The following is a 56,725-nucleotide window of genomic DNA, read 5'->3' as shown; positions in this document are numbered from 1 at the left end:
GTACAGCTTTGAAGCGCTGGGACAAAAAATTGTGTGGGCAATGGCCGAGCCACTGCGCCAACCGCAAGATTATCCACGCACACTGTTACAACGGCTGTTTGGCTAAAGAAATATCGCGGCAAGGTGCCGCTCCTACATTTTTATTTTGCTTTTGGTTTGTTTTTTTCGGCTTTCTTTTCGTAATAGTTTTTCCACGCTTTCTCGCGCCACGCATCTTGGCAGGCGCGATCAAACGGATTGCGGTAGGGAAAGCGCGCGTAAAACAATTCCAGCAATAACTGGCGCGCAGGCTGCGGCACCACCAGCGTCAACAATTTCATCAGGCTGCGTATCAATACCGGCGGCTTGGGCATAGCTGGTGTCACGCGCAGAAAATCGCGCCGCGCTGCCTCTGTATCCCACTGCGCGCCATGCTTGGCAATAAAGGCGGAGGCTTTGGCGCGAAACAATTGCTTGCGGCTCCAGTAGTGCTTAATCACACCATCGTCTGCCTGCAACGCGGTCTGGGTTGCAGCCGCCATGCCCAACACCAACTGCTCGGTGGTTAAACTTTTATTGGATGCAGGGTACACCGCGTCATTCAAACGCAAAGCCAAATCCAAAACTGCGGCATTGCTGCACGCGATGCCAAACAAACCAGAATTGATCACGGGAATATTTTTCGGCTCAATTTTGTATTGTTGTAATAACGCAGCAACCGCAAGATCTTGCGCCACTGCGGGCGACAACTGGCTGTGATACAACTCATCCACTACGCAGGCTTTGTCATCTACCGCGACAAATAACAGCGCAGGATCGCGCAAAAAAAAGGTATCCGTATCAATAAATACCGTTTTACTCGCCAGCGGTACAGCTTGCTGCAACACACACAATTTACTGCGATGGTGGTAGCGCAACTCACCTGCCCACTGCTGCAAAGTCTCTGGCGCAAGCGGATAAACCGTCACCGGCAAATGCTGATAATGCGCAGGCGCATCGGTGTACACCACGATAGAAAAACTCTCGCTATCTGCAGCGCGATACAGCGCCGACAAAATACTGAACTGCGCTTCGCGGTGATACGCCACATCCGGTCCGTACACCAAATACAGTAATCGCGGCTTTATATTTGCCACTTCTGTCACGGGCGTTTGCTCGGCTTCAACAGATGCAACAATCCGCGCCACACTTTTTTATTGAATGCACGCAGCGGAATCTCGTGCAATATTTCACGCGCCAAGGTTTTATCGCCCTGCTTCGCCGCTGTTAAAAAACAACTGCGCTGCAACTTCAACAGCACCTCGGTATACAGCGGGTGCGCTTGATAATCGGCAATGGTCTTTTTCATGGATTCGTACATATAGCGCACATTTTTGTACGAATTGCTGGCGTGCTTGCGGTAGTGCATCAACACTTCACCCAAACCCACCATGCGATAGCCGCGCGAAGTGAGTTTGAACCACAAATACATATCTTCCAGTGGAATCGCTGGATTCCAACCGCCCTCTTTATCCAGCACCTCTTTGCGTATCATGCAGGTGGAGGCCACAATGCCGTGACCAGTGTTGGCAAATAGATTTTCAAACGAGATTTCACGCTGCGGCGGATTTTTTTGTCGATGCGTTTGCACCACGCCCTCGCCGTCGATATTTAGCGCATTGCCGCCACACACGGCCACATCGGGATGCGCTTCCATAAACGCCACTTGTATGGCGGTTTTTTCCGGCAGCATGATGTCATCGGAACCAAACTGGCAAATGTATTTTCCTGTTGCCAGCGCCAAGGCTTGATTCAAAGTATCCGACAGACCTGAGTTTTTCTTGGTGATAAAAGTAAACGGGCGCGCCGTGTTTTTGGCTTCCTCGTGCAATTGTTGTAACACTGCTGCTGTACCATCCGGCGAGCCATCATCCAACACGATCAATTCAATATTTGGATAGGTTTGCGCCAACACACTGCGCACACAGGCTTCTACATAGCGCTCGTGTTTATAGGCAGAAATTAAAACGGATACGCGCGGAAGATCATTCATCGGTTCACCTCAACGCAAACCCAGCGCGCCAAACCACTGATGCCAGCGCGCGCCTTTCGCCAAAATAAAACAGCGTTTCAGGCGTAGCTTGCGGCAGTAGCGGTGTTTGCGGCCTAACACGCGCAATAAATTGAACAGTTTGATGTTAAAGAAAGTTTGATCGTAGCGCGCCATTTCGTCAGGAATAGCGACAATATCACTGAGCAAAAACTCATCGCACACGCCAAAGGCTTTTAGTTCCGCACTGGCCTGCGCGCTGCGCTCTAAAACAAAACGGATGCGCTGCTGCTGACGAAAACGATGCTCGCGGCGCTCGGCGTTGCGATCAAGCGCCGTTTGTTTTTGCACAGCTTTCCCCGCCAAGCCAGCATTGGTGTGGTTGCCGCCGTGTATGCGATGCAGCACCAGCGGCTCGTCACAATACTGCAAGCCGCCGTAACAGGAAGCAGCCAGCGCCAGTTGGTGATCGAAAATAAAATCATCGCTGAACGGCAGCGCCATCGACAACAGAGAACGGTGAAACAACAGCGCATGCGCTGAAACCGCATTCTTAAAAAACAGCGGCACCGTGCGCGCGCTGTCGGCGTTGGGTTTGATATTCAGTGTTTGAAACAGTGTTTTTCCAAGCGATTGGCCTTGCGCGTCAATTAACGCGCTATCGGAATACACGCCCACGGCACCGCTCAACAACGACAACTGCTTTTCAATTTTATGCGGCAGCCAAATGTCGTCTTGATCGGAAATGGCGATGTACTCGCCGGACGCTTTAGCCAAAGCGGTATTGAGATTGGCGTGCAGCCCCACATTTTTCTCATGGCGCAACAACCGTATACGCGCATCTTTGATGGCATAGTTTTGTGCGATAGCCCATGTGTCATCCATGGAAGCGTCATCGCTAATAAGAATTTCTAACTCCTGGTGCGTCTGCGCCAAAATAGAATCCAACTGCGCCGCCAAATATTTTGCGCCGTTGTAGGTGGTAACAACAATGGAAACTTGTGTGGGCATGATTTATCTATTTTTACGCAACAGACGGTAAAACAGTTTCAGCAGCATGACAGGCGATTCACCACGATACAACTGTTTACACTCGGCACTGCGAACGCCCAACGCTGTCGCTATGGTAGCCAAGCAGCGCAAACGGCGTTTCTCGTTATCGCGCTGCAATTGGCGCGTCAAAACCCGATCAGCAATACGGTTTAAACAGCGCGGAATCTGTATGCGACGCAAACCGTACTGCACTTGCAACATGCGCAAAGTATTCTGGCTCATACTGATACCGTGTACGCGAATATAGGCAGCCAACTGTTGGTCATCACTGTAACTAAAATAAAATTTTTGTGTGGCTACACGCAACCAATAATCCCAATCCTCCAGCGATTTAAGTGACGTATCAAAGCCGCCCACTGCATCGACAACGCGTCGCCGCAACATGGCCGAGCACACAGGCATCATGTTGTTGGCGATCAGTGTCGGCATGATTTCCGCCGTGCTACCGGATACTTTTGGCATCCAGTCCTGCTCATCCAGCGCAATACTGGCAAACGTTTTTTCTGGTTGGCCTGATAAAAAATAACGGCTGCTGCCATAAGAAATATCTGTTAACGGCTCACGCTTAAAATGCACCCAGTGTGTGGCTATTTTGTGTGCGTGCATCACATCATCCGCATCGAGAAATACGAGAAAATCTCCCTGCGCATTTTTGATGCCGGTATTGCGTGCCGCTGACAAACCTTGATTGGGCTGATATATATAACGCACGCGCGCATCCTGCTGCACTAACGCTTGTGCTACGACAGCCGTGTTATCGGTCGAACCATCATCCACGATGATGACTTCAATATTTTTGTGCGATTGGTGCAGTGCCGACTCCACCGCTTCGGCAAGAAATACAGCGTAGTTGTAGGTCGGAACAACAATAGAAACCAAGGGCTGCTCACCGCTCATGCCGCGCACCGTGTTTAGGTAAAAGTGCGTGACGCATCTGTTTGCGGGCAATACGCCACGCCAACCCGATATGGTATTTTCCCTGCTCTCGCCAATACCGCCACGCCTTGTGATAATCATGCTCACGCAACGCAGCTTTTATCAGCTTGATATGTTGCGCTGAAATCAGTTGTGTGAGGTATTCGCGCTGTGCTGCAAATATCGGCTCTTCTATAAGAATGCGCCACACCGCCATTTCCGATAATAAAGTTTTCTCAAGATTGTCGCGAAACCCAGCCCAAATACCGCCTGCATGCACGCGATAAGCAGCCATTTTTTCGTTGCTATAGCGAATATCGCCGCGCCGTGCCGTGAGAATATGTGTCGGCCAATCCGCCATATCTGTTTTCAAATACAGTGACGGATACTCCTGCATACGCGGATTGCGGAACATTACCGAAAGCGTTGGCACAGGATTTTTACGCAGCACATCACGCAAAGAAAAGTCGCGAAAAGCGCCATCAACATCATGGTGCCCCATAAATCCTTTTTGCGCTTTATTCTCTGCATCGACATAAATAGCCGCGTGGCAGCAGGCCGATAACTGCGGATGTTGCTGCAATATATCTAGCTGTTTTTGCAGTTTTTGCGAATCCGTCCAGTAATCATCGCCATCGAGCAAGGCAATGTATTCGCCTTTTGTCTGCGCAAGATTATTGAGAAAATTTTTGCGCCCTGTCTGGCGACCGTTGATGAACAACTTGTCATTCGGATCGTGATAAAAGGCGCGTATCGTATCAGGGTGGCGTGTTGCGTAATCACGCACGATGGCCGCTGTGTTATCGCTAGAACCGTCCTCACCGACCAATACCTCCAGCACAAAATCACCTTGCTGCATCAACACACTGTCGAGCGCCTGCGCGAGAAATTTTTCGTGATTGTAAGTGGTGATGCAAACGCTGATTAGTGGCTGTGTAGGCATCGGTGCCTCACGGTTGCAGACTGTACTGTTGCAACAGGGATTGGGTGGTGTCTCTGCCGTTAAACATCAGCACATCGATAATCGACAAATACGGCACAAACACTGTCGCACCTTGTGCATATTCCATGCTATCCATCGCAATAAAGCGCAAGTCGATGCCCTGCGCGGAAAAATCTTCTGTGCGGTACAGCTCTCTGCCACCTATTGAATTGATGTAAGTCTTAGCGCCTGTCGCTCGACAAATAGCAAACACCCTATCGACACCGCTACACTCATCATCATTTTTAGCTATGGCTGATGACAACACTAATGGGGTTTTAATGCCCAAGTATTCACACATAATCGTTAAACTACTACAAATAAAATGTGCCAGACTCTTCTCTTCGTCATCTAAAATGGTTTTCACTAGCGGCAATGTCTCCGCGAAAAAAGGTGCTTTTCTATAACCGGCCTGCAGCTGCCCCAGTATTTTTATTTTGCTTTTTTCGTACTCTCTTGTAGAAACCGTTCTTTGGTTGATGTGGCTATAGGTGGAATCGGGCATAACCGGCAGGCTTATCCACGCCGGCTTACCGTCCATCAAAATACGGTTTCTGTTGATCCACCCACCTTTCATGTATTGCACATCGTCGTAGACAACAAACTTGTCTGCGGCGTGAATCAATTGAAAGTAGCCGAGATACGGGAAAAAATACGGCTGCATGATGGCGAGTTTCATACCTTCAAATTGCCCCACAGCGTCCGTTAAGCATTTTGGCGATTAAGACAGATTAAGTACGCCGTTGGAAAATCCGGCGAGGTCATTAAATGCGCATATCTACTATTAATAAAGTAATTGATCTGCTTCCATTTTTCATGCTGGCGGGATTCCTGTGAAAAATGATCCATAAAAACCAACGCCATAGATGTTGTCAAAGCGCCATTGGGCTCCACTTCACATTGCAAGCCTTTTTGCTGTGCGTAAGCCTCAACGTCACTCACTTTCGGAAGGCTGCATTCAAGGTGCTCATGAGCCCATCGCGCATTGGTAACATCAATAAACAACTGCAGCCTTTCCTCAACAAAGCTTCCTCCACATGAAAGGGATTTAGTAACAGCAAACCTTTACTCGCTTTTGAGATGAGCTGATCCAAAAACAGTTCACGACTTTCAATTGGAATATGCTCCAGCACATGGCATGACACAACGTAATCAAACGATTGGTCTGCAAATGGCAGGTGTGTGCCAGAGATTCCATTGGTGTCTGGCTCAACAAGACAATAGTCCATCTCTGGCAAAAACGCCGCAAGACTGCCATCGCCGCCGCCAACATCAAGAATACGTAGCTTTTTTCCGTCAGCTTTTTCTTTCAATTTGCTGGCAATAGAGTGTAGCCGGAACCACTGATTGTGATTCATTTCCAGCAAATCTGGCACTTTTGAAATAATCTCCTGATAAAGCTGTTGCCCATCTTTGTCTGGCAACCCAAGCACAGATGCCGTTTTCAGTTCAGCATAAGCAAGAAATGGCAAATTAGCTTTGGAAGCCGCTTGCGCATACTGAAAATGCAAGATGGCATCCAATGGCTGCATAATTAGCGCTTCTCGCAGCTGTGTTAAGGCTTCTTGTATCTGTAGATCACTGTATTTTTCTTTTTTCTTTTTTCTTTTCTTAAAAAACTTTGTTATTACTTTCATCACTTTTAACCTATTTATCTAAACGCCGTACAATGTTTTGCTGATTTTTTATAACAAAATCCAATAACTCGCACACGCCGTCAATCTCTTCCGCTGTGGTTGCTTTTCCATTTGGCAAGCACAGTAAAGCCCCTGTAAGTTTTTCTGACTCTGGCAACAACAAACCGGCATTGGGATAGTAAGAACAATACGGCTCCATGCGATGGCAGCCGGGGTAAAAATAGCGCCGCGCCAGTACGTTTTCTGCTTCCAGTACTTGCACGATATTGTCGCGACTGATGCCGGCACCCTCCGCCACCTTTACAATGATGTAGTGGAAATTGTGTTTGCCGGTTTCATTGTATTCAACGAGTGACAGGCTGGGTATTTCTGCAATACGGCGGCGGTAGTGCTGATAGTTACGACGGTTATGTGCAACGAAACCATCAAATGCCTCCAGCGAGGCCAAGCCCATCGCAGCAGAAATCTCGCTCATCTTGCCGTTGCTGCCAATATGGGTAACTTGGTCTTTACCCACAAACCCAAAGTTAATCATCAAGCGAATCACGCGCGCCACTTCGTCATTGTTGGTAGTAATGCAGCCGCCCTCAAATGTATTGAGTACTTTGGTGGCGTGAAAACTGAATACCTCGGCATCACCAAAGCCGCCAACCATTTTGCCTTTGTGGTCACAGCCAAAAGCGTGCGCCGCATCGTAAAGTATTTTTAGTGTGTGTTTTTTGGCTATTGCTTCTATCGCTTCAACATTGCAAACATTACCCCACACATGCACCGGCATAATGCCCGTAGTGCGTGACGTAATCAGTTGCTCAATTTTTTGCGAATCCATGCAATGCGTTACCGGATCAACATCACAAAATACCGGCGTGATGCCCTGCCATTCCAAACTGTGCGCCGTTGCAATAAACGTAAAACTGGGCACTATCACTTCACCGCGCATGCCGAGTGCGCGAATTGCAATTTGCAGCCCGATGGTGGCATTGCACACGGGAATGGCGTGTTTAACGCCGAGAATTTGGCACAGCGCCGCTTCAAACGCCTGCACTTTGGGGCCGTTGTTAGTGAGCCACGCGCTCTCCCAAATATCGTCCGCGTGCTGCATAAAAACCGCTTTGTCTGGGCGATTGGGGCGGCCGACATGCAACGGCTGCGTAAACCGTGGTTTACCGCCAAAGATATGCAAGTCGTCAACAGACTGTTTTACAGACACAATTATTTATTCCTCAAGTTTTGCTAAATACTGCTCTATGGTTGCTCGCTCTGCGGGCGCTAAGCGTGAAGTTTCAGATATTTTAAAATGGCTTTCACCCGCGTATTGAGGAAGCTCGCAACCCATTACACGCATTTTATCTGCTAACGCTGCGTACACCTCGACTGGCGCTGTGCAAAATGATTCGTAATTCACTCTCAGTACCGATGCTGCTGGAATCTTCGCCAAGCCATCATTTACTGCTTGGCGGGTGAAATATACCTGCCCAGCCACTTGCTCCAACGGCGACAGATTTTTAATCGCGTATATTCCGGCGGCTTAAATGAAAACCACTTGGAAACATCCTTAAAAAAGATTGGCGCGCAAAATATAAAGACTCAGCATTGTCTGCTGGTGTGCGACTCACATCAATAAACAAGCATTTAGAAAACAAGTTATATAGCTCTGGTAAATTCCAGTTAAGTATCATTGCCTTCATAAGCAGCGGCTTATCAAAGGCTTTTTCCATTAACGCCAACTCTTTGACAAAGCCCAGCGTATCGTGCGATCCACCATTAAACGCATGTAAATATTGAATTTCTCCAAAATGAAAGAAGCGTCGCCAAAAATACCAATACTCACTGGGCGCTAGCGCACCGCTGGTATGGCCGTAATTAGAACTAAAATCTCCGGCCGCATTCACTTCTGGAAAAATTTGTTTTTTACTGTCGTATGTGTGAAGCGCTTGCTGAACGCGCACGCCCACATAGGGGTTGGCATAAAAGCGCGCAATCAAGTTACTCGGGTAGGCAAACACGCCCAGCGCCGCCAACCATTGCATCATCAGTGTTGTGCCGCTGCGCGGGCAGCCGACAATAAATACGATAGGGCGCTGAAGCCCTTCAACAGACGGGCGTTCCATCCCTGCCAGCATAGTATTTAGCTCAGTCAGCGCTTCCATCAACTGATCGTTACGCGCAAATTGTTCCGAGCGCCCCTCATCCATTGTTCAACGCCCCAATAATGATTGACGCAATAACATCCATTTGTTTTTCGTCGTAACGTTGATCTACGGGTAGCGGAATAATATTAGCCGCCATTTGATACTCAACACTATCGGGTTGATCCGATAAATCTGTTAGCACATTAGGCCAAAGCTGCGCGCAATAAACCCTATTACGCAGCAACACCGCCCTTACGGATGGCCTGTCACAAAGAAATGGATAGACCATAGGCACACAATCATTATCTATGTCTGTAAAATCTACGTCTGCAAATATTGCGCGGTTATGCTTACTTAATAACGCGTGTAATGCCTTATAGTTTTTTCGCCGTCTATCGGCTACTTCTACATAGTTAATAGCCGACAAAATGCTGCTGGTGAGGCGTGACATTTTACGCATAGGCAGCATGGCAATTGCTTCTTCGTTTTTTTGATACGCAGAAAACCCCGCTTCTGCATCCAAATCCAAGCGCTTCAGCAAATGCGCGCAACGCTCATACGATTGATCCGTCTCCAGGTCGGCTGCAACAAGATCACATCCGCTGACATAAGCACCATCCGGCACACCAAAAAACTTTCGCGCCGAATAGAACGTCGGCACACGATGAGGCGCTAAAGAAAAAAATGCCTGTGTATTGTCCACTATTAAGTTTTTTGTATTTTTTGCTAGGGAATGAACCGCACGACCTTTTAGGCCAAAATAATTGATGTACAACACGGTACTGTCTGTATCGCCATCATCTAATCCAACTGGCTCAAGGCTCTCATCAATCGCATAAAAGCTATGCGGGATTTTTAATTCTAAGACGGGCTGCATAACGGCTTCGCACAAATATTTCGGCAAGAATAGTTTTGTATGGCGCCGCGCCTGCAAAATATATTTCAGCGCATTCCTGCCGCTGTTAAGTGCCAATTTCTCCTCATGGAAGGCACACCCCTCTCTTAGCTCCCACTCAAAATACCCGCCCACCGCAGATTTTTGGGTCGTCGCCATCACAGGCTTATAAGTCTTGTTTAATTTTGTTGATCATGTCGATCTTGTCCTGCATATCGGCCATTGTTTTAAACAGGTGATCCTTGTTTTTTTTCTTGGATAAGAAGATGCGGACTTTTTGGTGCGGCTTGAATAAAAGGTCTTTTTTCTTCTTCCAGTTAGCCGCTGTTTCTGGCTGATACCCAAGCACCTTCATTGGCTCTGCACACACACTTTCAACCACCAGCAAATCCTTGGCGCTCATCTCTTTCAAGTATTTTTTGAGTTATCACTCATGATGGGTTTGGACAAGTTCTCCCAATACTCATTGCGTTTAGACTCCTTATTGTTTTCATCCGTTTGGAAACACTTCTCATCTGCCGACACACCAATAAACTCCAAAACGCGCGTCATCTCTTGCGCTGGATTAGCGATAAGGTTTTCATACTTGAGAAAATGTGCATTGATACCGACTTTGTTCACAAGATCCAAAATTGTGCGCTGCTCTGCATTCCATTTTTTGGCCATTTCATACGGCGTGTGCATATACAGCGGGCGCTTCATCCATGAAACAACATTGTCACGCGGATCACGATAAAGGTAGATGTAGCGAATATCCGTCGCATCCGGCAGGCGCTCCAGCAAAGACACATAGTGAAACATGTAGTTATCTTTACACGCATAATTGTCTTTGCCTTCCAGTTTTGCTCTTTCGCTGTACACAGCATCAAAGGCGGAGGCTAGCGAGTTTACGCCGTATCTTTCACACAATTCCGAGGCGTCCGTTTTTAGATTCCAGTTATGGTAAGAATGGTTGGCTAGCTTAATCATATGCCCCAGCAGCCTTGCTGCATTTTCCTTTTTTTTCAAATCACCATACAGCCCAATAGAATCACTAAAGGCATCCAAAAAATGCGGTGCAACGGGAGCATCAATGTTGGGATGATTACCCAACAGCGTTCTCAAAAGATTGGTTCCAGAACGCTCCGATGCAAGAAGGATAATTTTTTTCATATTTTCTTCGTTCTAAATTCTAAATAAGGGCGTGAGTAGCAATTTTTTTGCGGCACGCTTACGGCTCCAGCGTCTCAATCGCATCATTGACTGCGGTGCGCACATCTTCGTTATCGGTTTTTTCCAATACTTTTTTCAGCGCAGCAATGTCGGTAGCGGAACCGACACCCGACAACACTTCCGCCGCTTTGGCGACCACTTCAGGGTCTTTTTCATCCAGCGCCAATTTGATGGTGGCACCCGCGTCTTCGTAATCGGCCGTGGACAAGCTGTCGAGCATTTCCTGTTTCACTTCGCCCGTTACATCTTCACGCGTAATCAATTTATTCATCAGCGCGATATCGGATTTGGTCGGCTCCATATCAAAAATCATCGAGACCTGATCATCTTTATCTTTCGATAAAAAATATTTGAGCTGCTCGTCGGGTGACATACTGGCCAGCTCTGGCTCATCGCTTTCTGCTGCAGCCGCAACGGGTTGCGCGCCCGATGGCAGTGACGGCACCAAGCCAGCCGGCAGCTGTTGTGCGGCATTTGCTGCTTGCGGTGCTGCAGCGGCGGTGTTGTAGCGCGTAACACTCACGCTGACAGGAAAACTGTCTTGTAAATTCGCGAACTGCATGCTGATGGTGTACGGCACATCGGCCATCGCCATGCTGAGCACTTTGCGCAAACTGCCATCGGCAATATGCAGGGTCACGGTTTGGTTGTTATCGCCTTCTACGGTAATTTTTGCGCCGGTCAATTCCGATAATTTCGCGACGAATGCGGCGCGCGGCATGGTGTCCACATTAATAGACAACAACTCGCCGTTGCGTTGAAACGGATCGGCGGCCTGCTGTTGTGCCGCAGCGCTGGTGTTGGCTTTTGCCGCTGGTGTTTCCTCGTTTTTGCCGCAAGCGGGCAGTAAAGCAATGGCAGCGGCGAGAACAGCTATTTGTGGCAGTGAACGCATAAAAATCTCCTTAAAGGCTAGGTACGGGCGGCGTCACCGTCGATGCCGGTTTCTTGCCAACAAAATTGATTTTGCCGTTGAATTTTTTGGTGGTGTCCGTCGTCAAGTTACCCACCGTGCTTGAAACAGGATTGCTCGCACCGCCGAAGGGGTACAACAAAGTGAATGTCTCTGTGAAGGTAGCGGGCTTGATCGGTGTTTTGGTGTAGGTGATTCTGGCCAGCGGGCTGGCTTGCATCCAGTCTATTGTGCAAGAAGGGTTGGTCGCCAAAGCTTGCAGCGCACTGGCCGTACCGGCGTTGCTCATGTCCACAAAGCTCACGGTGCGCAACTTGCCGCTCACGCTGTTGCTCTGTCCACCCAAATAGAATGTGCTCTGCAACAGAGCAACCAACACATACTCCGACCCTGTTGTGCCTTTTTTGGCAATCAAGCCTTCGCCAATGTTGGCACCACTGGGGTCTTTCACCTGTCCCCACCACGCTTCGCGATAGGATTTGTAGATGGTGCAACTGCCGACTGTTTCTGCAGTGGACGCGCCTTTGTAGTAAGGCTGGCTGCTGTCGATGCCGTAGGAAGCAGCTGCCGCTTGCATAGAGACAAACGCAGCCGTAGTGGCGATAAAGGCAGGAAAGATTTTCACGATGAACCTCAATCAAGCTGAAAAAAACAGAGACGCACTATATGCGATACCGCCCCAAGCTGTCAGCTTACGGCATGGCGCGATTGCCGCTAAATACGATAGAGCCGGAAAAACTGTCGGCACGGCACTGCTGGTTGCTCGGTGGGCCGCTGCACACTTCGGACTCAAAACCTTTGAAATTGGCGCGCAAATTCAAACGGTCTTTGTTGGCGAACATATCCCACTTGATGGTGGCGCGCGAATTGGCGTTGGGCACGATGCTCCAAATGTTACAGCCGGAGAAATCCTGCACAAAGGCCACCAACTCTGCACCCACCATATTGGTGTAGCTGATGTCTTTGCCCAAGCCTGTTGCGCTGTTGTTGCTGTAGCGAATCGGCGCGTAGTCTTCTTCCAACACCAGCAGCTCGCCGCTGGCGGTGATGATGCCCGTGCCTTGTGAGGTGTCGGTGCTGTCAAATACTTCACCAAACCACGCTTTTTTGTAAGTCACGGGCTTGAAGCCACAACTGCCGCTGGCTTTGATAGTCACACTGCCGTAGTAGCCGTCGTTCACATGGTAGGGCGGCGTGGCGGCTTGCGCTGCAACGGCAAACAACAACGCAGAAAAACCGACAGAAATCGTTTGCTTCAACATCGTAAACCTCCGCGAAATGTGTCGCTGCTGTTCATACTAGCACCAGTTTTCTGCGCGCAAACGCGACGCATAAAAAAACCCGCCGCAGCGGGTTTTTAACAACGGCCTTAATTAGGGGATGAGCGCTCTTCCTTTGAAGCTCATACTGCCTTTGAATTGTAGCGACTTGTTGCATTTGACTACATTATTAACACTCGTGCAATGATTGAGATCCGGTTGTATGTCACCAATGAACGACTGTTTCATGGCAATATCCATCGTGCCTTTGGCCAGATCTTGTTTTACTTGGAAAAACGAACTGGGCTGCGTCCACCAACTCATCATTGTGCAACCTGACTGCGCCATTACATAGCCCGCTACATTCGTGGTGTCCATAAAGCTGGCTCTCATTTTTATATCCACTTTTTGTGGTGCGTTATTGTCGATGAAGTATTTCATGTAACTCTGCATACCTCCCGCTCCAAACGCCAAAATAACGGAGCCTGTCGCATCAATCACGCCTGTGCCAACAGAATTATTGCCAGAATCATAAATAGAGCCATATTGCGCACCAGCAAATTTTTTCATGGGTACCTTACAAGTGCCGGAGGAGGCAAAGGTGGCAGTACCGACGACGGGCGTGCCGTTGATATGGTAGGGGGGCGCAGCCAGAGTGGCTGTGGAAAATAGCGTCAGCACAGCAACGGCAAGTGTGTGTTTAATGTTCATGGCAATCTCCTTGCGCAGAATTAAAATGGGTACAGCTGCAAGATTATACCCCCCCCCCCCAAAAAAAAACCATAAAAAACACCCGCCGAGCGGGTTTTTTTGTTTTCCATGACAGCCATCAATGCCCGCTGCCGGTGAGGGATTTCACCATGTCCTCTACCACTTTTTTGGCATCGCCAAAAATCATCATGGTTTTGTCGAGATAGAACAGGTCATTGTCCAGACCAGCATAACCGACCGCCATTGAACGCTTGATCACCATCACGGTGCGTGCGCGGTTGGCTTCCAAAATTGGCATGCCGAAAATCGGTGAAGTTGGATCGGTTTTCGCGGCGGGATTCACCACATCGTTCGCACCGATCACCAACACCACATCCGTGGAGGGGAAGTCGCTGTTGATTTCGTCCATCTCTTTGACATCTTCGTAAGGCACATCCGCTTCTGCCAGCAACACATTCATGTGGCCAGGCATACGGCCGGCAACGGGGTGGATCGCATAGCGCACGGTCACGCCTTTTTCTTTCAGTGCTTCTGCCAATTCTTTTACCGCGTTTTGCGCGCGCGCCTGTGCAAGACCATAGCCAGGAACAATTACCACGCTATCGGCATTACCCATCATGAACGCAGCATCATCAGCAGAACCAGACTTGTAGTTTTTCTCTTTGCCATCAGCAGCAGCGGCACCAGCAGCGGCAGCACCAAAACCGCCAAACAGCACATTAAACAGCGAGCGGTTCATGGCGCGACACATCACATACGACAGAATGGCACCCGACGAACCCACCAAGGAGCCCGCAATAATCAGCATCGCGTTGCCGAGTGTGAAACCAATACCCGCTGCCGCCCAGCCAGAGAATGAGTTGAGCAGCGACACCACCACCGGCATATCACCGCCGCCGATGGGCGCAATCCAGAAATAACCCAACACAATCGCTGTGCCGGTCATCATCCAAAAAGACATCATGTTTTCGGTAACAAAATAATGCACACCGCTGACTAACATCACGATAGCCAGAATAGCTTGCACCACTTTTACCCAACTGCCGTGCAAAGATTTTGCCCATTTTTTTGCTGCCAATTTACCGAAAGCAAAAACAGAGGCGCTAAACGTGATCGCACCAATAAAACAACCAACAAACAATTCAAAGCGCGACAACATGGAATGCGATTCACCGTGATGCAGCACAGCCGCCACAGCAATCAACACCGCTGCCAAACCGACCAGCGAGTGCATCATCGCTACCGTTTCTGGCATTTGTGTCATTGGCACGGTGCGCGCACGAAAAATGCCAATCGCTGCACCACCAATCATCGCCGCTACAATCAAACCAATATTGGGATTGGGCGCGATAAAAAATGTCGCGAGCACGGCCAGTGCCATGCCGATCATGCCGTAGCGATTGCCCATGATGGCAGAAGCCGGCGATGACAAACCGCGCAGTGTCAAAATAAATAAAACGGCGCCGATCAAATAAGCCCAGCTAGCGTATTGAGCAATGTTTTCCATGATGACAGCCTCTTATTTCTTTTTCTTGCGGAACATGTCCAGCATTCTTTCCGTGACTGCAAAGCCACCGAAAATATTGATGCTGGCAAAAAATACGGCGAGTGCGCCGAGTACGCTGGTAGGCGTGATGGCTTGCAAACTGCCATCTGCTGCTGGGATATAAACCGCTTGCAACATAGCGCCGACCACGATGATGCCGGACAGCGCATTGGTTACTGCCATCAGCGGCGTGTGCAGCGCGGGCGTGACACCCCACACAACATAGTAGCCGACAAAAATTGCCAGCACGAAAATGGTGATGATTTCCATGATGTATTTCTCCGCGCGAAAATTAGTTTGGTTTTTTGTAAATGACTTGGCCGCCATCGACAATAATCGTCGGCTTCACCATTTCATCTTCACGATTCAGCTTCAGCGTTTTGCTTTCTTTGTCGTGCATCGGCTCTAAAAAATTCACCATGTTGCGCGCATACAAAGCAGAAGTTTCTGCCGCGACAAGCGCAGGAATATTGGTTTCGCCAATAATTTTTACGCCGTTGTTTGTCGTTACGGTTTTGCCCGCTTCCGAGCCTTCAACATTGCCGCCGGTAGACGCTGCCATATCCACTAACACGGAGCCGGGTTTCATTTTCGCCACAGTGTCAGCTTTTACTAACACGGGCGCTTTGCGGCCGGGAATTTGTGCGGTAGTGATCACGATATCGGCATTGCTCACTGCTTTATCCACGATCACTGCTTGATCGCGCACATACTCGGGCGAAGGTACCCACGCGTAACCGCCGGTGCCGAGTGCTTTGGCTTTTTCTTCATCGCTCATCGGCACATCCAGCCATTTACCGCCCAACGATTCCACTTGCTCTTTTGCAGCAGGACGCATATCCGAGGCTTCCACCACCGCACCCAAACGCTTGGCGGTCGCAATCGCTTGCAAACCGGCAACACCCACACCGAGCACCACCACGCGCGCGGGTTTTACCGTGCCAGCGGCGGTCATCAACATTGGGAACATGCGCTGGTATTCGTTCGCTGCCATCAACACCGCTTTGTAACCGGCGACATTCGCTTGCGAAGAGAGAATGTCAGAACTCTGCGCGCGCGTGATACGCGGAATCAATTCCATCGCCACACAAGTCAGCCCTTTGGCTGCGTAAGTGTCGAGGTTATCGTTAGCGTGCGGCGCAAAAGCGGCCAACACAATCGCGCCCGATTTCATCAAGTCCGCTTCATCCGCCGTCGGCGCAATCACTTTTAAAACAATGTCGGCATCTTTCAGCGCATCCGCAGCAGAGGAGGCAACGCTCGCGCCCGCAGCGGTGTACTGCGCATCTGGGCAGCTCGATGCAACACCTGCACCGCTCTGCACCACCACCTCGTAGCCGAGGCCGGTAAATTTCTTGGCCGTTTCCGGCGTGAGTGCAACGCGATTTTCACCGGCTGCAGTTTCTTTGATAACGCCAATCCGCATAGGGCTCTCCCTGTATGCTGCTGCTGAAAGGCGGCGAGGATACACAAAAAGCCCTGATAGCTCCAACAGGAAAACCGAAAACGCCTGCGCTAGTTGCTTGATTCGCAAACTATTTTTGTAGTTTTTTTACAGTATGATGACCGACAAATCCCAACCCTTCGCAGCTGCCCATGACCATGCACTATCAGCAAATTCACTACAGCGTCGATGAACACATCGCCACCATTACCCTGAATCGCCCCGAAGTGCTCAACGCCTACACGCCCGACATGGGCGACGAGATCGTCGCAGCCTTCCGCACGGCCGAAAAAGACGACAGTGTGCGCGCGGTGATTCTGACCGGCGCGGGCGAGCGCGGTTTCTGCGCGGGCGCGGATCGCGTGTATCTACAAAACCCCCTGCCAGCAGGTACGCGGTTGATTGGTGAAGAAGCCTTGATTCGCTCCTACCCGCTGGAGCTGGCGAACTTTCCCAAGCCGACCATCGCCGCGCTCAACGGTCACGCCATCGGCATCGGCATGACCATGATCCTGCCGCTGGACATGCGCGTAGCGGCAGATCACGCCAAACTGTCTCTCAACTTCACCAAGCTGGGCATAATGCCTGGGTTAGGAAGCACTCACTTGCTACCCAAGATCGTCGGCATGGCCAAGGCACAAGAGCTGCTGATGACCGCCCGCACCGTCACTGCCCGCGAAGCGGCCGACATGGGCTTGGTGAACTATGTGGTGCCTGCGGATAAGTTGATGACCAAGGCGCGCGAGCTGGCCTTGCAGTGCGCCGAGTGCAGCGCTGTCACGCAGAAGTACGCCAAGCGCGCCCTGCACTACGGCGCTTCGGTGTCACTGGAAGAGGCTTTTGCCCACGAGCAGCGCGCGGTGGAGTTGCTGCGTGAAGAACAGCAGCGCGGTTAAACCCTGCGCTGTGCTCGCCGTTTCACTTTTGTGCGACCAACCACACGCCCTGCCAATCCGCCGACGGCGGTTGACTGGCAAACTGGTTCAGCCGCTCCAGCATGACGGCCGACGGCTCGTCCAGTGAATTGATTTGTAAGCAGGTCTGGAACTGTTCGCGCGCTGCCGACCAGTCTGCCGCGCGATAGGCCGCCAACCCCTGTGCATAGTGCTGCAACAGGCGAATGCTGGTATCCGGCAGCGTCCCTTTGCGCCCGACCAAAGTGAATACTTTTTTCGCCTCGGTCTTGCCAGAAACCACAACGGTGTCCACTTCGCGCAGTACAAACAACTCACCGGCCATCACCGCCGCCTCTTCCGTCAATAACAATGAGGTGCCGTACAGCTTGTTGACACCTTCCAGCCGTGATGCCAAGTTCACTGTATCGCCGATGACGGTGAAATTTTTCGTGCGGTCGGAACCGATATTGCCGACTATCGCCTCGCCCGTCGCGATACCAGCGCGCACACCGATCTGCGGCAAGTTAGTGCGAAAACCCAGCAACTGCGGTAATTCATTTTGCAACTGCTGCGTTTTTTCGCGCATGGTCAACATGGCGCCCAGCGCCCGCTGCACCTGCTCGTGCTCCGCGTTGAACGGCCGCCCCCAATAGGCCATAACGGCATCGCCAATAAACTTATCGATCACGCCGCCATTTTCATGGATCGCCTCAGAAATCAGCGTGAAATAGCGGTTGAGCAACTTGACCAGTGCCGCCGGTGTCAGCGTCTCGCTCAGGCGCGTGAAGTCCTGCATGTCACAGAACAGCACAGTCATGATCTGGCGCTCGCCCTCACTGCTCATCAGCTGCGGCTTTTCGATCAAATCTTCGACAATGCGCGGATCAACATACTTACCAAAAATATCCCGCACACGGTTACCCACGCGCAAACCTTCGGTCATAGTGTTGAAGCTGTGTGTGAGATGGCCTATCTCGTCGCTGGTGGTCACCGGCAGAGCCACATCCAACTGGCCGTTGATAACCGATTGCGTGCCCTGCAACAGCACACGCACTTGGCGCACTAAGCTATGGGTGATCCAAGCGGCCACCGCCAGTGCCAACAGCGAGGCAAGCAACACAGCTATAACACTGATACGCGTGGCGCTCTGCTGCAATTGAATCGCATTGTCTGCCGCGTTGCGGGTGGCCTCCAGCATCAACTGACGCGTCTCCCCCATATGGGTGTTGAAATCCCTGCGCCAATCACCAAGCTCCGGCAGCGCCTGCTGCAACTCTGCAACATCATTGCTAAAAACTTGTTTTTGCAGCCTTGCAATATCTTCTTCGTAGCGCCGCTGCTGCTCCTGCGCCAGCGCCAACTTCTCGTCGATGCGGGCTAGGGTTGTGGCATCAGCAAAAACATCTTGCCGCGTATCCACCAGATTGAGTTCTGTACGAATATTAGCAACAGTTTCGTCGAATAGGCGGCCATTCAGCACAATGTCGTCCGCTGTGGTCTGAGCGATAGCATCGTCGTGCAGCAAAATTTTTGCGATGACCAACCGGCGCAGGTACAGCGCCTGCTCCATCGAGCGCACATTGGCATCTGCCATGCCGCCATAAGCCGCAATGTAGCGGTCAGCTACCTGCTCCAGCGCGTGACTGACTTGTGCCTGCACGCGCAAATTCATAACCGTGATGCCCACCATCAGGAACACGATCAGGCTCGCCACCGAAAATATTTTCAGGCCGATAGAATTCCTGATGAAACCCATGCCGCTACACTCCTGTGCCATTTGCACCAACATTGTAGACCGGCATCGATCGATTACGGCACCGCTCCTTTAAACTGTGCACCTTACGGCTACAATTCCACCGCACTCCCACGAGCAACGCGCAGTGGAGCTGCTGCGTGCGGAGCAAAACCACGGAGATATCTAACGCATGTACTCTGCATTCTTTTTAGTCTTATTTCTTGTCTTTACTTGGCTGATCGTTGATGGCTTAAAGCAAGGCGAAATTAAAGCTCAAGGTTGGTGGGGGCGCATCCGCCTCTATTCACGCGACAATGCGCCTGTCATGTATTGGCTGACCTTCGCGATATACGCTGTCTGCGCCGTGGTGACATTTGGGTTAGGCATCGTTTTGACCTTCAAATAACGGCTACAATTTCACCCCTTGTTTTTCCCGCCCTGAGATCGCTCATGCAAGACGTTTCCCTCGACGATAAGTACCCCCTCGAATCTGGCCGCATCTTCATCACTGGCTCGCAAGCCTTGGTGCGCCTACCCATCATGCAGCGTCTGCGCGATGAGAAAGCGGGCTTGAACACGGCCGGTTTTATTTCCGGTTATCGCGGCAGTCCGCTGGGCATTTACGATTTGCAATTGTGGAACGCAAAAAAACATTTGGAAGCGCATCACATCCATTTTGAGCCAGGTGTGAACGAAGATTTGGCCGCCACTTCCGTGTGGGGCTCACAGCAAGTGAACTTGATCGACGGCGCGAAATACGACGGTGTTTTCGGCATTTGGTACGGCAAAGGGCCGGGCGTGGATCGCTCAGGCGATGCCATCAAACACGGCTCCTACTCCGGCTCTTCACAACACGGCGGCGTGTTGTGTTTGGCGGGCGACGATCACGGCGCGAAATCTTCTACGATTGCGCATCAATCCGAACACGCTTTTTTACATTTTTCTATGCCGGTATTGAATCCCGCCACCGTGCAGGATTATTTGGATTTTGGTTTGTACGGCTTTGCCATGTCGCGCTATTCCGGCTGCTGGATTGGTTTTATTTGCGTGACGGATACGGTGGAATCCTCTGCATCAATTTATGTAGACCCACACCGTGTAGAAATTAAAATTCCTGAAGATTTTACAGTTGAACCCGGCTCACTGAGCAGCGCGTTTGGCGTGATGCCACTGATGGCAGAGAAGCGTCAGTTTCAACAACGCCTACTCGCGGCACAGGCATTTGCGCGCGCCAATCAACTCGACAAAGTGGTGATGGGCGGCAAGAACAAAAAAATCGGCATTGTCACCACCGGTAAATCGTATCTTGATGTGCGCGATGCGCTGGAAGAACTGGGTGTGGACGAAGCGCGCGCCGAACAACTCGGCATTGCCATTTACAAAGTGGCGATGACTTGGCCGATGGAGCCGGAAGGCTTGCGCGCCTTCGCGGATGGCTGCGACGAGCTGCTAGTGATCGAAGAAAAACGCGCGTTCATGGAAGATCAAATCGCTAAAATTTTGTTCAATTTGCCCGCAGAAAAGCGTCCGGTTTTGGTGGGCAAGTTTGATGAAGTCGGCACACCACTAGTACCTTCCGAAGGCGAATTGGATGCGGCCACCGTGGCGCGCATTATTGGCGATCGTTTACTAAAACGCGTCGCCGACGAACAAATCGAAACCTATTTGAAACCCAATGCTTGTGGTGTGATTGCAGCGAGTGGCGCGACCAATTTGATGCGTATGCCGAGCTTCTGTTCTGGCTGCCCGCACAACACCTCAACCAATGTGCCAGAAGGTTCGATTGCGATGGGCGGCATCGGCTGTCACGGCATGGCAGTGTGGTTGCCAGAGCGCAAAACCAAATCGCTGTTCCAGATGGGCGGCGAAGGCGCGCCATGGATTGGCCAAGCGCCGTTCACCAACACCAATCACATTTTCCAAAACCTGGGCGATGGCACTTATTTCCACTCCGGTTTGCTCGCGATTCGCGCCACTGTTGCGGCGAAAGTGAATATCACTTTCAAAATTTTGTTGAATGGCGCAATTGCTATGACGGGCGGCCAGCCGATCGAAGGCTCGCATCTGGAAGGCGAAATCACCGCGCCAGAAGTGGCGCACCAAGTGACTTCGGAAGGTGCGAAAAAAGTGGTGCTGGTGTCTGACGATATTGAAAAACACGACCGCAGCAAATTTCCACCGCACACCGAGTTTTATCACCGCGACGATCTCGATGCCGTACAGCGCGAATTGCGTGAAATCGCTGGCACCACCGTCATTATTTACGATCAAACCTGCGCGACCGAAAAACGCCGCCTACGCAAACGCGGAAAATTCCCCGATCCCGATAAAAGAATTTTCATCAACGAATTGGTGTGCGAAGGTTGCGGCGACTGCTCCGTGCAATCCAACTGTATCGCCATCGAACCGATTGAAACTGATTTCGGTCGCAAACGCCGTATCAATCAATCATCGTGCAACAAGGATTACTCCTGCCCGAAAGGTATGTGCCCAAGCTTTGTCACCGTGCATCGCGGCAAACCGCGCAAAATGAAAAAAGGCGCAGCCACCGCGCAATTGGAAGCGGATTTGTTTGCACACATTCCGCAACCGACACTGCCGAGTTTGACGCAGCCTGCTAACATTTTGATCACTGGCATCGGCGGCACGGGAGTCGTCACCATCGGCGCACTACTCGGCATGGCTTCGCATCTGGAAGGCAAAGGCGTGTCTTGCTTGGATGTGGTCGGCCTGTCGCAGAAAAACGGCCCTGTCACCAGCCACATTCGTATCGGCAAAACACCAGAAGATTTGCACGCAGTGCGTATTGCGACACAGCGCGCAGATTTGATTCTGGGTTGCGACATCGTCGTCACCGCTGGTATGGAAGCGGTTTCCAAAATTCAGAAAGGTCGTACCAATCTGGTGGTCAACAGTTTTGTTGCGCCGACCAGTGAGTTTGCTTCCAATCCGAACTTGGATTTATCCAGCTCCACGATGGAAAAAGCGTTGCAAAACAACGCGGGAACTGAACACACTTTCGTGATTCCCGCTGCGCAACTCGCCACCGCTTTGTTTGGCGATGCGATTGCCTCCAACTTGTTCCAAGTCGGTTTTGCATGGCAGAAGGGTTTCATCCCGCTGTCGCTGGACTCCATCATGCACGCTATCGAAATGAACGGTGTGTCGGTGGAAATGAACAAGCGCACCTTCCAATGGGGACGCATGGCGGCACACGACATGAATAAAGTGTTGGAGGCCGCGCGTCCACAAATGATGGGCGAACTGGAAGTGAAGCCCAAAACTCTGCCAGAATTGATCGCGCATCGCATGACACATCTCTCCGGTTACCAAAACGCTGCGCTGGCAGAAAAATACAAAGCACTAGTAGAAAAAGTTGCGGCGGTAGAAAAACAAAAATTCGGCAGCGAAGAATTGTCCAGAGCTGTTGCCACTTACTACTCGAAATTACTGTCTTACAAAGACGAGTACGAAGTGGCGCGTTTGTACACCAGTGGCGAGTTCCGCAAAAACTTAGAGAAACAATTCGAGGGCGACTTTGAATTGGAAGTCCATCTCGCACCGCCGCTGTTGTCGCGCCGCGACCCGCTCACCGGCCGTTACAAAAAATCCACCTTCAATGAAGGCATGTTCAAAGCGTTTGAGGTACTGGCGAAATTTAAATTCTTGCGCGGCACGGCTTTCGATATTTTTGGCTACTTCCCGCACCGCAAAATGGAACGCGAGTTGATTACGCATTACGAACAGTTAATCAATGATGTATTGCTGCCCAACTTGAATGCGGACAATTTTGCTACGGCGGTGAAAATCGCCAAGTTGCCGGAAGAAATTCGCGGCTATGATGTGGTGAAAGACGCGCACATCGAGCGCGTGCGTGTGAAAGAGCAACAGCTGTTGGCGGAGTTTAACAACCCAGTGCAACCGCAAGTGGTGCAGTTCGCGCAAGCCGGTTGATCCATAGCCGAACGGCTTTGCCCTTAACGCCCTGCAAAGCAGGGCGTTTTACTTTCTGGCTTTTATTCGTTCTGCAGCTCGGAGAAAACGATGTCGCTCACTTTCCACGACAAGCCGTCTCTGCGCAACACTACACGCACACCCTTTTTTTGATCTTCCACTTCAAAACGGCTAGCGGTTTTATAGCCTAGCGTCACATCGGCCAAGGGTTTTTCTTCTGTAGCTGATTCGCCAGTCGGCGGCACATTGTTTGCTGCGCCTGCCGTTTCTTGCTGTATTTTTTTCACACCCTTCATGCTGGGTTTTTTACCAGATAACAACTGCCCTATCCCTGCCGGTGTTACATAGGCTTCCAGCATTTTGTCGACCAGAGGGCCGGCCAACATCATGCCCAGTGCCGCAAACGGGTTATCTTTCATTTCGTCACTTTGTATTTTTCCCATCAAGGCGGCGTTGAGCTGGTCTTTCAAACTCAGGCGCACACTGGGAAAGTCGATGTGTTCCGACAGGGCTACGCTATCGCGCGCTTTAACTGCCTGCCGAATTTGATGCACCGTGATATACGGCAGCGCAAACACATACGCCGCCACTAAAAAAATAGCCGCTCCTGCTAATGTTTTTTTCATGGTTTTCTCCGTTTACTTGCCAATACAAAAACTGCCAAAAATTTTGCCCAGCAATTCGTCACTGCTGATATTGCCCGTGATTTCACCGAGATACTGCTGCGCCAATTTCAAATCCTCTGCCAGCAATTCACCCGCGCCAGTGGCGTGAAAATGCGTCTGTGTTTGTTGTAGCAAAATATCGGTGCGCTGCAGGGCATCAACATGGCGCGCACGAGCGCTGAAACGCCCCTCACCCGCGTTTGTCAGCCCAGCAACTTGCTGCAGCCGCTCGCGCAACAAGGGCATGCCCGCGCCGGTTTTTGCTGATAAGCGCACGACTTTTTCTGTTGCGCCAGCCACCAAACCACTGCGATCAATTTTGTTTTGCACCACCAAAGTCGGCACGCTAGGCCGCTCATGCGGTGTGATGTCGCACCACAAAATATCTGGCTGCGTTTCTGGGGTGTTGCTACTGTCCACCAATAGCAACACCAAATCTGCGCGCTCAATTTCTGCCCACGCGCGACGAATACCCTCTTGCTCCACCGGATCACTGCTATCGCGCAAACCAGCTGTGTCGATAATGTGCAGAGGCAAGGCGTCGATAGTGATGTGTTCGCGCAATACATCGCGCGTCGTGCCAGCAATGTCAGTGACGATGGCGGCATCACGCCCCGCCAGCGCATTCAACAAACTGGATTTACCCGCATTGGGTTTGCCTGCAATCACCACTTGCAAGCCATCGCGGATCACCGCGCCTTGTTTGGCTGCTTGCAGCACACTTTCTACAGCAGCAACAATCGCCGCGAGCTGAACAGAGACGGTTTTATCCGCGAGAAAATCGATTTCTTCTTCAGGAAAGTCCAACGCCGCTTCCACATACATGCGCAGATGCAGCAGCTGTTCAACCACGGTGTGCACCGCGCGTGAAAACTCGCCCTGTAACGAATGTACGGCATTGCGCGCCGCCTGTGCAGAACCTGCGTCGATTAAATCGGCAATGGCTTCCGCCTGCACCAGATCCAATTTGTTATTGAGGAATGCGCGCTCAGAAAACTCACCTGCGCGAGCGATGCGTGCGCCGTGTTGCACACAAGCTTGCAGCAACAAGCTCAGCACTTGTGCGCCACCGTGGCCGTGTAGTTCCACCACATCTTCACCGGTAAACGAAGCGGGCGCGGCAAAATACAGCGCGATGCCCTCGTCTATCGCACCATCGGCATCTGAAAAAACACTGTATACGGTGGTGCGCGGTGGCAATTTTTTTTGAGTGATTGCTTCACCGATCGTTAACGCTTTTGCGCCAGACAACCTCACGATACCAATGCCACCTTTGCCGGAGGCGGTGGCAATGGCAGCGATGGTGTCGCGATCCAGCGCCGTCATTTGGCTTTGGCTTTTTCCATGGATTTATAAATCCAGAATTGGTGCGTCATGGAGATCAAGTTATTGACCAACATATACAACACCAGACCGGCGGGGAAAAACAAAAACATGCCGGTGAAAATAATCGGCATCAGCTGAAACACTTTTTGTTGCGTAGGATCTGCAGCAGGCGGATTCAACTTCTGTTGTACCCACATGGAAGCTCCCATCAACAACGGCAGCACGAAATAAGGATCTTGCACCGACAAATCCACAATCCAGCCGTAAAACGGCGCTTGCCGCAAATCGACACTTTCCATCAGCGACCAGTACAGCGCGATAAACACCGGCGTTTGAATAATCATCGGCAAGCAACCCAACATCGGGTTGGCTTTTTCTTTTTGATACATCTTGAACATTTCTTCGCGCAACTTGGTCGGGTTGTCGCCGTAGCTCTCTTTCATCTCCTGCATTTTCGGCGCGAGTTTTTTCATCACCGCCATCGAGCGATAACTCAACGTTGACGGCCACAAAAAGAGCAACTTCACGCACAGCGTCAAGCCGATAATGGCCAGACCCCAGTTGCCGACGACAGAATGGATCCAATGTGTCAGCGAAAATAGCGGTTTAGCGATCCACCACAGCACGCCGTAATCCACGGTGAGATCGAGATAAGGCGCGAGATTTTCCAAGCGTTTGACATCTTTCGGTCCCACATAAAATTGTGCGCCCAATGTGGCTTCACTGCCCGATGCAATTTCTACACGCGGGCCGGTGAAGCCGAGAAAATACAGATTATTTTTTTCATCGTGCTTGGTGTAGAAGCTGTTGGTTGTCGTTGCCGCAGGAATCCACGCGCTGACAAAATAATGCTGCACCATTGCAATCCAACCGCCGGTAATTTTTTCTTTCAGCGGCGTTTTTGCCATGTCGTCAAAACTCATTTTCAAATAGTGCTGCTCGCTTGTAGTAGTAGCGCCACCCAAAAATGGACTGATGCCAATGCCGCCGCCCGAGCTCACCGGCTCGTGTGTATCGCGTTTGATTTGACCGTAAAAATACGCACTCCACGGCTGCGGCGTGGTGTTTTTCACCAGATAAGAAACATCTACCAGATGCTCACCGCGCTTTAAGGTGTAGCGTTTGATAATGTTGGCACCGGCACTGTCAGCAAGCTGCAAATCCACCACCAAACTGTCTGCATTTTCTGCCATGTCGTAGCGCGCCTGCTGCGCCACAAAGCGCGGGCGCAGCGCACCTTGGTCGATACCGTTATCACCAATCAAGCCACTTTGCGCGATATAGGTGTTGGTATTCGTGCGCGTCAACACCACGAACGGGTGTTCAGGCTCATTAATTTTGGCGGGATAACTGCGCAGCGCCGCCATCACGAGGTCACCGCCATCAGTGTCGACTTTTTGATGCAATTTATTGCTGTAAATATTGATAATTTTTTCTGCGGTTTTTGTGGCAACAACGGCATTGCTTGAAGTTGCTGCGTCAGGCGCTGTAGGTGTATCCGCGTTATTACTCGGCATTGCGGGTGTGTCGGTGAGCGCGGTGGTTTCCGGCGTTATTTGCTCAGCATTGGCCTGCGCAGGTTTTTGCGTTTGCTGAAATTTATTCCATTCCACCAAGAGCATGAGTGAAACAGCGGCTATGGCGACAATCAAAATAGGGCGTTGGAAATCCATCGTCTGGGTCTACTGCGTGGGAGGTTGATGAGAGGTTTGGCAATTAGCCATTACTTCCGGCACGGGATCAAACCCGCCCGGATGCCAAGGATGGCATTTTAGGATGCGTGCCGCGCCAAGGTAAGAGCCGCGCAACACGCCGTGCTTGTCTATGGCTTCGTGGGTGTAACGCGAGCAGCTGGGATGAAAGCGGCAGCGGTGTGGCAGCAGTGGGCTGATGCCATCACTGTAAAACCGCAACAGCGCCAGCACAGGCTTTTTCATGGCTGATGCTCGCTACTATTTAGCGCTTGCTTACGCTTCTGTTTCAGCAGGCGCTGCCACTGCGTGTCTATCGTGGCACGCAACTGTGCGTTATCCAGCTTACCCAGCCCCGCTCTGGCCAAAGCCACGATATCCAACCCACTCAGTTCGTGTTGATGGTGGCGAAAACTCTCGCGTAGCTGGCGCTTGATGCGATTGCGCTGCACCGCCAAGCGCACATGTTTTTTTGCGATGACGAGGCCTAAGCGCGCTGGTGCAGCGGCATCGGTTATGCGCACTAACAAGAGCAGGGAGGCGTGGGAAGCTTTGAGTGTATTGCCGTCAAAAACCGCTTTGTACTCACGCGGCAACAACAAGCGCTGTTGGCGCGTAAAACACTGGCTGGATGGCGTAAGAGGGGAAAGTAGGGCTTGTTCGCCCGCTGCTAGCGCAACGGGCTCGTCAGTCGTGGACACACAGAAGCCGAAGGCGGTGCGTCGCGGCGCGGCAATTAGACCGTCAGACGCTTGCGGCCTTTGGCGCGACGGCGGCTCAATACGATGCGGCCGTTTTTGGTGGCCATGCGAGCACGGAAACCGTGTGTGCGCTTGCGCTTCAAAACGCTGGGCTGGAATGTACGCTTGCTCATGCTGCACCTATCTGTCTATCGTGGACGACGATTACCGCTGCTGCGGCTTTGTCGAGAAAAAAGAGGCGGCATTGTACAGAACCGAGGCGAGGCTGACAACGGTTCCCTGCTGACTAATTACGCAAATGCTAGTCCGGTCAATTTTTAAAGTTATCCACAGCATATTCCCATCTTTTATCCAAGATTCGCCCTTGAGCGCCCTGCTATTTCCGCCATAATGCCTCCCGCGAGTGCGCTTGTGGATAAAATACCTGCCAGATGCCTCTTTTCTTGTCTTAGCACCCCTCGTCTTTCGTAGGATTTCTATGCAGCAACTATGGAGCTATTGCCTTTCCCGTTTACAAGACGAGTTGCCAGGCCAGCACTTCAATACGTGGATACGCCCTTTGAGCTTGGCGCCCAGCAGCGGCAACCCGCGCCAACTGGTGATCGCTGCTCCTAACCGCTTTATTGCTGATTGGGTCAATAATAAGTATCTCGCACGGATGCAAGATTTGCTGCGCGAAGCTTGCGAGCGGCAGAACGCCGAACCCGTAACCGACATCCTCGTGCAGGTTGCACCTGCAGCTGCGCGCCCGCTGTTTGCCGTGGAAGAATCAAAGGCCGTGGTCGCCCCCCCGCCTGTCTCAGCACGCGCAGCCGTGCCAACCATCGCCTTGAACACCACGCCCGCACCTGCTGCCGTTTCTCGCATTGTTGTGCCGCCTTCGGTGATTACCCCGCAAGTCGAAGGCGATGTAAAACATCAGGGCAACATCAACCCCAATTACACCTTCAGTAATTTTGTCGAAGGCAAGTCTAACCAGCTGGCCCATGCCGCAGCCCTACAGGTGGCAGAAAATCCTGGTGGCGGATACAACCCGCTTTTTATTTACGGTGGCGTGGGTTTGGGTAAAACGCATTTGATGCACGCGGTGGGCAATGCACTGTTGGAGAAGAAACCCAATGCGCGCGTGGTGTATTTACACTCCGAGCGCTTTGTAGCCGACATGGTAAAAGCACTGCAATTAAAAGCGATGTCCGAATTCAAACGCTTTTATCGCTCGGTCGATGCCTTGTTAATTGACGACATTCAATTTTTTGCCGGCAAGGATCAATCACAAGAAGAATTTTTTCATACCTTTAATGCACTATTGGAAGGCGGTCAACAAATGATTGTGACTTGTGACCGCTATCCAAAAGAAATTGCTGGTTTAGAAGAACGCTTGCGGTCGCGCTTTGGCTGGGGTTTAACCGTTGCCGTCGAGCCACCGGAACTGGAAACGCGCGTCGCCATTTTGATGAAAAAAGCAGAAGAAGTCGGTGCGTCATTGCCGCCCGATGCCGCTTTTTTTATTGCTCAACGCATTCGTTCTCATGTGCGTGATTTGGAAGGTGCATTGAAGCGCGTCATCGCCCATTCAAAATTTACCGGCGAAGCGATTGATATTGAATTGGTAAAAAAATCACTCAAAGACTTGCTCGCGTTGCAAGATAAATTGGTGAGCATCAGCAATATTCAATCCACCGTTGCAGAGTACTACCGCATCAAAACCAGTGAATTGATGGCCAAGCGCCGAAACCGCTCGGTTGCGCGTCCGCGCCAGATGGCGATGGCGCTAGCCAAGGAATTGACCAACCATTCCCTGCCGGAAATTGGTGATGCATTTGGTGGACGCGATCACACCACGGTGTTGCACGCTTGTCGTAAAATTCGCGAGTTGCGCGATAGCAGCGCCGACATGCGCGAAGACTACAAAAAACTACTGCGCGCATTGACCACATAAAACACTGACAGCGCCCGCGAACACTGACAGAATACGCGGCGAACATTTCACGGCACTGGGAGCCAGCACACATGCAATTCACTATTCAGCGCGAAGCTTTGTTGAAACCACTGCAATTGGTGGCTGGTGTGGTGGAACGCCGCCAAACCCTACCTGTGCTCAACAATGTTCTGATGGTGCTGCGCGAAGGCGAGTTGGCGATGACCGGCACCGACTTGGAAGTGGAGTTGGTCGGTCGCGTGCGAGTGGACGACGAGATCCAAGCGGGCGAGATCACCGTGCCCGCCCGCAAATTTTTAGACATCGTGAAATCGCTACCCGAAGGGGCTGTTGTTAGTTTTTCTCTTGAAAATCAAAGAGTTACAATAAAATCTGGCCGCAGCCGCTTCACCCTTTCCACCCTGCCCGCCTCCGAATTCCCCGTGGTAGAAGACAGCCCCAACACGCTGTCATTCTCTTTGCAGCAACAGCAACTTAAACGCCTGATCGATGCTGTGTCTTTCTCTATGGCGCAGCAAGATGTGCGCTACTACTTAAACGGCATGCTGTTGGAGATCACTCCCGAATTTATTCGCACGGTGGCGACCGATGGCCACCGTTTGGCGTTGTGCACTTTACAAACTGCTATCGAAGGCGCAAGCGCACGCCAAGCCATTTTGCCGCGCAAAGGCGTCATGGAATTGGTGCGTTTTCTAGCAGACAACGAGCAACCGGTGCGTGTACTGCTGGGCAATAACCATCTGCGTGCACAGACTGATGACTTCACCTTCACCACCAAATTGGTAGACGGCAAATTCCCCGACTACGAGCGCGTGCTGCCACGCGGCGGCAACAACTTGATCCAAGCGGTGCGCCAGGAATTGCGCCAAGCGTTTTCACGCGCGGCCATTTTGTCCAACGAAAAATACCGCGGCGTGCGCCTGATTCTAGAGCCAGGCCAATTAACTTTGGTGGCCAACAACCCCGAGCAGGAAGAAGCCGAGGAAACCGTCACGATTGATTACGACGGCGCAGGCTTTGAAATTGGCTTTAATGTCAATTACTTGGTGGATGTACTCAATGCATTGGGCGGCGAAGCGGTGCGCGTGTCTCTGGCCGACGCTAACAGTAGCGCCTTGGTGGAGTCGGTCGATAGCGCCGATGCCGTCTATGTTGTGATGCCGATGCGTCTGTAACTATCGCGGCTTGATAAATCTCGCACGCTTCCTCTTCTGTTCAGGTCATCCTTGTGCCGATAAAACGCCTGCATATACAGGGCGTGCGCAATCTGGCACAGGTAGCCATAGAAAACTGTGGTGCCGTCAATATCTTTACTGGCAGCAATGGCAGCGGCAAAACCAGTCTCTTAGAAGCTATTTTTATTTTGGCGCGCGCGCGCTCCTTTCGCAGCAGCCAATTCAACACCGCTATCAACCACCTACTCACCCGCTGCGTGGTCTTTGCTGAGATGCAAGACGGCACCAGTATCGGCGTGATGCGCTCACGCAATGAGCAACACCTGTTTAAAGTAAACGGCAATCCTATTCATTCTGCTTCACAGTTGGCGGATGTGTTGCCTTTGCAGTTGATTGACGCAGAATCCTTCTCTCTCTTGGAGGGCGGCCCTAAAGTACGGCGGCAATTTTTGGATTGGGGCGTGTTCCACGTGGAACCAGAATTCCTCTTTCATTGGCGACGGGTACAGAAAGCCATCAAACAGCGCAACAACTTATTGCGCCAAGCCAAAGCTAAAAATGCTAAAATTATCGATTCAGAATTAGCGCCTTGGGATACTGAATTAGTGCAGTGCGCTGAAAAAATTGATGTCATGCGCGCGCGCTATTTGCGGCGTCTGGCTCCACATTTTTCGCGCCTACTGAAGCACTTGGTGGAGTTAGAAACCCCGGAATTGCATTACCGTCGGGGTTGGTCTGAAACCTTGTCGTTGGATTTGGTATTACAGAAAGACAGTGCGCGCGACTTGCTTCACGGCACCACGCACAGCGGCCCACAGCGCGCTGACATAGATATCTATATTGGGGGACGGCCAGCGGAAACGGTTTTATCGCGCGGCCAAGAAAAATTACTGGCCTGTGCCTTACGCCTAGCACAGGGGATTTTGCTACACGAAGTCACAGGAAAGACCTGTGTCTATCTGGTGGATGATCTGCCAGCGGAACTGGATTTGCAGCGGCGACAGGCTTTGTGCCGGCAATTAAGTGCTATGCGCAGCCAAGTATTTGTTACCGCTACGGATCCAGATAGCTTAAAAGATTGTTGGCCGAATACCGCTGACACTCAATGGTTTCACGTGGAACAAGGCAAGGTTGGCTTCAGCACCTCGCCCTAGATGTTTTTTATCGCAGCAGGAAGTCAAAGGTAGTGATAATGAGTACAAATACAGAAGCCCTTAACACTTTGGACGATAACAGCGGCTACGGCGAAGCCAGTATCCAACAATTGGAAGGTTTGGAAGCGGTACGCAAACGCCCTGGGATGTACATCGGGGACACCTCTGATGGCACCGGCTTGCATCACTTGGTATTCGAAGTGGTCGATAACTCTATCGACGAATCGTTGGCGGGTTACTGCGATGATATCCGCGTCACTATCCATGCCAATAATTCCATCACGATCTCAGACAACGGCCGTGGGATTCCACCCGGTGTAAAAATGGATGACAAGCACGAACCCAAGCGCAGCGCGGCAGAAATTGCGCTGACGGGTTTGCACGCTGGCGGTAAATTCAATCAAAACAGCTACAAAGTATCCGGCGGTTTGCACGGCGTGGGTGTGAGCTGTGTGAATGCCTTGAGTAAATTTCTGCGTTTGACGGTGCGCCGCGATGGCAAAGTACACAGCTTAGAGTTCAGCCAAGGTGCTGTCTTGAATCGTGAAATAGTGGATGTCGACGGTATTCCCACCTCCCCTATGAAAATCACCGGCAACACAGACAAGCGCGGTACAGAAGTCACCTTCCTGCCCGACACCGAAATCTTCACTGAAAACCACGAGTTTCACTACGATATTCTCGCCAAACGCCTGCGCGAGCTGTCTTTCTTAAACTCGGGTGTACGCATCGTGCTCAAAGACGAGCGCAGCGGTCAGGAAGAAACTTTCCAATACGAAGGGGGTTTGGCTGCTTTTGTCAGCTACCTCAATGTCAACAAAACACCGCTCAGCAATGTGTTCCACTTTCTTGTGCCACAGGGTGAACAGTCCAACGGTATCGGTGTAGAAGTAGCACTTCAGTGGAATGATAGCTACCAAGAAAATGTGTACTGCTTTACTAACAACATCCCGCAACGCGACGGCGGCACGCACTTGCAAGGTTTTCGCACGGCCTTGACGCGCACCCTCAACAACTACATGGAAAAAGAAGGCCTACTGAAGAAGGAAAAAATCAGTACCAGTGGCGAGGATATGCGTGAAGGTTTGACCGCTATCGTGTCCGTAAAAGTACCGGATCCAAAATTCTCCAGCCAGACCAAGGACAAGCTGGTGTCATCCGAAGTGACCAATGTGGTCGCAGCGGTGATGAGCGAGAAGTTTGAAGAATACCTGTTAGAAAACCCCGCTGCCGGTAAAACTATCGTCGGCAAAATTATCGATGCCGCGCGCGCGCGTGAAGCCGCCAGAAAAGCCCGCGAAATGACGCGCCGTAAAGGAGCACTAGATATTGCCGGCCTACCGGGAAAATTGGCTGACTGCCAGGAGAAAGACCCCGCCCTCTCCGAACTCTACTTGGTGGAAGGTGACTCGGCGGGCGGCTCCGCCAAGCAGGGTCGCGACCGCCGCACACAAGCGATACTGCCGCTGAAAGGCAAAATCTTGAATGTGGAAAAAGCACGCTTCGATAAAATGCTTTCATCACAAGAAGTAGGGACTTTGATTACAGCCATGGGTTGTGGCATTGGCAAGGACGAATTTGACCCTGAGAAGCTACGCTATCACCACATCATCATCATGACGGATGCCGATGTGGACGGCTCGCACATTCGCACCCTGCTGCTGACCTTCTTCTTTCGCCAAATGCCAGAATTGATACAACGAGGCTATGTGTATATTGCCCAACCTCCGTTATATAAGATTGCCAAAGGCAAGCAACATCAATACCTAAAAGATGAGCAAGCACTAACAAACTATCTAACGCAAGCCGCGTTGGACGGCACCAGTTTGCATGTGAACGCCCAAGCACCCGGCATCAGCGGTTCGGGTTTAGAAACGCTAGTCACGGAATACCGCAGCGTCATGGCGATTATTGAGCGCTTATCTCGCCTCTACCCTCCTGCTGTTTTAGAAGAATTGATTTACCAAGCAGAGTTAAACCTTGATCAGCTCAAGCAGCGAGAGCCAGTACAAGCTTGGTGCGAGCGTCTACAAACAGCACTGGAGCAAAATGCTAACGGCAGCCATCGTTTTGATGTGAGCGTGTACGAAGACACAGAGCGTGACTTGTACCTGCCAGCTGTGCGCATCACTGCGCACGGCGTGCCGATTGAGCATGTGTTACAGCGCGATTTCTTTGCTTCCGGTGAATACCAACACATCGTGAAACTCGGACAACAATTGCAGGGGCTATTGGAAGAAGGTGCCTTCGTGAAACGCGGCGAAAAAACTGCACCGGTTTCCAGCTTCAAACAGACTTTAGAATGGTTGATGGACGAATCGCGCAAAGGGCACACCATCCAGCGTTACAAAGGTTTGGGTGAGATGAATCCAGACCAGCTGTGGGAGACCACCATGGACCCCGCCAGCCGCCGCATGCTGCGCGTGACGATCGAAGACGCCATCGCCGCTGATCAGATGTTCACCTGCTTAATGGGTGACGCTGTAGAGCCGCGCAGACACTTTATCGAGACCAATGCACTGGCTGTTGCCAACCTCGATATTTAACATTTTTTGCATCACACCTAGGCTGCATTACGCAGCCTTTTTTATATCTTCTGTTAATTACTATTAAACATGAATAAATATATAGGTATGTAATGTTATTTTTTTGTGGTGATTATTGAGGGCGCACTTTTCTGTGGAAAACTCTAAAAAAGCCAAACAGTAACAGTGTTTCAGACAAGGATAACTGTGGGAAAAAGACTGAAAAAATCGTCGATAGTCTGTACAACAAAAATTAAGAAAATCGACAAAAATGACCGTGGGTATAGTTGTTCATTTTTGAGGTCGAGTTACTGACATACAACCCACAACATCGTCGTAAAAAAACAGTTATACACAGGCAGATGTGGGCAGTTTGGTAATAACTAGCGGTCCAAAGGCGAGAGTACGCCGCCAGGCCCGCGATTAAGGACATGCGTATAGATTTGCGTAGTTTTCACATCCGAGTGACCGAGCAATTCTTGTACGGTGCGTATGTCGTTGCCACTCTCCAATAAATGGGTGGCGAAAGAATGACGCAGCACATGTGGCGTCACAGGCTTGTTGATGAGTGCTTGTTGGGCGGCTTGTTTCACCGTGCGCTGAATGCGTTTCGGATCCAGATGGTGTCTGCCCTGCTGTTTGGTCAATGGATCGACTGACAAATTGTCGGCGGGAAAAATATATTGCCAAGGCGTTTCCGTTGGTGCTTTAGGATATTTGTTTGCCAGAGCATAGGGCAGTGAAGTGTGGCCCAAGCCTTGGGCAAGATCCGCTTGGTGAATCTCCAAGGTTTTTTCAACCTGTTTTTGTAGAGCAATTTTTAAGGATTGCGGTAGTACAGTGACGCGATCTTTACTGCCTTTGCCATCGCGAATCACTATCGCGTTGCGCGAAAAATCCAAATCTTTTACGCGCAGACGCAAACCTTCCATCAAGCGCATGCCGGTGCCGTACAACAAACGCACAAAAAGATTTAGCGTAGGATGCGGTATCGCAGCGAACAGGGCATGTACTTCGCGCACGCTCAACACAACGGGCAGATGACGCGATGGCTTGGCGCGCACGATGCCGTCTAGCCACGGTAAATCAATCACCAGCACTTCTTTGTAAAGAAATAGTAGGGCATGCAGTGCTTGGTTTTGCGTAGACGGCGAAACCCCGCGATCAACCGCGAGATAAGAGAGAAAAGATTCAACTTCTGCCGCCGCCATATCACGCGGATGGCGTTTGTGATGAAACAAAATGAAATTACGAATCCATGCTATATAAGAGCGTTCGGTGCGCAGGGAATAGTGTTTGATGCGCAGACGATGCCGAACTTGTTCGAGCAGTTTTGGTTCAGGCGCAGAGACAGGGGATGTCGTAAAAGAATCCATAATAACTTCCTTGTTTTGTGTAAATCACTGATGTATAAAGGTCTTCCAGACCTTCGGCGGCAATTTATACACCATGTTGAAAAATTTTGCACCAACTATCGTTTTTTCAGTGTCGCCGAATTTAAGTTAGATAACAACGGACACCGCGCGCAGTAACGACTGAAAAAATGTGCGGCGAAAATCGTCGGCAAATTGAAGAGATTTCCTACAAAAAAATCAGAAAAAGCTGGCAGACTTTCAAACTTATTTCAGCTACCCTGAGTCCGCTTTGCGTCGCTCAAGCGAGCTTAGAGCGAACGTCAAGCCTGACCACAGGGTAGTGAGCTTTTAAATCTGCACTGTGCTGTTTTTCCGAGATTTGCCGTAGTCACTACGAAAAGGCCGAACGATGAGCAAGCGAGCTTTAGTGGTAGATGGCACTTGGTCGTCATCTAACAAGTCGTTAAAGCGGACTGTTTTGGTCGGCGCATGCTTCGCATGTTATTCGCCGCCAAAAGCGTTGCGCGCACTTTGTGCGCTACACTCACCCGCTTAACTCCCGTGTTAGATAACAACGGACACCGCGCGCAGTAACGACTGAAAAAATGTGCGGCGAAAATCGTCGGCAAATTGAAGAGATTTCCTACAAAAAATCAGAAAAAGCTGGCAGACTTTCAAACTTATTTCAGCTACCCTGAGTCCGCTTTGCGTCGCTCAAGCGAGCTTAGAGCGAACGTCAAGCCTGACCACAGGGTAGTGAGCTTTTAAATCTGCACTGTGCTGTTTTTCCGAGATTTGCCGTAGTCACTACGAAAAGGCCGAACGATGAGCAAGCGAGCTTTAGTGGTAGATGGCACTTGGTCGTCATCTAACAAGTCGTTAAAGCGGACTGTTTTGGTCGGCGCATGCTTCGCATGTTATTCGCCGCCAAAAGCGTTGCGCGCACTTTGTGCGCTACACTCACCCGCTTAACTCCCGTGTTATGCACCAAGCGAAAATGTTTTTTGAATTTTGTGCCAGTAGAAAAAGTTAAGTTGTTCCGCGTTTTCCAATTAAAGTAAAACGCTTTGAAATTAAGCAGTAACGGAAAGCAGTCCTTTGTCAGAAAGCGCGAGCGTTGCGGTGTTTGAAAGTAAATCCTTCGCACAGAGCGTTCCGCACGTTTTCCTTTCAAGAGTTTTCTGGTAAGTTCTTTGTCAGGTAGCACGCAACTTTTGTGCGTGCTGAAAAATAATAGAAGGGGAGTTGCGTGTTGCAAATGAATTGCTTTGTAGCTACAGCATCGCTTATGCATAACAAGTCGCTCAAGGTCGTTCGCTGCGCTCACTGGACTCGCAGCGTCGCTGCTCGCCCCTTAGCTTGTCGTTAGCCTTATTTCGTCATGAATAAATTTCTAGCACATAGCAAATACATAGACTTTGACCATCCACTTGTTGCCGGCAAAGCAGCTGCATTAGCCCAAACTGCTTCCGGGGAAGTGGAGCTGGCTAAATCGTGCTTTGAGTTTGTGCGGGATGAGATTCAGCACAGCTGGGACTACAAACGAAACCCTGTAACCTGCAAAGCATCTGATGTACTGATTAATGGCACTGGTTATTGCTATGCCAAGAGCCATCTTCTAGCTGCCTTACTACGCGCCAATGGCATCCCTTCAGGCCTCTGCTATCAGCGCCTTTCGGTAGGTGACTCAGGTGCGCCTTACTGCCTTCATGGCCTGAATGCCGTCTTCCTTAATGGGTACGGCTGGTACCGCATTGATGCACGGGGTAATAAATCTGGTGTATCTGCTGAATTCTGCCCACCCATAGAATCACTCGCATTCCCTATTCGTGAGCACCAAGAGCGTGATTTACCTGAAATTTGGCCAGAACCGTTGCCTATAGTAATTTCTACCCTTGAACAGTTCACTGATGTGGTAGAAGTTCATGCAAACCTACCAGATGTACCACTGGCAGGCTAACAACTCGCTCAAGTCGGACACAGTGTCAGGCCTTTGGCCTGTCACTGCGCCGCTTAGCTCCAACGTTATGTGCTGCTAGGAAATTGAGCATGTCATTCAGAAAAATAACCGCAATTTTCGTAACATGGTTAATCTGGTTGCCTGTATCAATTGCGATTTCATTTAAGTTATTTGGTTGGGGCGGTCAATGTGCAGTAGACAACTGCGGAACAAATGAGCCGTGGTGGAATAACCTACTCTTTGTAGTTTGGGTATTTGGCGTACCAGTTTTATATACAATTTTTCTTGTAACTAGGTCACGCCAAGCAGGAAGAGAAAATGGCAGCTAGCGCATCACATAACAAGTCGCTCAAGGTCGCGGCTTCGCGGCTGGACAGCCTCAACCGGCGCATGCTTCGCATTATATGCGCCGCTTGTGTCTGCCCCTTAGCTCTGCGTTAGGCGTCAAAGAGGAAAACCATGTCCTGGATTTTTACCAAGTATTTCATTACAGCCGCAGTTGTCGTGCTTGTGTCTGAACTGGCAAAGCGCAGTGACAAATTGGGTGGCTTAGTGGCGGCGTTGCCACTGGTTACAATTCTTACGTTAATTTGGTTATATGTTGAAAACCAGCCATCTTCCAAAATTGCTAATCACGCGTGGTACACATTTTGGTACGTTGTTCCCACGCTTCCTATGTTCCTTGTGTTTCCAGCGCTGTTGCCGCGTTACGGTTTTTGGCCTAGTTTGTTAACTTGCGTGTTTATTACCGGCAGTAGTTTTGCTTTGTTTGCGGTCATTGTTCGTCGCTTTGGCATAGAGTTACTCTAGCAATGCCGCCTAACAAGTCGCTCAAGGCGTTCACTTCGTTCACTGGGACAGTCCAAACCGGCGCTGCTTCGCATTATCGCGCCGGTTGGCCTGCCCCTTATCTCCAGCGTTAGGGTGTTGCATGAACGAACGATTATTGAAAATTGTTAAGCATTCAAAATCTTTTATCGTTAATGCAACGTTTACCATTGTTGTTTTATATTTTTTATTTAGCCATCTATTAAATATTATCAATGGCTATAGAACTATCGATGACAAAACGTCCCAGAATGGCCGTTACACGATAACTAGGTTCGAGGCTGTTGGAGAAAATATATATGCTCCATATGGCACTATTCTTGCGCTAAGCGGTAAAAGAGTCGGCTCGCCGAAAGATGGGCATGTAATATTTGGTGGGTACTGTAGTAATGGAATGAAATATGAATGGAAAAGTCCTGAAAATATAGAAATTATTTGTGAGAAAACAAATGATGAAATTTCATCATATACGGAATCAAGTATTGCAAGTGGTATAAAAATCCATGTTGAAAATATTGTACACCCTAACAAGTCGCTCAAGGTCGCGCCATAAATGGCGCTGGACGTCCCCAACCGGCGCATGCTTCGCATTTTATGCGCCGCTTGTGGCCGCCCCTTAGCTCGGCGTTAGGCAAACAATTAACCACCACCGGAGATAATCATGAAAATTTCTACAGTTACAACGGTTCTACTTGCATCAGCACTATCTTCTGGCTGTGTTGCAACATATGTAACAAAAGAAGTATCTGTCACCAAGGACGCAAATGGAAAAGTTGTTCAAACTGTTGAAACTGAAAAAGCCGAGCAGCGCCAGTCTTTCATGCCGTTCTCACTAAAATATTTAAATTTGAAATAATATTTGTTCGCCTAACAAGTCGCTCAAGGTCGCGCCATAAATGGCGCTGGACAGCCCCAATCGGCGCATGCTTCGCATTGTATGCGCCGCTTGTGTCTGCCCCTTAGCTCTGCGTTAGGTGACTATGAAGCCTCTGTATTACGCCATTATCGTAATTATTGAAGTGGCAATCTTGGCTGCATCAAGTTTTCTGTTTTTCATAGCCGGTGCACATGCTCCGAGACTATGGGAAATATGGCTATGTATGCTTGTTAATTTTGTTGTAGTAATAATGCTTTCAGTGCAAGCAGTACGCCGTATAAACAGAAACCGTATTGGAGAAGCAATTATAATTGCCATACTTTCTCTTCCTGTTGGAATAGCTGTAGCTTTAATTATTGGTGCAATTGAGTCATCAATTTTTAATCACATACAAGAGAAAAAATATGAAAAATATAGGTATTAGTTCGTCACCTAACAAGGCGCTCAAGGTCGCGGCTGCGCCGCTGGACGTCTCCAATCGGCGCATGCTTCGCATTTTACGCGCCGCTTGTAGCCGCCCCTTAGCTTTGCGTTAGAGACCAATCGAGAAGCAATAGCATGGTGCTTAGGGTTTTTGTACAGTTTTTGATATGCCTTCTTGTTATTCCCCTGATGGGCGGCATTGTTCAAGCAGTAACAGGAAAAACCACTCCTGCTGTGTTTGGCAGCATGGTCGCCATGGTTCCAATAGTTGTAATAATGCTGTGGGGTTCCAACTTTATAGGAAGACTGCAAGAAGATGCCTGGAAACAGAAGTTCGAGCGAGAATCTAAGGTTGTTTTGCGAATCGCTAGGCCGGTAATCATATTATCCGTGTTGCTTGGTGTTGCACTATCGCGGCTTAGGTAAAGGAGTTTTATACATGTTGGTCTCTAACAAGTCGCTCAAGTTCGTTCCGCGCGTTGCGCGTCACTGGACGCCCTCAACCGGTGCTGCTTCGCAGCTTATCACCGGTTTCGGTCGCCACTTAGCTCCACGTTGGGCACCATGAAACTAACAATCGACCACAACGTTATTATTGATTTAGCAAACGGATCTTCAAACGTTGCTCGTCTTCGTGAAATTATCGAAGCAGAACAGAATCAAGTATATGTTGTTGAAATTGGCGCATCAGAGATGCGCCAGCGTGGTATTCGTCCAGATAGATACGATTTATTCGAGGAGCTTTTGAAAGAGGCTGGTATTAGTAAATTACCTCGTCTCATGCCAATGATGATTTGGAATGTAACCTTTTGGGATCACGGAATTTGGTCAAACAGCTCCATGTCAAATTGCGCCAAAGAGATAGAGCAGATTCTTTTTGGTGAGTCGCCTCCTATCAACATAGCAGGCGAGTCTGATACAACTCCGAAATTTGCCGCGTGGCTGAATAGAATATGTGATGTACACACGATGTGGAGTCATTTGTATTATGCAAACGACGTTTTTGTTTCTTCAGACCGTAATTTTCATAAAACAACAAAACATCCCCGTCTAATAGAAATGGGAGCTGGAAAAATTTGCAGGCCAGAGGAGCTATGATGCCCAACAAGTCGCTCAAGCGGGACTGCCACAACCGGCGTTGCTTTCAGCATAACGCCGGTTGCGTACGTTTCGCGCTTCGCGCTCCACTCAGCCCCTTAGCTCTGCGTTATACCTCATAGCGGAAGTCACGTGCAAAAAATAAAAATAGTGGTGATCAATTTTTTAATCGCAAGTTTTGTCCTTGCAGCGATTATGCATTTAATATTTTTCAGAACAAAAGCATTTGATATTTCAAGTTTCATGCCGTTTCTAATGGAATATGCAATGGTAATAGCAGGCCCTTTTTCTGGGTTTTTATTGGCAGCGTTCTTTCCGCAGACATTTACGTATGCAACGGCAGCAATTGGCTGTGTAATAGCTGCAATTATTGTATGGCGGCTTATGCGGTGGTTCCAAAGTGACGTAGAGTTAAATCCATTGAACAAGTGGCTTATATTTACATGGTGTTTAACTGGTTTCATACACGCTGCTTTGCTAATTGGTACGGGCATATGAGGTATAACAAGTCGCTCAAGGCCGCTTCGCTGGACAGCCCCAATCGGCGCATGCTTCGCATTTTACGCGCCGTTTGCGTCTGCCCCTTAGCTCTGCGTTAGGCACCAAAGGAGGCTCCTTGATAATCCGATTTCTAGCACTGCTTTTCTCAGCTGTTGTACTTGTCTCTCTTGGTCATGCACAAGAAAAAACGCATGAGAGCTCTAATTGGGGGAAATACTTTAGTGATTTCAACGCTAAAGGTACAATAGTTGTAGTAGATGAACGCACAAACGGTAATTCCACATCGGTTTATAATGAATCCCGGGCTCAGCAGCGCTATTCGCCTGCGTCCACATTCAAGATTCCGCATACCCTTTTTGCGCTGGATGCAGGGGCGGTTCGCGATGAGTTTCATGTTTTTCGATGGGACGGCGCTAAAAGAAGCTTTGCAGGTCACAATCAAGACCAAAACCTACGATCGGCAATGCGCAATTCTACCGTTTGGGTCTATCAACTATTCGCAAAAGAAATAGGCGAAAACAAAGCACGAAGCTACCTAGAAAAATTAAACTACGGCAATGCAGACCCCTCGACCAAGAGCGGTGACTACTGGATAGATGGAAATCTTGCAATTTCAGCAAATGAACAAATTTCCATCCTAAAGAAGCTTTATCGAAATGAGCTTCCTTTTAGGGTAGAGCACCAACGCTTGGTTAAAGACTTGATGATTGTCGAAGCCAAACGCGATTGGATACTACGTGCCAAAACAGGCTGGGATGGTCAAATGGGTTGGTGGGTCGGTTGGGTAGAGTGGCCTACAGGCCCAGTATTTTTTGCGTTAAATATCGACACGCCAAACAGGATGGAAGACCTTCATAAACGAGAGGCAATTGCGCGTGCTATTCTTCAATCCGTCAATGCTTTGCCACCCAACTAGCAGCCCAAACCCCCTGTTGTGCCTAACAAGGCGCTCAAGTCGGACAGCCCAAACCGGCGCATGCTTCGCATTATGCGCGCCGGTTCGGTACGTTGCGCGCTTCGCGCTCCACTCTGCCGCTTAGCTTGGCGTTAGGCCGTTTGTTCTGCTACGGGCTTGGCTGTTGAGTTGATTTAATCCCTCGCAATTCAGCAGAAGTTAACAAGGAGGGTAACTTTGGAGAATAAAATGAAAAGAGTATTAGTATTGTGTGCGGTTTCACTTCTTGCTGGTTGTCAGGGCGCAAATGTTACTTCTCAAATTAGAGAATCCGGTGAAACAGGTTCAAGTAAAATGATTCGTTGCACTGCTCTTAATACAGGTAGCGAGCAATCAGTAAACGATGATTTAAAACAGTATGACGGTTGGAAAATGGTTTATGCATCTGAATACACTACAGCAAATAAATCCAATACTGCTGCTGTAATGTGCTTTGAAAAGCCATATAAATAAGAAAAGTAAGAAAACATGCAACGGCCTAACAAGTCGCTCAAGGCCGTTCGCATGCGCTCACTGGACAGCCTCAACCGGCGCATGCTTCGCATTTTACGCGCCGCTTGTGTCTGCCCCTTAGCTCTGCGTTAGCTGCCTACAATGAAAATTTCCCAAGCTAGAATTGAAGAAATGGATTCAGTGAGGAGATTATTCACGGAGTATCAACATTGGCTTGGAATTGACCTTTCATTCCAGAATTTTGAAGCGGAGCTAAATTCATTGCCAGGATGTTACGCTGCACCTACAGGTGCTATTTTTCTTGCCACAGAAAACAGCAATCCCATAGGTTGTGTAGCAATCAGGCAGTTCAGTAAAAGTGAAGCAGAACTAAAGCGCATGTACGTTGTTCCAGAGGCAAGAGGGCGGGGAGTAGCAAAAGCGCTATTACAGCAAGCTGTTGGCATGGCCTCGCTGCAGGGTTATAAAAGTATCGTGTTGGACACATTGCCAAGCATGGAATCCGCTAAGAAACTTTATAGCCAGTTTGGGTTTGTCCCTACAACGCCTTATTACAATAGTCCCATTTCTGGCACGGAGTATTATCGCCATGTATGCAGCTAACAAGTCGCTCAAGGCGTTCGCTGCGCTCACTGGGACAGTCCAAACCGGCGCTGCTTCGCATTGTCGCGCCGGTTCGGCCTGCCCCTTAGCTCGGCGTTAGGTATTTTCAATCGCAGTATTAACCAAGGACAACAAAATGCTGAAAATCTCAAAGAAAGTGATAGACAGAATATCTACAAATCTAAAAACATTTCAACAAGTTGCAGCGTCACATAAAAGTAAAGATGTATCAGAAGCAGACACGGTAACACTGGTAAAAGATATTTTGTCTTCCTGCTTTGGCTTCGACAAATATCAAGAGTTAACAAGTGAGCAGCAAATTAGAGGGACATTTTGTGACCTTGCTGTGAAAATTGACGGAAAAATTAAATATCTAATTGAAGTTAAGGCGGCTGGAGTCAGCCTTAACGACTCACATCTTCGGCAGGCTATCGGTTATGGCGCAAACCAAGGCATAGAATGGGTAGTTCTCACCAATGCAATAGAATGGAAGCTGCATCGCATAAAATTCGGACAGCCCGTTGATCACGAAGAGGTGTCCGCTTTCAATCTTCTGGATGTAAACCCCAAGAAAGAAGATGACATGAAGAAAATGTTTCTGCTTTGTAGAGAGGGCATAAGCTCTGCAGCAATGGACGCGTATCACCAACATACCCAGATACTAAATAGATACACAATTGCTCAAATAATTCTCACAGAGTCAGTTGTTTCTGCTATCAGAAAGGAAGTTAAAAAGTTCTTTCCAGAAATCAAAATTGACCAAGAGCAAATTTCAGACATTCTAAACAATGAAGTTCTGAAGAGAGACGTAATAGAAGGAGATAAGGCCAAGGAAACACAGCAAAAAATTAAAAAGTTGTCCGCAAAGCTGGCTAAAGCATCAGAAAAGAAAGAAAAGCCATCAGAAAAACCAACAGAGTCAGCCTCAGAAACTATAGAAAATGGCGAAAATACCTAACAAGTCGCTCAAAGTCGTTCGCTGCGCTCACTGGACTCGCGGCTTCGCCGCTCGCCCTTTAGCTCGGCGTTAGGCGTCAAAGAATTTGTCTTTTGTTTTAAGTGAAAAACTTTGTAGGAATTGCGGCAGTAATTTCGCCGCGCAAGTTCTGCAAAGTAGCAGCAATAGAAAAAGTATCAAAAACGCAGTGTTGGAAAGTCTGCTTCTGCCCTGCTCGAAAATGCTTCGTCATAAGTTGCGCGGCTTCATCGCTGCGTTTAGGCTTGCAGCAACATAAACATTACAAACAGTAGCTCGAGGGAAAAGAGCAGTGAAACCAGCAGCAAACCACCAGCCTAACAAGTCGCTCAAAGGCGTTCGCGTTGCTCACTGGACTCGCCGTAAACGGCTCGCCCTTTAGCTCGGCGTTAGGCGTCATGCTTTTTTGTCTTTTGTTTCGAGTGTGAACGCTGTAGAAACTTGGGCAGTTTTTTCTCCGCGCAAGTTCTGCAAAGAAGATGTTTTACTAAAAAGTTTCAACAACGCAGCTTCGGAAACACTGTTTTCTGCGCTGCTAGAAAATCCTTCGTCAGAGCTTGCGCGGCTTTATCGCGGCATTTAGTCTGGCAGCACCAGAAACATTACAAACAGTAGCTTTCGGGAAAAGTGTAGTGATGCAAGCAGCAAACCACCTGCCTAACAAGTCGCTCAAAGGCGTTCGCTGCGCTCACTGGACTCGCCGCTGCGCGGCTCGCCCTTTAGCTCTGCGTTATGAGTAAAAGAATGAGCGTTGTCCAAGTCAAAGAAAAAATATTAAAGCTATGTGAATTTATTGTTTATGCAATTTTTGGTTATGTTGCTCTTTGGTTTTTAACATGGGTAATAGCATCTTTAAGCGTAAATCCTGGCATATCGCACGAAATTAGAAAGGCAATGTATGAAAGCGGCTGTAAATCATCTGTCAAATCAAAGGACTATAATCCAGCCAATGTATTTAATTTTTACCTAGATTTTGACTACTGGACAGCAGACTATCGGCTTGGAATATCCGAGTTCAATGATGCCAAGTGCAAAAATGTTCTTATCCAGAGCATTAATATGTTTGAAAAATCGAGACGCAGTATCAAGGTTCTTATTGTCGATGAAAATAATAATATTCTCATGTCAATAAAGCGGTATCCTAAAAATGAAAAGTAGCATTTTTACTCATAACAAGTCGCTCAAGGATCGCTCACTTCGTTCGCTGGACAGCTTCAGTCTGGGCATGCTTCGCATGTTATGCCCAGCCTTACGCTGCCCCTTAGCTCTGCGTTAAATACCATTTGGAGAGTTCATCATGTCTATAGAAAATTATTGGGGCGACAAAGAGCAATACGACTATCCTGCCTTGGTTGCAGAATTAAATTCCTTGCTAAAGCTCCAAGCAATTATCACAGGCATGAAGCGTTTCGCCACCGTAGAAGAAATGGAAAGCATTCCAAAAATCCGCCGCCCTAATCCAGCAGAAAAATTAAACACAGACCAAATCGTCGGTCAAAGCCGTTGGTTGGGTTATACCATTGGCGTTACCGTAGAAAATCTTATGGGTTCCCAATGTAGTGCGGTTGTCGGTTTATCGCCCCGCGATGAAGAGTTTCTCAGTGGTAATGCTTTCAATGGCATGTGGTACAGCTCACTTGAAGACAGTGCAGAACACCAGCGCCAAATGTCTTGTGCGTCTTATGGCAATTACACATCCTTGGCGGTTTCTCCCATCGTTTCTGGGCGTTTAGGCAATCCAGACATATGTTTAATTTATGCCACGCCTGGGCAAATGATTCTTTTTATAAATGGGCTTCAGTGGTCTGGGTACAAAAAGCTGTCTTTTACGTGCGTAGGTGAAAGTGCGTGTGCAGACTCTTGGGGTAACGCCCTTAAAACAGGCGAACCATCTCTTTCAATACCGTGCTATGCAGAAAGAAAGTTTGGCGGTGTCCAAGACAATGAAATGTTAATGGCATTACCGCCTTCTTTTTTGCCAGCAGCAGTCAATGGTTTGAAAGCGCTTGCCAAGAATGGAATGCGTTACCCAATTCCAAACCACGGAATTGACGTTTCGCCAATGACAACCTTTATGAAAATCTACGGCTAATGGTATTTAACAAGTCGCTCAAGGACGCGGCTTCGCCGCTGGACAGCCCCAACCGGCGCATGCTTCGCATTGTATGCGCCGATTGTGTCTGCCCCTTAGCTCTGCGTTAGGTTTCCCCGTATGCCAGGCACAAACCATTTTTCCAGAATGAATTATCACGTTCTTAGAGGAATGCGAGAATTGCTCAGCGATCGCGCATTGTCCAAAAAAGAATGGGCAACAATACGGAGTTTTTTTAACTCCACTTGTGCTTTTTGTGGGTGTCCAGATACAGGGAATCCGAGAACAGGAATTGTTCCAGATCATTTAATTCCTGCCGTTCATCACGGAGAGAATTGTATCGGTAACATAGTTGCTTCGTGCCAAGACTGTAATGACAAAAGAGGCAAGAAAAATTGGCGCACTTTCATTCAAGAGCAGTTTCCAGCAGAATCCCAAAGCCGTATTGCAAGAATTGAACAGTATCTAGCTATTTATCAATACAGCATTCCAGCCAGTGCCCATCATCACCTTACAGACGAAGAAACCAGTAACTACTTAGAAATACTTAATCAGTGGCAGCTAGTATGGGAAAGAGCAGTTGAGCTTAGAAACTCTGTAAAAAAACGGAGGAAAGGTGGGTAAACCTAACAAGTCGCTCAAGGATCGCTCACTGCGTTCGCTGGACAGCCTCAACCGGCGCATGCTTCGCATTATATGCGCCGCTTGTGTCTGCCCCTTAGCTCTGCGTTAGGCATTTCAATGAGCATCGCACGAGAGATATCTGACTTCTTAATGATTTTCTTCTTTTTAGGAGGGGCTCTGCTTTTAGTATGGGTAATGTTTAAACAAAAAGATGGCTATCTAAAGTACGCAATTGGAGCCCTAGATAAGAAACTTTTACCTATAAAAGACCATATTGGTGAATATGAATTTTTCACAACAGGTCACCCAGATGTTTGGGTGCAGACAAATTACAAAGATCTGTGCAAAATCATAGGGTCGAGTTGCAGGGGAGTGCCTGGTTCAACTGTTGGATCATATATAGTTGGTCCAGCCAATGTATTTGTAAAAATAAACGAAGAAAAGAAAGCTATATATGTCATTGTAAGTGGGTCGGAGTCTACGAAATGTGAGTGGCCGCAGCTCATGCATTACCAAGAATGGGTAGAAAGCAACAAAGCATTAGCAGAAAGAATTGCAGAATATAAAGAGAAGGAGGCCAGAAATGCCTAACAAGTCGCTCAAGGGCGCTTCGCTGGACGTCCGCAGACGGCGCATGCTTCGCATTTTATGCGCCGCAGCGTCCGCCCCTTAGCTCCGCGTTAGGTACCAAATAAAACCATGCGCCTCTGGTCAATACATCCCAAATATCTAGACGCGCAAGGAATCGTTGCACTTTGGCGTGAAACGCTTTTGGCGCAAGCCGTGCTCAGGAATGAAACAAAGGGCTATCGAAATCATCCACAATTAGAAAGATTCAAGAGCTGCAATGCGCCGTTGTCGGCAATTTCCATTTATTTGAAGCATATCCATGAAGAATCAGAAAATAGAGGGTACAGCTTCAATAAATCAAAAATTGGTGCCGCAAGAAAACCAATATCAATAAGTGTCACCAACGGTCAAATGAATTACGAATGGCAACATCTAATGGCAAAGCTGAAGCAGCGCAGCCCAGCGGTGTATGAAAAGTGGTACAAATGTAAAACAATAGAGCCGCATCCGCTGTTTACAGTTTATGCGGGTGAAATTGAGGAATGGGAGAAGCAATAAGTGGTACCTAACAAGTCGCTCAAGGCGTTCGCTGCGCTCACTGGGACAGTCCAAACCGGCGCTGCTTCGCATTATCGCGCCGGTCTGGCCTGCCCCTTAGCTCTGCGTTAGGTGCAAAACAACACCACCATGCAAATAGAGGGTTATATGAAAAAATACACAATGCTTCTGGCAATACTTGCAATAACCGGATGTGCATCACCAGCGAAATATACTAGTGCTTCAATGAAGCACTATGACCAAAATACAGACTATGCAATAGAGCCAAGCGACAAAGGTTTTGTGGTATCGGTTTACTACTCACGCTATCAATTTATGCCTGAAAGTGACGCTGTGGCAATTGCATGTAGGCAGGCACTTACATCAATTGCACATGATCATGCGTCAAAGTCTGGACGTGAAATTGAACAAGTCAATGAGCAGGCTCTACGCATATCATTGGGTCGTAATGGAATAACAGGCATAACTTCTTGCAGCGCAACGGCTCCAGCCAAATGGAAATAATTGCACCTAACAAGTCGCTCAAAGGCGCTCGCGTTGCTCGCTGGACTCGCCGCTACGCGGCTCGCCCTTTAGCTCTGCGTTAGGCGTCAAAGAATTTGTCTTTTGTTTTAAGTGAAAAACTTTGTAGCAATTGCGGCAGTAATTTCGCCGCGCAAGTTCTGCAAAGTGGCAGTAATAGAAAAAGTATCAAAAATGCAGTGTTAGAAAGTCTGCTTCTGCTCTGCGCAAAAATGCTCTGTCAGAAGTTGCGCGGCTTCATTGCGGCGTTTAGGCTTGCAGAATTAACAACATTACAAACAGTAGCTTTCGGGAAGAAACGCAGTGAATTCAGCAGCAAACCACCAGCCTAACAAGTCGCTCAAAGGCGCTCGCGTTGCTCGCTGGACTCGCCGCTGCGCGGCTCGCCCTTTAGCTCTGCGTTATGTGTTACGTTACGCAACACCAATTTAATACAACTAAACGAGGATAAATAAAATGAAAAAAATATTTCTTGCTATTTGCGCAGTCACAGCAATTTCAGGGTGTTCTAATGCAGGCCCTTTCGTAACTAATGTCTCAAGCGATGGCAATAATGGACTCAATATTGAGAAATGTGCAGTTCACTATAATTCATTTACTGGAAATGTCTCTACGGGGCAATGTTCTACTACATATATAAAGCTCCGTAGTAATTAACACATAACAAGTCGCTCAAGCTCGTTCAGCGCGTTGCGCTTCACTGGACGCCTTCAACCGGCGCTGCTTCGCATTGTCGCGCCGGTTTCAGTCGCCGCTTAGCTCCACGTTAGGTTCACAAAGGATAATGTGCCAATGGCTCAAGTAAAAATATACGGCAACAAGAAATCAATAGCGTCATCAAAGAGCAGAATTTCTTCTGCAATACATGACGCGGTAATGTTTGCTCTTTCATATCCGCCAGAAAAGAAGTTCCACCGATTTATAGAGCTGGAAGAAGGCTGCTTCATATATCCAGAAGACAGAACGGAGAATTACATCATCATTGAAATATCAATGTTTGAGGGTAGGTCTGTCGAGGCTAAAAAAGAGTTAATCCGTGGTATATACCAAAACCTAGAGTCAGCTGCTGGTATTACAGCACAAGATATAGAAATCACAATTACTGAAACGCCAAAGCATAATTGGGGCATTCGTGGAAAACCGGGTGACGAGTTGGCATTAAACTACAAGGTAGAAGTGTGAACCTAACAAGGCGCTCAAGGTTCGCTCACTTCGTTCGCTGGACGTCTCCAGTCGGCGCATGCTTCGCATTTTACGCGCCGCCTGTAGCCGCCCCTTAGCTTTGCGTTAGGCGTCAAGGAGAGAAACCATGTCGTGGCTCTTTACCAAGTATTTCATTACAGCCGCAGTTGTTGTGCTTGTATCTGAATTGGCAAAGCGCAGTGACAAATTAGGCGGTTTAGTGGCGGCGCTGCCACTGGTTACAATTCTCACGCTAATTTGGTTATACGTTGAAAACCAACCAACATCCAAAATTGCCAATCATGCGTGGTATACATTTTGGTATGTTGTTCCAACGCTTCCTATGTTTCTTGTGTTTCCAATAATGTTACCGCGCTACGGTTTTTGGCCTAGTTTGTTAGCGTGTGTGTTTATCACGGTTTGCAGCTTTGCTTTGTTTGCGGTAATTGTTCGTCGCTTTGGCATAGAGTTACTCTAGCAATGCCGCCTAACAAGTCGCTCAAGGTTCGTTCCTCGCTGCGCTTCGTCACGGACAGCCCCAATCGGCGCATGCTTCGCATTTTATGCGCCGCTTGTGTCTGCCCCTTAGCTCTGCGTTAGGTGTCTCAAATGGTAGGCCGTAACACACCGCAAAAAATTATGGCTGAAATTCTTCTGGAATCCAGAAGGCGCTGCTGTATTTGTTTTGGGCTAAACAGAAATACATCTATTCGCCAAGGGCAAATAGCACATATTGATGGGAACAGGAACAATAACTCAAAAAGCAATTTATGTAAGCGCCGGAGAGAAACTGTACCACTGAAGCGGCCGAATTCCTCGGTCGCGGCGGTGCAAAAGTGTACCGCCCCAGTGGCCTCCTCTAGTCTGCCGTCTCGGCAGATGGCAGGGGGTGGAGGATGTACAGCGTGGAGATGTATCAACGATTACGACGTGCCTGCCACGTCGATGGCCTGAGTATCCGGGAGGCCGCCAAGCGGTTTGGCGTGCACCGCAAGACGGTCAAGAAGGCCTTGGCTTTCTCGGTGCCGCCGGGCTACCAGCGCACTCAGCCGGTGCGGCGGCCCAAGCTTGCGGGGTTCACCGGGCTGATTGACCAGATCCTGGACGACGATAAAACCCGCCCGCGCAAGCAGCACCACACCAGCAAGCGCATCTTCGAGCGCCTGCGGGATGAGCACGGGTTTACGGGTTGCTACACCATCGTCAAGGACTATGTGCGCGAGCAGACCCTGCGTAGCAAGGAGGTGTTTGTGCCGCTGCTGCACCCTTGCGGCCATGCCCAGGCCGACTTTGGTGAGGCCGTAGTGGTGATTGCCGGTGTCGAGCAGAAGGCACACTTTCTGGCCGTGGACTTGCCTCACAGCGATGCCGGTTTTGTGAAAGCCTATCCGGCGGAGACAACCGAGGCGTTCTGTGATGGCCACAATGCGGCCTTTGCCTTTTTGGTGGTGTGCCGCAATCGATCCTGTACGACAACACCAAAATTGCTGTGGCGAAGATTCTCGGCAATGGCACGCGGGTTCGCTCCACTGTGTTCAGCGAACTGCAATCCCACTATCTGTTTGCCGATCGCTTTGGTCGTCCTGGCAAAGGCAATGACAAGGGCAAAGTGGAAGGGTTGGTGGGTTATGCGCGGCGCAACTTCATGGTGCCGATTCCGCACTTTGCCAGTTATGACGCCTTCAATGCGCATCTGGAGGCCTGCTGCCGCGCTCGTCTGCAGGAGACTTTGCGCGGCCAAACAGAAACGATTGGCGAACGGATGCAACGTGATCTTGCCGTGTTTATGGCGTTACCTGCCACAGCCTACGATGCGTGCGCCAAACAGGCGACACGCGTCAGTTCACTCTCGCTGGTTCGCTACCGCAACAATGATTACTCGGTGCCGGTGGCATACGGCCATCGCGAAGTGTTGATCAAGGCCTATGTCGATCGCGTCGAGATTCACTGCGGCAGCGAGCGGATTGCGCAGCATGAACGCTCGTATGCGAAAGAAGATTTTATCTTTGATCCGTTGCACTATCTGGCGCTGCTGGAGCAGAAGATCAATGCACTGGATCAGGCCGCACCACTGGAAGGCTGGGTATTGCCCGAGGTATTTTTAACCCTGCGGCGTTTGCTGGAAGCGCGCATGGGCAAATCCGGCAAACGTGAATATGTGCAGGTATTGCGTTTGCTGGAGTCCTTTCCTGCTGATGAGGTGGAAGCGGCAGTTCATCAAGCCTTGCAACTGGGTGCGATCGGTTTTGATGCCGTCAAACATTGTTTGTTGTGTCGTATTGAACGCAAACCGCCACGACTCAATCTGGCTATCTATCCGTATCTGCCGCGAGCAGACGTCAAAACCACGGAAGCCATCGATTATCTGGCGTTGTTAACCGAGGTGGCAGCATGAGCAGCGCGCAGGAATTACCCAAGGTATTACTGGCGCATCACCTGAAGGCGCTGCGGCTGCCCACGTTCTTGCGCGAGTATGACAAGGTAGCGCAGCAGTGTGCCGATGAAGGTGTGGATCACCCTCGCTATTTATTGCGTTTGACGGAACTGGAGTTGATAGAGCGTGAGCGGCGCATGGTGGAACGCCGTATAAAACTGGCGCGGTTCCCTGCGGTAAAAAGTCTCGACAGTTTTGATTTTACGATGATCCCTACTTTGAACAAAACGTTGGTCAATGAACTGGCGCGCTGTGAATATATTACACGGCGCGAAAATGTGATTGCACTGGGCAACAGCGGCACCGGGAAAACGCACATCGCACTGGGCCTGGGATTGGCTGCGTGTCAGAAAGGCTTGTCAGTGGGATTTACCACGGCAGCATCACTGGTTAACGAACTACTGGAAGCGCGCAACGAGAAACGTTTGTTGCGTACGCAAAAGCTGCTGGCCAGTTACCACCTGCTCATCATCGACGAGCTCGGTTTTGTACCGTTATCCAAAACCGGCGCAGAGTTGTTGTTCGAGGTGTTCAGCCAACGCTATGAACGCGGCTCCCTGCTGGTGACCAGCAACCTGCCATTCGATGAATGGACAGAAGTGCTGGGTTCGGAACGGCTGACCGGCGCACTGCTCGACAGGCTCACCCATCAGGTGCACATCCTGACCATGAACGGCGACAGCTACCGGCTCAACCAGAGCAAGAAAAGGCAGAGGAAGCCTTCCGCCAACCCGGCAAACCCCTAACGCGCTACGCTTGTTGTCTGGCTGCGCCAGACCGCACTTCCGCTAAAACAACATCAAACCATCGTGTGCCAACTGGTACACTTTTGCTCCGCCCCGGCGGTACACTTTTACTCCGCCATTGACATATGAAAGAGGCAATGGACAATACCATTGAATCATCGCCTGGCGCTGTTGGTTTGTCTGACGTGACCATTAAACGAGGCAGTTTCTATATTCCATTTGTTTATGGACAAGAATGGTACGAGGTTGAAGGTACGCCCATTAGAGAAGTTACAAAATAGAATCTAACAAGTCGCTCAAGCCGACCGCCACAAACGGCGCTGCTTCGCAGTATGCGCCGTTCTCGGTTCCCTTCGCGCTGCGCGCTTCGGCGGCAGCTTAGCTCGGCGTTAGGTGCAAGATGAACTGTATCGGTAATCCCCCCATTTTTCACCGTTCTCAAAAGTAGAACGTTTGGCCATCTGGTTTGATGTGGTCGTTGTGCTGTGCGCCCTGTGGGCAATCACCGCGTGCGGTGTTGTCCACAAGTGCACAGCCATCACGCCGCTCGCGCCAGTTTTGCATCGGGGTGATGCCGCCGATGCCCATGTTCGGCCGTTCATGGTTGTAAGTCCAGAGCCAGCGCGTGGCAACATCTCGCACTTCATCTAACGAATCAAACAGGTATTGCCCCAGCCACTCATAGCGCACCGTGCGGTTGTAACGCTCAATATACGCATTTTGCTGCGGGTTACCCGGCTCAATAAATTCAATGCAAATACCGCGCTGTTCTGCCCAGTGCTTCAGTGTATGGCTGATGTACTCCGGCCCATTGTCGCAGCGAATTTTTGCGGTGCACCTCGCCACTCGATGATCTGATTCAGTGTGCGTATCACGCGCAAAGACGGCAGTGAAAAATCAATTTCCATGCCCAAGGCTTCACGATTGAAATCATCAATCACATTGAACAAACGGTAGGCGCGCCCATTGCTCAAACTGTCGTGCATAAAATCCATCGACCACGATGTGTTGATCGTTGTTGGCACCGACAATGGCAGCGGTTTCTCACGAACAATGCGCTTTTTCGGCTTGATGCGGAGGTTTAATTCCAACTCGCGATAAATGCGATACACGCGCTTGTGGTTCCAAGCAAAACCTTTGACGTTGCGCAAAAACAGATAACACAAACCAAAGCCCCAGTTCTTTTGGTTGTTCGTCAAGCGGATCAACCAGTCAGCAATCTCAGCATTTTCATCAGACAGCTTGGCTTCATACCGATAACAACTTTCGCTAATAGCAAACGCCTGACACGCCACGCGAATGCTGACACGGTTTTCCGTCACCGCACGCTGGGCCATCTCTTTGCGCTGAGATGGCCTCACCACTTTTGTGAGCGCCTCCTGCACAATCTCTGACTTCAGCTTCTCCTCGGCGTACATCTTCTTCAAGCGGCGGTTTTCGTCTTCCAGCTCCTTCAGACGCGCCATCAGCGACACATCCATGCCGCCAAAGCGTGCTCGCCATTTATAAAACGTCGCGCTGCTGATGTTGTGCTCGCGACACAGCGCCGGAACAGGTGTGCCGCCCTCGGCCTGCTTCAAAATCGCCATGATCTGGCTGTCGGTAAACTTCGATGTGCGCATGTAGAACCTCCTCGGGTCATGTTACGAGAATTTTCTACTTTTGAAGCCGGTGGTTTTTAGGGGGGATTACCTATCGCCATAAGTCCAATAATTGCGGTTTGCTTGCTAGTACAATTTCTAGCATTTCACCAGCTTGTAGGTGCAGTAAGTGGCGGTATTTGGGTTGGCAGTGAAGTAATTAATACCGCCAAAAAATCCATTAGTGAAATTCATTCCGAAATTGCCAAAAAGAACCTGAAATCTATATTGTTCTTAGTAACGTACCCATTAGCCGGTGTATTTCTTGGTGCTGTTGCGTATCCCAAGCATGCAACGGTTGCTAACATTGTTACAGTATCAATAGCCATCTGGGTAAAAAATGCCACATGCACCTAACAAGTCGCTCAAGCGGACAGCCCAAACCGGCGCTGCTTCGCAGTGTTGCGCCGGTTCGGTACGTTGCGCGCTTTGCGCTCCACTCTGCAGCTTAGCTCTGCGTTATGCGGCTAACATATGAGCCAATAACAAACATTATCAAACTTAAATTATCAGAGGAATATATGAAAAAATTAGCAGTTCTCATTGTTTTAGCTCTTGTAGGTTGCGGGTAATCCCCCCTAAAAACCACCGGCTTCAAAAGTAGAAAATTCTCGTAACATGACCCGAGGAGGTTCTACATGCGCACATCGAAGTTTACCGACAGCCAGATCATGGCGATTTTGAAGCAGGCCGAGGGCGGCACACCTGTTCCGGCGCTGTGTCGCGAGCACAACATCAGCAGCGCGACGTTTTATAAATGGCGAGCACGCTTTGGCGGCATGGATGTGTCGCTGATGGCGCGTCTGAAGGAGCTGGAAGACGAAAACCGCCGCTTGAAGAAGATGTACGCCGAGGAGAAGCTGAAGGCAGAGATTGTGCAGGAGGCGCTCACAAAAAGTGGTGAGGCCATCTCAGCGCAAAAGAGATGGCCCAGCGTGCGGTGACGGAAAACCGTGTCAGCATTCGCGTGGCGTGTCAGGCGTTTGCTATTAGCGAAAGTTGTTATCGGTATGAAGCCAAGCTGTCTGATGAAAATGCTGAGATTGCTGACTGGTTGATCCGCTTGACGAACAACCAAAAGAACTGGGGCTTTGGTTTGTGTTATCTGTTTTTGCGCAACGTCAAAGGTTTTGCTTGGAACCACAAGCGCGTGTATCGCATTTATCGCGAGTTGGAATTAAACCTCCGCATCAAGCCGAAAAAGCGCATTGTTCGTGAGAAACCGCTGCCATTGTCGGTGCCAACAACGATCAACACATCGTGGTCGATGGATTTTATGCACGACAGTTTGAGCAATGGGCGCGCCTACCGTTTGTTCAATGTGATTGATGATTTCAATCGTGAAGCCTTGGGCATGGAAATTGATTTTTCACTGCCGTCTTTGCGCGTGATACGCACACTGAATCAGATCATCGAGTGGCGAGGTGCACCGCAAAAATTCGCTGCGACAATGGGCCGGAGTACATCAGCCATACACTGAAGCACTGGGCAGAACAGCGCGGTATTTGCATTGAATTTATTGAGCCGGGTAACCCGCAGCAAAATGCGTATATTGAGCGTTACAACCGCACGGTGCGCTATGAGTGGCTGGGGCAATACCTGTTTGATTCGTTAGATGAAGTGCGAGATGTTGCCACGCGCTGGCTCTGGACTTACAACCATGAACGGCCGAACATGGGCATCGGCGGCATCACCCCGATGCAAAAACTGGCGCGAGCGGCGTGATGGCTGTGCACTTGTGGACAACACCGCACGCGGTGATTGCCCACAGGGCGCACAGCACAACGACCACATCAAACCAGATGGCCAAACGTTCTACTTTTGAGAACGGTGAAAAATGGGGGGATTACCGAACCTACA

At 49.6% G+C, this 56,725-nt stretch carries 61 protein-coding genes and 3 pseudogenes (1 of these 64 only partly in view); 33 read left to right on the top strand and 31 right to left on the bottom strand.

Features of this window, described 5'->3' with window-relative positions; translation table 11 throughout:
• A protein-coding gene (locus IPK30_05255) for a glycosyltransferase family 1 protein (protein MBK8102690.1) crosses the window boundary here: on the top strand, positions 1 to 106 show its 3' end. It extends 848 nt beyond the left edge of the window; the window shows 106 of its 954 coding nt (coding positions 849–954); the start codon falls outside the window, past its left edge; its stop codon occupies positions 104 to 106.
• Between the two features lie 34 nt (positions 107 to 140).
• On the opposite strand, the gene IPK30_05250 is transcribed toward IPK30_05255, so the two are convergent.
• The 21 genes from IPK30_05250 to IPK30_05150 form a co-directional block, all read right to left on the bottom strand.
• Positions 141 to 1,124, bottom strand: coding sequence for a hypothetical protein (locus IPK30_05250; GenBank protein ID MBK8102689.1), 984 nt, complete (start codon positions 1,122 to 1,124; stop codon positions 141 to 143).
• A complete protein-coding gene (locus tag IPK30_05245) occupies positions 1,121 to 2,011 on the bottom strand; it encodes a glycosyltransferase family 2 protein (GenBank protein ID MBK8102688.1) in 891 nt (296 codons plus the stop codon). Before IPK30_05245 ends, IPK30_05250 begins: the two co-directional genes overlap by 4 nt.
• Positions 2,012 to 2,020: 9 nt before the next feature.
• On the bottom strand, positions 2,021 to 3,019 hold the full coding sequence (locus IPK30_05240) for a glycosyltransferase family 2 protein (protein MBK8102687.1): 999 nt from the start codon (positions 3,017 to 3,019) through the stop codon (positions 2,021 to 2,023).
• Positions 3,020 to 3,022: 3 nt separating this feature from the next.
• Complete coding sequence (locus IPK30_05235; protein MBK8102686.1) at positions 3,023 to 3,958, bottom strand: glycosyltransferase family 2 protein; 936 nt, start codon at positions 3,956 to 3,958, stop codon at positions 3,023 to 3,025.
• A complete protein-coding gene (locus IPK30_05230) occupies positions 3,948 to 4,919 on the bottom strand; it encodes a glycosyltransferase (protein ID MBK8102685.1) in 972 nt (323 codons plus the stop codon). Before IPK30_05230 ends, IPK30_05235 begins: the two co-directional genes overlap by 11 nt.
• Before the next feature lie 7 nt (positions 4,920 to 4,926).
• Complete coding sequence (locus IPK30_05225; GenBank protein MBK8102684.1) at positions 4,927 to 5,637, bottom strand: WbqC family protein; 711 nt, start codon at positions 5,635 to 5,637, stop codon at positions 4,927 to 4,929.
• 26 nt (positions 5,638 to 5,663) lie between these two features.
• Entirely contained in the window at positions 5,664 to 5,900 is a 237-nt protein-coding gene (locus tag IPK30_05220) for a hypothetical protein (protein MBK8102683.1), read from the bottom strand.
• Complete coding sequence (locus IPK30_05215) at positions 5,897 to 6,595, bottom strand: class I SAM-dependent methyltransferase (GenBank protein MBK8102682.1); 699 nt, start codon at positions 6,593 to 6,595, stop codon at positions 5,897 to 5,899. The genes IPK30_05220 and IPK30_05215 overlap by 4 nt, the downstream gene beginning before the upstream one ends.
• Before the next feature lie 10 nt (positions 6,596 to 6,605).
• Positions 6,606 to 7,805 (bottom strand): DegT/DnrJ/EryC1/StrS family aminotransferase, encoded by a 1,200-nt coding sequence (locus IPK30_05210; GenBank protein ID MBK8102681.1) that lies wholly within the window; start codon positions 7,803 to 7,805, stop codon positions 6,606 to 6,608.
• Between the two features lie 6 nt (positions 7,806 to 7,811).
• A complete protein-coding gene (locus IPK30_05205) occupies positions 7,812 to 8,087 on the bottom strand; it encodes a hypothetical protein (protein ID MBK8102680.1) in 276 nt (91 codons plus the stop codon).
• Between the two features lie 13 nt (positions 8,088 to 8,100).
• Entirely contained in the window at positions 8,101 to 8,790 is a 690-nt protein-coding gene (locus tag IPK30_05200) for a sulfotransferase (protein MBK8102679.1), read from the bottom strand.
• Positions 8,783 to 9,781: a hypothetical protein gene (locus IPK30_05195; protein ID MBK8102678.1), complete on the bottom strand. Its 999-nt coding sequence runs from the start codon at positions 9,779 to 9,781 to the stop codon at positions 8,783 to 8,785. Before IPK30_05195 ends, IPK30_05200 begins: the two co-directional genes overlap by 8 nt.
• Positions 9,782 to 9,788: 7 nt before the next feature.
• On the bottom strand, positions 9,789 to 10,025 hold the full coding sequence (locus tag IPK30_05190; GenBank protein ID MBK8102677.1) for a hypothetical protein: 237 nt from the start codon (positions 10,023 to 10,025) through the stop codon (positions 9,789 to 9,791).
• Between the two features lie 5 nt (positions 10,026 to 10,030).
• Positions 10,031 to 10,774: a sulfotransferase gene (locus tag IPK30_05185; GenBank protein MBK8102676.1), complete on the bottom strand. Its 744-nt coding sequence runs from the start codon at positions 10,772 to 10,774 to the stop codon at positions 10,031 to 10,033.
• A gap of 58 nt (positions 10,775 to 10,832) precedes the next feature.
• Positions 10,833 to 11,729 (bottom strand): HEAT repeat domain-containing protein, encoded by an 897-nt coding sequence (locus tag IPK30_05180; GenBank protein ID MBK8102675.1) that lies wholly within the window; start codon positions 11,727 to 11,729, stop codon positions 10,833 to 10,835.
• Positions 11,730 to 11,739: 10 nt separating this feature from the next.
• Entirely contained in the window at positions 11,740 to 12,372 is a 633-nt protein-coding gene (locus tag IPK30_05175; GenBank protein MBK8102674.1) for a hypothetical protein, read from the bottom strand.
• 67 nt (positions 12,373 to 12,439) lie between these two features.
• The gene (locus tag IPK30_05170; GenBank protein MBK8102673.1) at positions 12,440 to 13,009 is read right to left on the bottom strand and encodes a hypothetical protein; all 570 of its coding nucleotides are present in this window, start codon (positions 13,007 to 13,009) and stop codon (positions 12,440 to 12,442) included.
• Between the two features lie 111 nt (positions 13,010 to 13,120).
• Complete coding sequence (locus tag IPK30_05165; protein MBK8102672.1) at positions 13,121 to 13,717, bottom strand: hypothetical protein; 597 nt, start codon at positions 13,715 to 13,717, stop codon at positions 13,121 to 13,123.
• 118 nt (positions 13,718 to 13,835) lie between these two features.
• Positions 13,836 to 15,224: an NAD(P)(+) transhydrogenase (Re/Si-specific) subunit beta gene (locus IPK30_05160; GenBank protein ID MBK8102671.1), complete on the bottom strand. Its 1,389-nt coding sequence runs from the start codon at positions 15,222 to 15,224 to the stop codon at positions 13,836 to 13,838.
• A gap of 12 nt (positions 15,225 to 15,236) precedes the next feature.
• Positions 15,237 to 15,536, bottom strand: a complete 300-nt coding sequence (locus IPK30_05155; protein ID MBK8102670.1) for an NAD(P) transhydrogenase subunit alpha — start codon at positions 15,534 to 15,536, stop codon at positions 15,237 to 15,239.
• 19 nt (positions 15,537 to 15,555) lie between these two features.
• Positions 15,556 to 16,689, bottom strand: coding sequence for a Re/Si-specific NAD(P)(+) transhydrogenase subunit alpha (locus IPK30_05150; GenBank protein MBK8102669.1), 1,134 nt, complete (start codon positions 16,687 to 16,689; stop codon positions 15,556 to 15,558).
• 170 nt (positions 16,690 to 16,859) lie between these two features.
• Between IPK30_05150 and IPK30_05145 the strand changes: the two genes are divergently transcribed.
• Entirely contained in the window at positions 16,860 to 17,603 is a 744-nt protein-coding gene (locus tag IPK30_05145) for an enoyl-CoA hydratase/isomerase family protein (protein MBK8102668.1), read from the top strand.
• Between the two features lie 22 nt (positions 17,604 to 17,625).
• On the opposite strand, the gene IPK30_05140 is transcribed toward IPK30_05145, so the two are convergent.
• Positions 17,626 to 19,359 (bottom strand): adenylate/guanylate cyclase domain-containing protein, encoded by a 1,734-nt coding sequence (locus tag IPK30_05140; protein MBK8102667.1) that lies wholly within the window; start codon positions 19,357 to 19,359, stop codon positions 17,626 to 17,628.
• Between the two features lie 169 nt (positions 19,360 to 19,528).
• On the opposite strand from IPK30_05140, the gene IPK30_05135 reads away from it, so the two are divergent.
• Positions 19,529 to 19,744, top strand: coding sequence for a hypothetical protein (locus IPK30_05135; protein MBK8102666.1), 216 nt, complete (start codon positions 19,529 to 19,531; stop codon positions 19,742 to 19,744).
• Between the two features lie 44 nt (positions 19,745 to 19,788).
• Complete coding sequence (locus IPK30_05130; protein MBK8102665.1) at positions 19,789 to 23,292, top strand: indolepyruvate ferredoxin oxidoreductase family protein; 3,504 nt, start codon at positions 19,789 to 19,791, stop codon at positions 23,290 to 23,292.
• A gap of 62 nt (positions 23,293 to 23,354) precedes the next feature.
• Here IPK30_05130 and IPK30_05125 read toward each other — a convergent pair whose 3' ends face one another.
• From IPK30_05125 to rpmH, 6 genes are read right to left on the bottom strand one after another with little or no spacing between them, the layout of a single operon-like run.
• Positions 23,355 to 23,918, bottom strand: coding sequence for a DUF2939 domain-containing protein (locus tag IPK30_05125; protein MBK8102664.1), 564 nt, complete (start codon positions 23,916 to 23,918; stop codon positions 23,355 to 23,357).
• A gap of 12 nt (positions 23,919 to 23,930) precedes the next feature.
• Positions 23,931 to 25,283 (bottom strand): tRNA uridine-5-carboxymethylaminomethyl(34) synthesis GTPase MnmE, encoded by a 1,353-nt coding sequence (gene mnmE / locus IPK30_05120; protein MBK8102663.1) that lies wholly within the window; start codon positions 25,281 to 25,283, stop codon positions 23,931 to 23,933.
• Entirely contained in the window at positions 25,280 to 26,956 is a 1,677-nt protein-coding gene (yidC, locus tag IPK30_05115; GenBank protein MBK8102662.1) for a membrane protein insertase YidC, read from the bottom strand. The genes mnmE and yidC overlap by 4 nt, the downstream gene beginning before the upstream one ends.
• 9 nt (positions 26,957 to 26,965) lie before the next feature.
• Positions 26,966 to 27,220: a membrane protein insertion efficiency factor YidD gene (yidD, locus tag IPK30_05110; protein MBK8102661.1), complete on the bottom strand. Its 255-nt coding sequence runs from the start codon at positions 27,218 to 27,220 to the stop codon at positions 26,966 to 26,968.
• Positions 27,217 to 27,675, bottom strand: coding sequence for a ribonuclease P protein component (gene rnpA / locus IPK30_05105; protein MBK8102660.1), 459 nt, complete (start codon positions 27,673 to 27,675; stop codon positions 27,217 to 27,219). Before rnpA ends, yidD begins: the two co-directional genes overlap by 4 nt.
• A gap of 35 nt (positions 27,676 to 27,710) precedes the next feature.
• A complete protein-coding gene (rpmH, locus tag IPK30_05100; protein ID MBK8102659.1) occupies positions 27,711 to 27,848 on the bottom strand; it encodes a 50S ribosomal protein L34 in 138 nt (45 codons plus the stop codon).
• A gap of 305 nt (positions 27,849 to 28,153) precedes the next feature.
• Between rpmH and dnaA the strand changes: the two genes are divergently transcribed.
• The 4 genes from dnaA to gyrB all read left to right on the top strand — a co-directional run bounded on the left by dnaA (position 28,154) and on the right by gyrB (position 34,489).
• The gene (gene dnaA, locus IPK30_05095) at positions 28,154 to 29,614 is read left to right on the top strand and encodes a chromosomal replication initiator protein DnaA (GenBank protein ID MBK8102658.1); all 1,461 of its coding nucleotides are present in this window, start codon (positions 28,154 to 28,156) and stop codon (positions 29,612 to 29,614) included.
• Positions 29,615 to 29,685: 71 nt separating this feature from the next.
• Positions 29,686 to 30,789 carry a DNA polymerase III subunit beta gene (gene dnaN, locus IPK30_05090; protein ID MBK8102657.1) on the top strand — a complete coding sequence of 368 codons (1,104 nt, stop codon included), beginning with the start codon at positions 29,686 to 29,688 and terminating at the stop codon, positions 30,787 to 30,789.
• A gap of 53 nt (positions 30,790 to 30,842) precedes the next feature.
• Positions 30,843 to 31,943: a DNA replication/repair protein RecF gene (recF, locus tag IPK30_05085; protein ID MBK8102656.1), complete on the top strand. Its 1,101-nt coding sequence runs from the start codon at positions 30,843 to 30,845 to the stop codon at positions 31,941 to 31,943.
• A gap of 38 nt (positions 31,944 to 31,981) precedes the next feature.
• Positions 31,982 to 34,489 carry a DNA topoisomerase (ATP-hydrolyzing) subunit B gene (gene gyrB, locus IPK30_05080; GenBank protein MBK8102655.1) on the top strand — a complete coding sequence of 836 codons (2,508 nt, stop codon included), beginning with the start codon at positions 31,982 to 31,984 and terminating at the stop codon, positions 34,487 to 34,489.
• A gap of 362 nt (positions 34,490 to 34,851) precedes the next feature.
• Here gyrB and IPK30_05075 read toward each other — a convergent pair whose 3' ends face one another.
• On the bottom strand, positions 34,852 to 35,844 hold the full coding sequence (locus IPK30_05075) for an integron integrase (GenBank protein MBK8102654.1): 993 nt from the start codon (positions 35,842 to 35,844) through the stop codon (positions 34,852 to 34,854).
• 1,360 nt (positions 35,845 to 37,204) lie between these two features.
• On the opposite strand from IPK30_05075, the gene IPK30_05070 reads away from it, so the two are divergent.
• The 7 genes from IPK30_05070 to IPK30_05040 all read left to right on the top strand — a co-directional run bounded on the left by IPK30_05070 (position 37,205) and on the right by IPK30_05040 (position 41,009).
• Positions 37,205 to 37,783 carry a transglutaminase family protein gene (locus tag IPK30_05070; protein MBK8102653.1) on the top strand — a complete coding sequence of 193 codons (579 nt, stop codon included), beginning with the start codon at positions 37,205 to 37,207 and terminating at the stop codon, positions 37,781 to 37,783.
• 89 nt (positions 37,784 to 37,872) lie between these two features.
• Positions 37,873 to 38,112 (top strand): hypothetical protein, encoded by a 240-nt coding sequence (locus IPK30_05065; protein ID MBK8102652.1) that lies wholly within the window; start codon positions 37,873 to 37,875, stop codon positions 38,110 to 38,112.
• Positions 38,113 to 38,242: 130 nt separating this feature from the next.
• Positions 38,243 to 38,593 (top strand): DUF3147 family protein, encoded by a 351-nt coding sequence (locus IPK30_05060; GenBank protein MBK8102651.1) that lies wholly within the window; start codon positions 38,243 to 38,245, stop codon positions 38,591 to 38,593.
• A gap of 121 nt (positions 38,594 to 38,714) precedes the next feature.
• A complete protein-coding gene (locus tag IPK30_05055; GenBank protein MBK8102650.1) occupies positions 38,715 to 39,164 on the top strand; it encodes a hypothetical protein in 450 nt (149 codons plus the stop codon).
• A gap of 108 nt (positions 39,165 to 39,272) precedes the next feature.
• Entirely contained in the window at positions 39,273 to 39,467 is a 195-nt protein-coding gene (locus IPK30_05050; GenBank protein MBK8102649.1) for a hypothetical protein, read from the top strand.
• A gap of 124 nt (positions 39,468 to 39,591) precedes the next feature.
• On the top strand, positions 39,592 to 39,912 hold the full coding sequence (locus IPK30_05045) for a hypothetical protein (protein ID MBK8102648.1): 321 nt from the start codon (positions 39,592 to 39,594) through the stop codon (positions 39,910 to 39,912).
• Between the two features lie 563 nt (positions 39,913 to 40,475).
• Positions 40,476 to 41,009: a hypothetical protein gene (locus IPK30_05040; GenBank protein ID MBK8102647.1), complete on the top strand. Its 534-nt coding sequence runs from the start codon at positions 40,476 to 40,478 to the stop codon at positions 41,007 to 41,009.
• A gap of 128 nt (positions 41,010 to 41,137) precedes the next feature.
• On the opposite strand, the gene IPK30_05035 is transcribed toward IPK30_05040, so the two are convergent.
• Positions 41,138 to 41,473 (bottom strand): hypothetical protein, encoded by a 336-nt coding sequence (locus tag IPK30_05035; GenBank protein MBK8102646.1) that lies wholly within the window; start codon positions 41,471 to 41,473, stop codon positions 41,138 to 41,140.
• A 152-nt stretch (positions 41,474 to 41,625) separates the two neighbouring features.
• Here IPK30_05035 and IPK30_05030 point away from each other — a divergent pair, with 152 nt between their 5' ends.
• The 17 genes and pseudogenes from IPK30_05030 (at position 41,626) to IPK30_04950 (ending at position 53,225) form a co-directional block, all read left to right on the top strand.
• Complete coding sequence (locus tag IPK30_05030) at positions 41,626 to 42,426, top strand: oxacillin-hydrolyzing class D beta-lactamase OXA-20 (protein ID MBK8102645.1); 801 nt, start codon at positions 41,626 to 41,628, stop codon at positions 42,424 to 42,426.
• A 228-nt stretch (positions 42,427 to 42,654) separates the two neighbouring features.
• Positions 42,655 to 42,918, top strand: coding sequence for a hypothetical protein (locus tag IPK30_05025; GenBank protein MBK8102644.1), 264 nt, complete (start codon positions 42,655 to 42,657; stop codon positions 42,916 to 42,918).
• Between the two features lie 141 nt (positions 42,919 to 43,059).
• Positions 43,060 to 43,521, top strand: coding sequence for a GNAT family N-acetyltransferase (locus IPK30_05020; protein MBK8102643.1), 462 nt, complete (start codon positions 43,060 to 43,062; stop codon positions 43,519 to 43,521).
• Between the two features lie 136 nt (positions 43,522 to 43,657).
• Complete coding sequence (locus IPK30_05015) at positions 43,658 to 44,479, top strand: type I restriction enzyme HsdR N-terminal domain-containing protein (protein ID MBK8102642.1); 822 nt, start codon at positions 43,658 to 43,660, stop codon at positions 44,477 to 44,479.
• Positions 44,480 to 44,921: 442 nt separating this feature from the next.
• Complete coding sequence (locus IPK30_05010; GenBank protein MBK8102641.1) at positions 44,922 to 45,080, top strand: hypothetical protein; 159 nt, start codon at positions 44,922 to 44,924, stop codon at positions 45,078 to 45,080.
• A gap of 161 nt (positions 45,081 to 45,241) precedes the next feature.
• Positions 45,242 to 45,655: a hypothetical protein gene (locus IPK30_05005; GenBank protein ID MBK8102640.1), complete on the top strand. Its 414-nt coding sequence runs from the start codon at positions 45,242 to 45,244 to the stop codon at positions 45,653 to 45,655.
• Positions 45,656 to 45,794: 139 nt separating this feature from the next.
• Positions 45,795 to 46,589, top strand: a complete 795-nt coding sequence (locus IPK30_05000; protein MBK8102639.1) for a DUF169 domain-containing protein — start codon at positions 45,795 to 45,797, stop codon at positions 46,587 to 46,589.
• Positions 46,590 to 46,709: 120 nt separating this feature from the next.
• Entirely contained in the window at positions 46,710 to 47,213 is a 504-nt protein-coding gene (locus IPK30_04995) for an HNH endonuclease (GenBank protein MBK8102638.1), read from the top strand.
• 117 nt (positions 47,214 to 47,330) lie between these two features.
• Positions 47,331 to 47,804 (top strand): hypothetical protein, encoded by a 474-nt coding sequence (locus tag IPK30_04990; protein MBK8102637.1) that lies wholly within the window; start codon positions 47,331 to 47,333, stop codon positions 47,802 to 47,804.
• A gap of 108 nt (positions 47,805 to 47,912) precedes the next feature.
• Complete coding sequence (locus IPK30_04985; protein ID MBK8102636.1) at positions 47,913 to 48,341, top strand: DNA lyase; 429 nt, start codon at positions 47,913 to 47,915, stop codon at positions 48,339 to 48,341.
• 147 nt (positions 48,342 to 48,488) lie between these two features.
• A complete protein-coding gene (locus IPK30_04980; protein ID MBK8102635.1) occupies positions 48,489 to 48,845 on the top strand; it encodes a hypothetical protein in 357 nt (118 codons plus the stop codon).
• 95 nt (positions 48,846 to 48,940) lie between these two features.
• Positions 48,941 to 49,195: a hypothetical protein gene (locus tag IPK30_04975; protein MBK8102634.1), complete on the top strand. Its 255-nt coding sequence runs from the start codon at positions 48,941 to 48,943 to the stop codon at positions 49,193 to 49,195.
• Between the two features lie 124 nt (positions 49,196 to 49,319).
• Positions 49,320 to 49,520 (top strand): membrane lipoprotein lipid attachment site-containing protein, encoded by a 201-nt coding sequence (locus IPK30_04970; protein MBK8102633.1) that lies wholly within the window; start codon positions 49,320 to 49,322, stop codon positions 49,518 to 49,520.
• 135 nt (positions 49,521 to 49,655) lie between these two features.
• Entirely contained in the window at positions 49,656 to 50,045 is a 390-nt protein-coding gene (locus IPK30_04965; GenBank protein ID MBK8102632.1) for a tautomerase family protein, read from the top strand.
• A 127-nt stretch (positions 50,046 to 50,172) separates the two neighbouring features.
• Positions 50,173 to 50,523, top strand: coding sequence for a DUF3147 family protein (locus tag IPK30_04960; GenBank protein MBK8102631.1), 351 nt, complete (start codon positions 50,173 to 50,175; stop codon positions 50,521 to 50,523).
• Positions 50,524 to 50,941: 418 nt separating this feature from the next.
• Positions 50,942 to 52,440, top strand: a pseudogene (locus tag IPK30_04955) (IS21 family transposase).
• Positions 52,437 to 53,225 carry an ATP-binding protein gene (locus tag IPK30_04950; GenBank protein ID MBK8102630.1) on the top strand — a complete coding sequence of 263 codons (789 nt, stop codon included), beginning with the start codon at positions 52,437 to 52,439 and terminating at the stop codon, positions 53,223 to 53,225. The pseudogene IPK30_04955 and the gene IPK30_04950 overlap by 4 nt, the downstream one beginning before the upstream one ends.
• Before the next feature lie 564 nt (positions 53,226 to 53,789).
• Here IPK30_04950 and IPK30_04945 read toward each other — a convergent pair.
• Positions 53,790 to 54,847, bottom strand: a pseudogene (locus IPK30_04945) (IS3 family transposase).
• Between the two features lie 656 nt (positions 54,848 to 55,503).
• Between IPK30_04945 and IPK30_04940 the strand changes: the two are divergent.
• Positions 55,504 to 56,590: pseudogene (locus IPK30_04940) on the top strand (IS3 family transposase).
• The last annotated feature ends 135 nt before the right edge of the window (positions 56,591 to 56,725 follow it).

It is taken from the genome of Cellvibrionales bacterium (genome assembly GCA_016713115.1).
Classification (GTDB): Bacteria; Pseudomonadota; Gammaproteobacteria; order Pseudomonadales; family UBA7239; genus UBA7239.
This window is presented reverse-complemented; position numbering and strand designations above follow the sequence as displayed.

Excerpts from the sequence above, each read along its gene's own strand:
- mnmE (MBK8102663.1), bottom strand. The coding sequence starts at position 25,283 with ATGACGGCGCTGGATCGCGACACCATCGCTGCCATTGCCACCGCCTCC.
- IPK30_04950 (MBK8102630.1), top strand. The coding sequence starts at position 52,437 with ATGAGCAGCGCGCAGGAATTACCCAAGGTATTACTGGCGCATCACCTG.
- dnaA (MBK8102658.1), top strand. The coding sequence starts at position 28,154 with ATGCAGCAACTATGGAGCTATTGCCTTTCCCGTTTACAAGACGAGTTG.
- IPK30_05195 (MBK8102678.1), bottom strand. The coding sequence starts at position 9,781 with ATGGCGACGACCCAAAAATCTGCGGTGGGCGGGTATTTTGAGTGGGAG.
- rpmH (MBK8102659.1), bottom strand. The coding sequence starts at position 27,848 with ATGAGCAAGCGTACATTCCAGCCCAGCGTTTTGAAGCGCAAGCGCACA.
- IPK30_04995 (MBK8102638.1), top strand. The coding sequence starts at position 46,710 with ATGCCAGGCACAAACCATTTTTCCAGAATGAATTATCACGTTCTTAGA.
- IPK30_05135 (MBK8102666.1), top strand. The coding sequence starts at position 19,529 with ATGTACTCTGCATTCTTTTTAGTCTTATTTCTTGTCTTTACTTGGCTG.
- IPK30_05035 (MBK8102646.1), bottom strand. The coding sequence starts at position 41,473 with ATGAAACCAGTTAAACACCATGTAAATATAAGCCACTTGTTCAATGGA.
- IPK30_05170 (MBK8102673.1), bottom strand. The coding sequence starts at position 13,009 with ATGTTGAAGCAAACGATTTCTGTCGGTTTTTCTGCGTTGTTGTTTGCC.
- IPK30_05040 (MBK8102647.1), top strand. The coding sequence starts at position 40,476 with ATGAAACTAACAATCGACCACAACGTTATTATTGATTTAGCAAACGGA.
- IPK30_05165 (MBK8102672.1), bottom strand. The coding sequence starts at position 13,717 with ATGAACATTAAACACACACTTGCCGTTGCTGTGCTGACGCTATTTTCC.
- IPK30_04970 (MBK8102633.1), top strand. The coding sequence starts at position 49,320 with ATGAAAAAAATATTTCTTGCTATTTGCGCAGTCACAGCAATTTCAGGG.
- IPK30_05125 (MBK8102664.1), bottom strand. The coding sequence starts at position 23,918 with ATGAAAAAAACATTAGCAGGAGCGGCTATTTTTTTAGTGGCGGCGTAT.
- IPK30_05230 (MBK8102685.1), bottom strand. The coding sequence starts at position 4,919 with ATGCCTACACAGCCACTAATCAGCGTTTGCATCACCACTTACAATCAC.
- IPK30_04965 (MBK8102632.1), top strand. The coding sequence starts at position 49,656 with ATGGCTCAAGTAAAAATATACGGCAACAAGAAATCAATAGCGTCATCA.
- yidC (MBK8102662.1), bottom strand. The coding sequence starts at position 26,956 with ATGGATTTCCAACGCCCTATTTTGATTGTCGCCATAGCCGCTGTTTCA.
- IPK30_04980 (MBK8102635.1), top strand. The coding sequence starts at position 48,489 with ATGAAAAAATACACAATGCTTCTGGCAATACTTGCAATAACCGGATGT.
- IPK30_05020 (MBK8102643.1), top strand. The coding sequence starts at position 43,060 with ATGAAAATTTCCCAAGCTAGAATTGAAGAAATGGATTCAGTGAGGAGA.
- IPK30_05190 (MBK8102677.1), bottom strand. The coding sequence starts at position 10,025 with ATGAGCGCCAAGGATTTGCTGGTGGTTGAAAGTGTGTGTGCAGAGCCA.
- IPK30_05015 (MBK8102642.1), top strand. The coding sequence starts at position 43,658 with ATGCTGAAAATCTCAAAGAAAGTGATAGACAGAATATCTACAAATCTA.
- IPK30_05045 (MBK8102648.1), top strand. The coding sequence starts at position 39,592 with ATGAAGCCTCTGTATTACGCCATTATCGTAATTATTGAAGTGGCAATC.
- IPK30_05000 (MBK8102639.1), top strand. The coding sequence starts at position 45,795 with ATGTCTATAGAAAATTATTGGGGCGACAAAGAGCAATACGACTATCCT.
- IPK30_05160 (MBK8102671.1), bottom strand. The coding sequence starts at position 15,224 with ATGGAAAACATTGCTCAATACGCTAGCTGGGCTTATTTGATCGGCGCC.
- yidD (MBK8102661.1), bottom strand. The coding sequence starts at position 27,220 with ATGAAAAAGCCTGTGCTGGCGCTGTTGCGGTTTTACAGTGATGGCATC.
- IPK30_05005 (MBK8102640.1), top strand. The coding sequence starts at position 45,242 with ATGAGCGTTGTCCAAGTCAAAGAAAAAATATTAAAGCTATGTGAATTT.
- IPK30_05245 (MBK8102688.1), bottom strand. The coding sequence starts at position 2,011 with ATGAATGATCTTCCGCGCGTATCCGTTTTAATTTCTGCCTATAAACAC.
- IPK30_05200 (MBK8102679.1), bottom strand. The coding sequence starts at position 8,790 with ATGGATGAGGGGCGCTCGGAACAATTTGCGCGTAACGATCAGTTGATG.
- gyrB (MBK8102655.1), top strand. The coding sequence starts at position 31,982 with ATGAGTACAAATACAGAAGCCCTTAACACTTTGGACGATAACAGCGGC.
- IPK30_05180 (MBK8102675.1), bottom strand. The coding sequence starts at position 11,729 with ATGCGTTCACTGCCACAAATAGCTGTTCTCGCCGCTGCCATTGCTTTA.
- IPK30_05185 (MBK8102676.1), bottom strand. The coding sequence starts at position 10,774 with ATGAAAAAAATTATCCTTCTTGCATCGGAGCGTTCTGGAACCAATCTT.
- IPK30_05235 (MBK8102686.1), bottom strand. The coding sequence starts at position 3,958 with ATGAGCGGTGAGCAGCCCTTGGTTTCTATTGTTGTTCCGACCTACAAC.
- dnaN (MBK8102657.1), top strand. The coding sequence starts at position 29,686 with ATGCAATTCACTATTCAGCGCGAAGCTTTGTTGAAACCACTGCAATTG.
- IPK30_05060 (MBK8102651.1), top strand. The coding sequence starts at position 38,243 with ATGTCCTGGATTTTTACCAAGTATTTCATTACAGCCGCAGTTGTCGTG.
- IPK30_05130 (MBK8102665.1), top strand. The coding sequence starts at position 19,789 with ATGCAAGACGTTTCCCTCGACGATAAGTACCCCCTCGAATCTGGCCGC.
- IPK30_05050 (MBK8102649.1), top strand. The coding sequence starts at position 39,273 with ATGAAAATTTCTACAGTTACAACGGTTCTACTTGCATCAGCACTATCT.
- IPK30_05140 (MBK8102667.1), bottom strand. The coding sequence starts at position 19,359 with ATGGGTTTCATCAGGAATTCTATCGGCCTGAAAATATTTTCGGTGGCG.
- IPK30_05225 (MBK8102684.1), bottom strand. The coding sequence starts at position 5,637 with ATGAAACTCGCCATCATGCAGCCGTATTTTTTCCCGTATCTCGGCTAC.
- IPK30_05215 (MBK8102682.1), bottom strand. The coding sequence starts at position 6,595 with ATGAAAGTAATAACAAAGTTTTTTAAGAAAAGAAAAAAGAAAAAAGAA.
- IPK30_05070 (MBK8102653.1), top strand. The coding sequence starts at position 37,205 with ATGAATAAATTTCTAGCACATAGCAAATACATAGACTTTGACCATCCA.
- IPK30_04960 (MBK8102631.1), top strand. The coding sequence starts at position 50,173 with ATGTCGTGGCTCTTTACCAAGTATTTCATTACAGCCGCAGTTGTTGTG.
- IPK30_05145 (MBK8102668.1), top strand. The coding sequence starts at position 16,860 with ATGACCATGCACTATCAGCAAATTCACTACAGCGTCGATGAACACATC.
- IPK30_05025 (MBK8102644.1), top strand. The coding sequence starts at position 42,655 with ATGAAAAGAGTATTAGTATTGTGTGCGGTTTCACTTCTTGCTGGTTGT.
- IPK30_04985 (MBK8102636.1), top strand. The coding sequence starts at position 47,913 with ATGCGCCTCTGGTCAATACATCCCAAATATCTAGACGCGCAAGGAATC.
- IPK30_05055 (MBK8102650.1), top strand. The coding sequence starts at position 38,715 with ATGAACGAACGATTATTGAAAATTGTTAAGCATTCAAAATCTTTTATC.
- IPK30_05075 (MBK8102654.1), bottom strand. The coding sequence starts at position 35,844 with ATGGATTCTTTTACGACATCCCCTGTCTCTGCGCCTGAACCAAAACTG.
- IPK30_05065 (MBK8102652.1), top strand. The coding sequence starts at position 37,873 with ATGTCATTCAGAAAAATAACCGCAATTTTCGTAACATGGTTAATCTGG.
- IPK30_05240 (MBK8102687.1), bottom strand. The coding sequence starts at position 3,019 with ATGCCCACACAAGTTTCCATTGTTGTTACCACCTACAACGGCGCAAAA.
- IPK30_04990 (MBK8102637.1), top strand. The coding sequence starts at position 47,331 with ATGAGCATCGCACGAGAGATATCTGACTTCTTAATGATTTTCTTCTTT.
- IPK30_05150 (MBK8102669.1), bottom strand. The coding sequence starts at position 16,689 with ATGCGGATTGGCGTTATCAAAGAAACTGCAGCCGGTGAAAATCGCGTT.